Here is a 57671-nt window from a genome sequence, read left to right as displayed (position 1 = left end):
CCTGCCCACAGACCTCTCCGAAGCACAGACGATCTGCGATGCCATCGGCTACCCGCTGATCGTCAAGGCAGCGGGCGGCGGCGGTGGACGCGGCATGCGCGTGGTCATGACAGCGGCGGATCTGCGCGATGCCATTGAAACGGCCCGGGAAGAAGCCGGCCGCGCCTTCGGCAACCCGTCCGTCTATGCCGAGCGCTTCCTCCAGCATCCCCGCCATATCGAGATCCAGGTCCTGGCCGACCGGCAGGGCAATGCCGTCTGGCTCGGCGCAAGGGACTGCTCCATCCAGCGCCGCCACCAGAAGCTGATCGAGGAAGCCCCCGCCATCGGCATCGATCCGCAGGCCATCGCCGAACTGGGCGAACGCTGTGCGAAGGCCTGCACCCTGATGGGCTATACCGGCGCGGGCACGTTCGAGTTCCTGTACGAAGACGGCGCATTTTCCTTCATCGAAATGAACACCCGCCTTCAGGTCGAACACCCCGTCACGGAAATGACGACCGGCATCGACATCGTGCGCGAACAGCTCCTCATCGCAATGGGACAGCCCCTCTCCTTCACCCAGGCCGATATCCGCACGCAAGGCCACGCCATCGAGTGCCGCATCAACGCCGAAGACCCCGAAAGCTTCCGCCCCGCCCCCGGCAAGGTCCTGAACTGGCGCGCGCCCGGCGGCCCCGGCGTACGCGTCGATACCCATCTGTATGACGGCTACGTCGTGCCCCCGAACTACGATTCCCTGATCGCCAAGCTGATCGTTCACGGAACGGACCGCACGGATGCCCTCAACCGCATGCACGCCGCCCTCTCCGAAATGCAGATCACCGGCATCGCCACGACCACGCCCCTGCATCTGCGCCTGATGAACGAGCCCGGCGTGCGCGAAGGCAGCGTCAGCGTGCACTATCTCGAAGCCCTCATGCGAAAGTCCGCCCCATGACTTTTCTTGAAGACCTTCTGAACGACCTTCCGAAACTGGTTGAGAGGATGCGGCACCACGATGTCCGTCACCTCTCCTGGAACCATGACACGGGCGCACTAGCCCTCACGATTGCATCAAGCCCGTGTCAGACGCCCCAACCCACAACTGCTGCTGCTCCGGCACCGGTTGAGGACGTCCCTGTTCTCAGCCCGGAAATGGGCGTGTTCCGCGGAAATGGCATGCAGGAGGGGCAAAGCGTCCGCCCCGGTGACATCATCGGCTTTGTAGAAACAGGCGTCCTGCGCCTTCCTGTCACGGCCACGGCGGACGGCACCCTCGGCCCGGCACTGACCGAGGACGGCAGGCCCGTGGGCTACCATGCCGTCCTCTTCCGGCTTCACCCTGATGGCTGAGACGGTGCTGTCAGAGGGACGCGGCCGAGCGGGACGCCTGTTCGTAAAAGCCCGTCAGGACACGCAGCGCCTTGGCCACTTCGGCAATGGTGACGTCACCGACCTCCCGGTTCTGCGGAATATGCTCCAGCAGGCAGATCCGGCGCAGGCGCGCGTACTCCATGCAGGTTTCCCGCCCCTTCTGCGTGGTGCTGACGCACACTTCCTTGCCACGCCGCTGACGCTGGATCAGCCCATGCTCCTCCAGCTTCTTCATCGCGTAGTTCAGGTAATGCCGTTCGGACAGGTTCAGGGTGAACATCAGATCCGAAATGCTCTTTTCCCGGTTCCGGTGATTGACGCTGTGAAGAATGAGCGTGTCGAGCGCCGAAAGATCCGGCAGCCCCGCCGCCGCCATGCCACGCGACATCCAGCGATGAAACGCATGGTTCACGACCGTCAGGGCAAACTCGAATTCACTGAGGTCTTCATTCCCCGGCACCGCCAGATGGGACGAAGACACGATGAAGGCCCGTTCCATATCCGCCACAGCCGGCATGACCGGCGGCGGGCTCCCGCCTTTCCCGTCCTTCATGGTCCTTCTCACTCCCCTTCAGTCCGCGCCCTCCCGGGGCGTTCCACGATACTCTAACCCGATACGGAAAACATGGGCATGGTCGACAGTACACAAATCCGTCTCGCCGCTGATATCGGTGGCACATTCACAGACGTGGTTCTACAGACCCCGCAGGGCCGTCTGACGCGCAAGGTCCTCACAACACCCAGCGCGCCCGAACAGGGCGTCATGAATGGCATCGGCCTCGTGATCCAGGACGCGGGCCTCCAGTTCCCCGACGTGACGGTCTTCGTGCATGGCACGACCCTTGCAACCAACGCCATCATCGAACGCCGGGGCGCGCGCACGGCCCTCATCGGAACGCAGGGATTCCGGGACATTCTGGAAATCGGCACGGAAAGCCGCTTCAACCAGTATGACCTGATGCTGCAGAAGCCCAGCCCGCTCGTCCCCCGGGACCTGCGCTTCACCGTTCCCGAACGGATGGATGCCCGCGGCACCGTGCAGCTTCCGCTTGATGAAGCCGCCGTTCTGGCGCTCGTGCCCCGGCTTCGCGACGCTGGCGTCGAAAGCATCGCTGTTGCCTTCCTTCACGCCTACGCCAACCCGGCCCATGAACGCCGTGTCCAGACCCTCCTTCAGGAGGCCATGCCGGACATCACCATTTCCATCTCGAGCGACGTCTGCCCCGAAATCCGGGAATACGAACGCACCTCGACCACCGTCGCGAATGCCTATGTCCAGCCCCTGATGGCGGGCTATCTGGGCCGCCTGCGCGAAGCCCTCAATGCAAAGGGCTTTCAGGGCGCGCTGTATCTCGTCACGTCCGGGGGCGGTCTGACCGCGCTGGAAACAGCCCGGCAGTTCCCGGTCCGGCTGGTGGAATCCGGCCCGGCGGGCGGTGCGATCTTCGCCGCCCAATGCGCCGAACGTCTGGGCGAGAACCGCGTCCTGTCCTTCGACATGGGCGGCACGACCGCCAAGGTCTGCCTGATCGAAGACGGAGAACCCGCCTCCTCCCGTGTCTTCGAAGTGGACCGCACGGCCCGCTTCATGAAAGGGTCCGGCCTGCCCCTGCGGATCCCCGTGATCGAAATGGTCGAGATCGGCGCCGGTGGCGGCTCCATCGCCCATCTGGACGCCATGAAACGCGTCGTCGTCGGGCCGGAAAGCGCCTCCTCCGTCCCCGGACCAGCCTGTTACGGGCTCGGTGGCAAGCGCCCCGCGGTCACGGACGCGGACGTAATGCTCGGCCTGATCCGTCCGGAAAACTTCGCAGGCGGCAGCATCCAGCTCCAGCCGGACCGCTCAGCCGAAGCACTGCTGACGGATATCGGCACTCCTCTGGGCCTGTCAGCGGAAATGTCTGCCCACGCCGTCTATGAAATCGTCTGCGAAAACATGGCCAGCGCCGCCCGCGTGCATGCCGCCGAACGCGGCGCCGTCATCGGCGACCACACCATGATCGCCTTCGGTGGCGCGGCCCCGCTTCACGCAGCGCGCGTTGCGGAAAAACTCGGCATCCAGCGCCTCGTCATCCCGTCAAACGCCGGTGTCGGCTCGGCCGTGGGCTTTCTCGCAGCACCGGTCTCGTTCGAACTGGTGCGGTCCTTCCCGATGCGGCTGGACGACAGCTTCAATTCGGAAGAAGTCTCGGCCCTGCTGGACGACATGACGCAGGCCGCACACGGCATGGTCCAGGACGATGCCCGGACGGAAACGCTTCACATCCGGCGCAGCGCCTTCATGCGCTATGTCGGCCAGGGTCACGAAATCATCGTCACCCTCCCCGAAGGCGCCATCAGCACCAACCACCTCTCCGCGCTCAGAACCGCCTTCGAGGCCGAATATGCCCGGCAGTTCTCCCGCGTCATCCCGCACGCCGCGGTCGAGATCCTCAACTGGTCCGTCAGCGTGTCCACCACGCCGCAGAAATATCCGCCCTTCAAGGCCGCCCCGGCCCTGCACGACGCAAAATCCGGCGACATCCGCAAGCTGTTCGACGGTGCAACCGGCACTCATGTCGATCTGCCGGTTTATGAACGCACGGATATGGGACCGGGCAGCCGCATTTCCGGCCCGGCCCTGATCGCCGAAAAAGAAACCACAACCTACGTTTCCTCCCGCTACAACGCCCATCTGGACGGTAGCGGCAACATCATTCTGGACATGAAGGACGCCGTCTGATGAGCACACACTCCCATAAGGAAATCGATTTCCAGATCATGTGGAACCGCCTGATCGCCGTCGTCGGCGAACAGGCCCAGGTGCTGATCCGCACGGCCTTCAGCCCCATCGTCCGCGAATGCGAGGACATTTCGGCCGGCATCTTCGACCTGAAGGGTCGCATGATCGCGCAGGCCGTGACGGGCACACCCGGCCACGTCAATTCCATGGCGGAGTCCGTCGGCCATTTCCTGCGCCACTTCCCGATCTCGACCATGAAGGAAGGCGACGCCTACATCACGAATGACCCGTGGATGGGAACAGGGCATCTCAACGATTTCGTCATCACCACCCCGGCATTCCACAAGGGCCGTCTGGTCGGGCTGTTTTCCTGCACCAGCCATCTGATGGATATCGGCGGACTGGGCAACGGACCGGAAGCGACAGACGTTTTCATGGAAGGTCTGTCGATCCCCATGCTGAAACTGATCGATCAGGGACAGGTCAACGAAACGCTGATGGCCATGATCCGCGCCAACACCCGCCTGCCGGTGGACACGGAAGGCGATACCTATTCGCTGGCGGCCTGCAACGATGTCGGTGTGCGCGCACTGTGCGACATGATGGACGAGTTCCGGCTCGACACCCTCGACCCGCTGGCCGATTTCATCATCGAACGCTCCCGACAGGCCGTCCTGGACAAGATTGCAGCCCTCCCACAGGGCACATGGTCCCATGAGATGACGATCGACGGCTATAATGCCCCCCTGACGCTCAAGGCAAAGCTTACCGTCAGCGAAGGCCGTGTCAGCGTCAGCTATGACGGCTCCCCGCCCACGGTCGGTCGCGGGATCAACGTCCCGATGGCCTATACGCGGGCCTACACGGTCTTCGGACTGGCCTGCGCGATCTCGCCCGATGTCCCCAATAACGCAGGCTCGCTCGCGCCCTATCATGTCGAGGCGCCGGAAGGATCCGTCCTGAACGCCCCCCGCCCCGCCCCCGTCTCTTCCCGCCATGTCATCGGACAGATGCTGCCGGACATGGTGTTCGGATGCCTGCGCACGCCCCTTCCCGACAGGGTCCCGGCGGAAGGCACATCCTGCCTGTGGAACATTGCCGTCCGTGGCCAGTGGTTCCCCAAAGGATCGGACACATCCCAGACCTACGCCCTGGCCATCACGACGAATGGCGGCACCGGCGCACGTCCCGGACTGAACGGCCTGTCCGCCACGGCCTTTCCATCCGGCGTGCACGGCACCCCGATTGAAATCGCGGAAATCCAGTGCCCGCTCATTTTCTGGAAGAAGGAACTCCGTGAAAACAGCGGTGGTCTGGGCCAGACCAAAGGCGGCGACGGGCAGATCATGCGGATCGGCACAACCCAGAAGCAGCCGTTCGAACTGCTGGCAGCATTCGACCGCGTCGATCACCCGGCCCGTGGCGCACTGGGCGGACAGGACGGTGCCGCAGGCCGTGTCGAAACCGCATTCGGCCGGAAGCTCGCCGGCAAGGGCCTTCAGGTCCTGAAGCCGGACGATGTTCTCGTCCTCATGACGCCGGGTGGCGGCGGACTGGGCGCAGTCTGAAACCGCACCGCGCCCTTCCCAAAACGGAAGGGCGCGGAACTCAACCGTTCAGAGACAGTGCGGCGGCACACGCCCCGCCAGAGCATCCTGAACCTGTGACGCGCACAGCATCGCCATGCGCCGCAGAGCCTGTTCCGTCGTCGCACCGATATGCGGCGTCAGAACCACATTCGGAGCGCGAAGCAGCGGATCATCCGGCAGCGGAGGCTCTGGCGACATCACATCCAGTCCCGCCCCGCCCAGATGCCCCGCCTCCAGAGCCTCCGCCAGCGCAGGACCGTCCACTTCCCCACCACGACTGGTATTGATCAAGATCGCCCCCTGCTTCAGGCGCGACAGAGCCGAAGCGTCAATCGTGGGACGACCGCTCCCCTGCGCCGGACGGTGCAGGGAAAGGACATCGGACGCAAGCAGAAGATCATCCAGACTTTCCGCCCGCGTCACGCCCGCAGCCTCAAAAACATCCGCAGGAACACTGGGAGACCAGGCCATGACCTGCATGCCCAGCCCTTGCCCCGCAATCTGCGCGACATGCCGTGCAATGGCTCCGAACCCCACCAGCCCGAGCGTCCGCGTATGCAGTTCCATGCCTGTACCCGTATAACGGAACTCCCAGTTCCCCTCCCGCACCGCACGATCCGCCGCGCAGATCCGCCGCACCACCGCCAGCAGAAGCCCGATGGTCATTTCCGCAACGGATCGGCTGTTGGTGTTGGGAGCATTCGTAACCAGAACCCCCCGCTCCGCTGCCACAGCCTTGGCAATCCGGTTTGTTCCCGAACCATGACAGGAAATGATTTTCAGGTTCGGTGCGGCATCCAGCGCCTCTTCACTGAAACCCAAATCGCGTGTGATGACCGCATCGGCATCACCAACCTCACGGATAACGGCTTCCATCGTGGGGGCCGTGGCATAGCAGGTTCTAATCCCCGCATCGTTCAGACAAATTACGGCATCGGGATGAATCTTTTGTGTAATGAAACACAGGCTCATATCACTGGTTTTCCACGGTCAAAGAACGAAACTGACAGGATGATGACATACAGGTCCCTATTGTCCATGCAAAAACGGCCCTTTAATCAGGCTGATCGTTTGAATGGAGGCCCGGAAGAAGAAAGGGATAAATCCCTTCCTTCCAGGAAGGAAACCCCGCACCGGTTCCGGTCATGAGCCCTGATCCGAGTGACGGAAGCCGGGGATCACACGACCACAGGGAGTTCCCGGACCACATAGTGATGCGACAGAGAACTCCCTGTCTGCGGGTCATGCAGTTCGACAGTCAGACTCTCTGCCGGAGCAATGCCATTCAGTGTGGGAACGGTTCCGCAGAACATCATGCAGCCGGCACCGAATATCCGGCCCTCCCGCTCTTCCCAGCACGACACCAGATCAAGCGGATTGAGCAGAGAGGCAGTAGCCCCCTGCTGATACGGCTCCCGCCCTGCGGTGAACGAGCGCAGGACAAGCTGGTCCCAGCGGGATGCGACGTCTTCGAAACGCCAGAACGCCAGGCCCGCAACCTTGGGGCAGACCTGCTTGGAAAGCGCTATGCTGTAAGCCTCGGCCTCACGGTCCGTATGATCGGACCCCACCCCCACGAGAAGTCCGTTCTCTGTCCAGAGCAGGACGGGTTCGACCTCGCCTGAGGTCTGCCCGCCAAGCACATCGATCACGGACGAGGTACTCAGGGTTTCATGACCCACCCTGTAAAACAGCGGAACGGCCGAAGGGGGGGACACGCCCAGCGCTGCCAGTTCGTCGATGTGATGTTTTACATCTTCGGCATCACGCCCAGCCCACCCTGCGACAATGATCTCCCTGACCGTTGTCAGATCAGGATAAAGAATATCCATTATTTTACGTTCCTGCTGAAGTAATGAGAAAAATCAGGCGCCGGGGCAGGCATATTCAGCGGGCCTCCCGGGCCAGAAAAGCCCCTGTTCCTGAAATCAGGAGAGCGGCAACGACATAAAGCGATATGGACAGTTCGAGATGCGTGGCCCGGAACAGCGTCACCATGATCAGCGGCGCAAAGGCACCTCCTCCAGCGAGGCTGCCACATGTATAGGCGATCGAGGACCCGGAATACCGGACTTCGACCGGAAACTGCTGACTGATGAGGGAGCCCTGAACCGCGTACATGACAGCATGAACCGACAGTCCGAGACAGATCCCCAGCCCGAGCAGCACCGCCTGATGGGTGCCCGCGAACCAGAAGAACAGGAATGCGGCAGGCAGGGCCGCAACAGTCCCCACGAGAAAAATCCGTTTCGCACCCCAGGCATTACTGAACCGTCCGGCCAGCAATGTGACGACGACACCCCAGGCCGATCCTACAAGAACAGCCATCAGGGCCACGGACCGTGACTGCCCCCCGGTCTGGGTCACATATGTCAGGCTGAAGACGGTCAGAAGCGCATAGAGAACATCCGGCCCGAGCCGGGTACTGGCGGCAATCAGCAGGGAACGGCCATGATGGCGCAGAACCTGCCCGACCGGATTGGCAAGGACTTCGCCCCGGGCCTGTCTTTCGGCAAACTGCGGCGTTTCGGAAAGGGAAGATCTGACAAACCATCCCACCGCCAGCAGAAGGAGGCTCAGAAACAGCGGAATGCGCCACCCCCATTCCTGAAACGACACGGGATCCATGGACCGGGTCACACCCCAGATCACCCCTGCCGAAAGGACCGTTCCAAGGCCGGGACCAAGCTGGGACCACGTCGCCCCCATGCCCATGGCCGTTTCCGTATTCTGTTCCGCAGTCAGCAGAAGCGCTCCGGCCCATTCACCACCAAGAGCGATCCCCTGAAAAAACCGCAGCAGCACAAGGATGACAGGACTGATCGCGCCAAGCCGGGCATAGCCGGGCAACAGGGCAATCAGCCCCGTTGTCAGACCCATCAGCGCCAGCGTCAGCATCAGGACATGGCGGCGACCGGTCCGGTCCCCAAGCCAGCCGAAGATCACACTCCCCAGCGGCCTTGAAACATACCCGACAGCATAGGTCGAAAATGCCAGAAGCGTTCCCATCCAGGGAAGCGCCTGCGGGAAAAAGACATGGTTGAACACGAGCGCCGCCAGCGTGTTGTAAACCATGAAATCATACCATTCGAACGTGGTGCCGATCGCACTTCCCAGAGCAAGCCGGACAGGTGATGCCGTCATGCTGCGAAAGATCCGGCCTCAGGTGAGCCCGAAAACCCATTTGTTTCTATATGCATACAAGATCCAAAAGCGGAGATGTTCCATCCCGGAGCGGCCACTCTGAACATCCTGGTGCAGCCCCGTCAAAAGATTTGAGCATAAAAACCGTCCATAACGGATATTTATACAGCCACATTTATTTTAATGATTTGAATACTGAACGGAACGACTGTTAGCCTTCCGGAACCACTGCGCAGCATCTGCCCCGTCATCTGCGGAAAAGGAAGCAAACAATGTCCGAGCCCTCTCTGTCTGTCCCTCCCTTTTTCCATTCCTCTCCCGAGGAGGTCCGTGCGCTGTGCCGTTCCAACAGCGCCGGCACTGTCACGGCAGGGATGGCAGCGGGCTTCATTCAGGCCAATCTGGTCATTCTTCCGAAGGCCTACGCCCGGGATTTCGCAGAATTCTGTCGCCTCAACCCCAAGCCGTGTCCGATTGTCGGCACATCGAAACCCGGCGAATTCGATACTGCGGCGCTGGGTCGCAATCTCGACATCAGAACAGACCTTCCACTGTACCGGATCTGGCGAGACGGCGTATTGACGGATGAAGTAACGGATATCGTCTCCTGCTGGCAGGACGATCTGGTCGTCTTTGCCCTGGGGTGTTCCTTTTCCTTCGAAAATGCCTTCATGGCCTGCCACGTCCCCCTGCGGCACTTCGAGACCGGTCTGGGCGTCTCCATGTACCGGACGAACATCGCCTGTACTCCCGTCGGCCCCTTTTCGGGTCCCGTCGTCGTCTCGATGCGGCCCTTCCGCTCCAGAGACCTCATCAAGGCCACGGAAATCAGCTCCCGCATTCCACTGGCGCATGGGGGCCCCATCCAGATCGGCTTCCCCGAAGACATCGGTATCACCGACATCCACCAGCCGGATTACGGCACTCCAACCGAAATCCGGCCTCATGAACTGCCCGCCTTCTGGGCCTGCGGGGTCACGCCTCAGGCCGTGCTGGAAGCAAGCTGCCTTCCCTTCGCCATTACGCATGCCCCCGGCGCCATGCTCGTGACGGATATTCCGATTCCGGATTATAAGAATCTGACAGAAGAATATTCCGGGGAAATAATATAATTTCTTTCCCCGTTCCCAACCGCTCAGGATGCGTGCATGCCCTCTGACCAGAATCTCTTCCGTACGGCAGCCCGGCGCATCATCCCTCTGCTGGTCGTCTGCTACATGTTTTCCTATCTGGATCGTATCAACCTCAGTTTCGCCCGCAGGGCCATGGAACACGATCTCCAGTTCTCCGACACCACTTTCGGACTGGGAGCAGGGCTTTTTTTCGTCGGATACATCATTTTCCAGGTTCCTTCCGCGCTGGTTCTGGAAAAACTGGGTCCACGGCGCACCATCGCCGGGATCATGATTGCGTGGAGTCTGATTTCCTTTCTCTTCATCGGGATCAGCTCGGCCTGGGAGTTCTGTACGCTGCGCATCCTGCTGGGTGCCGCAGAAGCAGGCTTCTATCCGGCAGTGCTGTATTATCTCGCTCTCTGGTTCCCTGACTCGATACGCGCACGCGTCACAACCGGCTTCCTGATCGCCATTCCACTTTCTGGCGCCATAGGGGGCCCGGTCTCCACCTATCTGCTCGGCGCCTGTGATCATTTCATATCCATTCCCGCCTGGAAATGGATGATCCTGATCGAGGCCTTTCCACCATTCCTGCTGGGACTGGCCGTTCTGGCACGCCTCGACGACGGACCGGCGTCGGCTTCCTGGCTGGATGCCTCCACAAGACATGCCATCCTGACCAGACTGCCGGACAGCGGTCTCCCCATACCCGGCTCAACATCCGCCTTCACCGCACTCGGACAGCCCGAAGTCATGCTTCTTGTCGTCATGTGTTTCTGTCAGGCCGTCTGCAATTACGGGATCGTCTTCTGGGTTCCGACCTTCATCGAACAGGTCATGGCTCCGCCCCCCGGCAGGATCGGATTTTATACGGCCGTTCCCTTTGCCGTCGCTGCCGTCACGATGGTCCTCAATGCCCGCAGTTCCGACCGATGGAACGAACGCCGCTGGCATCTGGCTGTTCCTTTCCTGACCGTGGCCGTCTGTCTGGTCCTGACATTCGTTTTTCAATCCCACGGTGCCGCAGCGTTGATTTTCCTCACCATCGCACTGGCAGCCGCGCTCTGTGTCACGAGCATGATCTTCACTGTGACGCCTCATGTTCTCGAAAGACGAACACTGGCAACCGGGCTCGCCTGGATCAACAGCCTCGGAGCCCTGGGCGGCCTTGTCGGTCCGTATGGGATCGGATGGATGCGGGATTATTTTCATTCCCCGCTTTCCGGCCTCTTCCTCGTCTCAGGCTGCGCCTGTCTGGGGGCCTTTACAACACTCTACACACTGTCGCCGCGCAGACGCGAGGCGCTCGCTCCATCCTGATCTCAGGGAGCGCTGGCCGCAACCCGCTCGGCAATCGACACCACGTCCTCAACAATTGCCGAGCCATGGCTGATCAGGCGACCTGCCACACAGCGCAGAAGCGGCAGCTTCATCCCCGTATCAAAAACCTGTAGTTTTCCACTGGCGAGATAGTCCCTCATCACCGCATAAGGCAGAAGCGCCAGTCCCTGCCCTCCCAGCGTGAGCGCCAGAATGGAAGGCAGGGAACTCATCGTATCCACCCGATGATGGACGATGCCTTCGCGGGCCAGAAAATTCCGGAGCGCCGAATGAGGAATGGTGTTGCGCGACAGGGTCATGATGGAGATCGAGGGGGCCTGCCCCAGATCAAGCTTTCCATTGCTCGGCAGGGCGAAATGTTCCCTCCCGACCATCGCCGTCTCATAATTGCACAGGTCGGTCTCGATCAGCCTGGGTGAATTGACCGGTCCCAGAAAAAAGCCGACATCCAGCATGCCCTTGATGATTTTCCGGGAGATTTCATCCGAAACCGAGATTTCCAGATCCACTGTCAGGTTGGGATATTTCTGACGGATCTCGATCAGCAGATCAGAAATCCAGGTCTGGGAAATGGTCTCGATCGCTCCGATCCGCAGGATACCGGTGGCATCCTGATGTCCCTTGACGGTCTGAATCATCTCGTCGCGCAGATCAAGAATCTGGCGCGCATACTGCACAACCGTCATCCCGACCGGCGTCAGCGTCACCGACTTGGGAGCACGATGAAAGAGACTGGCCCCCAGAAGCGCTTCCATATGCGAAATCCGGACCGAAACAGCAGGCTGCGTCATACGCAGGGCATCCGCCGCGGCCCGGAAACTCCCCAGCCGCTCGATCCACAGAACTGTTTCGAGAGACTTGAAATCTACCATCGATATGTCTGCCTTCCCTTACGGCCCACCGGACGCACGTTCCCCTTTCACGCGGGACACCTTACGATACCGGAACAGGACCCGAAGAACCAATCGGCCGAAACAAAAATATCCTGCCGGGACCGGCAGGATATCGCAAAGCTGGCAGAAACACCTTCCAGCTTCAGGTCAGGTAATCAGAACTGAAAGGCCGTTTTGACATAATACATACCGCCGCTGAAACCGTATGGCGAATTATTGGGACGGAGAAACGCATTCTGAAGCGCTGCCCTGGATGCCGCATTCGCCCGCCCGGGGTAGTGATTCCCGAGGTTGAAAGCACCTCCAGCGATATGCCAGCGTCGCGTAATATCATACCCGAGTTCAAGATTGGTGATGTAGGACGGCTTGGCGTAAGTCCACTGCGCCTGTGTCAGCGAAGGAGCAGCGACCCACGTGTAGGATCCATAACGCTGCTCCTGCACACGTGCAGAAAATGGTCCCCGATGCCAGACAACAGTCAGGTTTTCGATATTCTTGGGAGATGAATGCAGAAGGTATTCCGCATTCGTCCGGTTGAATGACGACAGGCCAAGCTGCTGAAGGGTGCTGGGCGTTGCATTGTGATGCGAGATCTCGCTATCGGCGATGTTGAGGGAGAAGCGGAAATCAAAATCCCCGAGATGCTGTGTCTTCAGATGATAGGCCGTCGTCACGTCCCCGCCATTCGTGACCGTATTGACCGGATTTCCGTAATAAGCGGCATAAAGCACATTAGGGAGTCCCGCGGCAGACAGCAGGCTCTCCACCTCCGTCCCGCCGAACTGGGTGCTGTTATACAGACGGTCGTTGATGGAAATCCTGTAAAGATTTGCCGTCAGGGTCCAGTTTGGCAGCAGCGTTGCATCAACGCCGATGCTGTAGCTGCGCGACTGCTCACCCCGCAGAGGCGTTGCCCCCAGAACCTTGGCCCAGTTCGAATTCACCGGCAACTGGGCCGTCCGATAGGTCGGGAATGTCGTTTCAGCAAAGAAGCCTTCTTCCGCGAGCGTCGGCGCACGATATCCCGTATTGACGTTTCCACGGAACGCCAGATTCTTGCTCACGTTATACCGCGTTCCGATCGATCCCGTGGGATGAACTCCCAGATCGTCATAACTGACCGCATGCCCCCCAAGCGTCCATTCCCATTTGGGCGTCACATAGAAATCAAGATTGACATGCCCGTCGAAAATACCCCGGTTGAGGATGCTCCCGGCGGCTGCGGGAATCCCGAACTTGTCCACAGCTCCTGCGGACGCCATCTTCCCGGCGTTCGGACCGTCAAGAATGGGAACCCCGCCGTTTTCCACAGATGCGGCATCACCTTTGCCGACCTGATAAGTATCGAAACGATAATCGAAACCGTAGCTCAGATTGACTGGACGCGGCAGGAAAGACGTCTTGATAATCTTAGTACTGTTGAATCCGGCGTCCAGTTCAGTCGAAACGAACTGGCCCGTATAGAAGCTCGTAGGGCTTGCAAGCCCCAGCGTGGGATTGTCCGTATCGACAATATGGTTGATCTGCTGATTACGACCATAATTGACGAAAAAGTCCCACTGCATACCCAGGAAACTGTGCGCGCGGATTCCGTTATTAACCTGAAAATCCCATTCCTCGGCATGCCACATCGGCTCCATTCCGTTGGGATGGAGTGCTCTCACCACGTTATCGTTTGAAGGCGCACGATAGGTTTCGGGCGCAATGATGTCCTTGTGGGCGAAGGTGGAGGTATTATAAACCTCCCAGTTGTCCGTCACGGGATAGGCCATGTTCACACTGGCCGTTTCCAGCAGCATCCGGATATTTCCAGCCAGGCGCTGAACGTCCTTACTGGCGGTCTCGTTGCGTGGATCACCCGCAAAATAAAGGTTGGACGGATAGTCGCCGGAACGGTTGGTGGAGAGCTGGTTGTTGATCTGCGCCGCAACGTTCAGGTAACCGCCACGATGCCCGAGAGCGAACCCGTAATCGGCATTGCCATCGAAGGACTGCCCATCTCCGGCATAGAAACCGCTGTTCTGGAGATTGATCGAGCCGCCCTTGCTGTCCTTCTTCAGAACGATATTGACGGCACCGGCTTCGGCATCCTGTCCATACAGGGCGCTCGCACCTTCGGTGATGATCTCGACATGATCGATGGCACTGACCGGAATCAGGGACAGATCAGCCGGATCCGTGCCATAGTTCGGGCCGGCCTGATAATAGTTGAAGTTCGCATCCACATGGCGGCGCTTGCCATTGACGAGCATCAGGGTCTGGTCAGCGCCAAGATTTCGAAGCTGCATCGTCTTGTTGAAGCCGTTGCTGCCCATACCGCCGAAGGGAGACGACGTCACGGCTGCGGAAAGCTGGGACAGGGCCGCCAGAATGTTGGTCTGTCCGGTTTCCTTGAGCTGCTGTGAAGAATACCGGAAAACCTGTACCGTACTGTGTTCCCGCGTGGAGGACGAAAACACGCTCGATCCCGGCACGGAAGTCCCACGAACCGCAATGCTTTCCGTCTCCGTCGCCCGGACCTGCGTCACTCCCTTTCTGTCTGTTTTTTTGACGGAACGAGCTGGCAGGGCGGCGGGATGAGCCGCATGAACAGTCTTTTTCCCTGACGATGCGGCCACGTCCCTGCCCTGAGCAAAGGCGGAATGACAAAGCGATGTCGTCAAAAGACATGCCGCACTCAAAGAGACAGAGCGACCCAAGTATTTCCAGACAAACATTTCCACCCATCCCTGGTATATAACAACAAAAAATCCAGAGCCTGCCGGAATTTCTTCATCTGCGCCGCGATTACAGAAAAATCACCTCGCAATGACTTTATTCACAGGATCGCCCGCCCCGACAGCCCGGTATTCTTCGCTTCTGCTTCACGAAGATGATAGTAGGGCTTGATACGATCTTGGAACGTTTATCTTGTTATCCAGACCAATAAATTTTCTTTATGCCACCCGCACGGAGACATGCCCGGCAGGACACCACCACCCCTGGATCAGTCGATCCTGAACATCGCCTCGACTTCTACCGCCATCCCCGAGGGCAAGGCTGACGCCCCGGTGGCAATCCGCACATGACGACCTGCCTCTCCCAGAAGTTCTCCGAACAGGTCAGACGCACCATTCAGAACCCTCGCCTGCTGTTCGAACCCGTCCGTACACCGGATCACTCCTGCCACCCTGACGAGTTGTCTGATACGGGACAGATCGCCTTCCAGAAATGTCAGGACATGCGCCATGATATTGAGACCACAGAGCCTCGCGGCCTGTTGTCCCTCCTCGACGGAAAAATCCCTTCCCACGACTCCCTTGTAGCGAAGATCATCTCCCCACCGGGGTCCCTGTCCTGCCACAAACAGGAAACCGTCACAGGACAGGACGGGCGTGTAATTCCCCCGCGGCACGCTGACAGGCGGAAGAATCAGTCCACCCGGAAGAACAGGTCTGGACTCAGTCACGGATCTGCCTCCAGTCACCCGCCTGAACCTGCCCGTTGATGACCATACCCCTGTTCCCAGACCGGCGCTTCTGGAGAGCCTCACAAATCAGACCGATACTGCCGGCCGCCGTATAATCCAGCCTCGTGATGTCATCGTTGCTTTCGAAGATCCGCTTATACAGTGGTATCTGGCACTTCGACATCCTACGCGCCTCGCCTTTACAGTATTCCGGAATACACAGCCGGATCGACATTCCCGCCACTCAGGACCGCAACTGTCGTCTTTCCCCGCAAATCCAATTTTCCAGACAGCATCGCAGCAAGTGGCGCCGCCCCTCCGGGTTCCGCAACAAGCTTGAAATGCTCGAAACAACCGGCCATCCCGACCCGGATTTCCGTGTCATTCACAACAAGGCCATCCGCCAGCAAGGCCTGGTTTACAGGAAACGTCAGAACACCGGGCGTGGAGGCCATCAGGGAGTCGCACAATGTGCTCATCCCCCCTGTATTTTCGACCCGCTTCCCACATGCCAGCGACCGGGCCAGATCATCAAAACCCGCAGGCTCGATGGAGTAGACCTCAGTCTCCGGGCTAAGGGTACGAACAGCCGTGGCAATCCCCGCCACTAGGCCTCCCCCACTCGCACTGGACAGGACGCTGTCCGGTACCAACCCCATTTCCCGGCACTGCTCCATGATTTCAAGACCAACCGTACCCTGGCCTGCCATGACATCGAAATCATCATAGGGCGGAACAATGATCCCTCCTTCGGCTTCCGCGATCCCGGCGCCGATCTCTTCACGGCTTTCCGTCGCGCGGTCATACAGCCTGACCTTGGCCCCATAACGTCGCGCACCCTCGATCTTCATCTGGGGAGCGCTCTCAGGCATGACGATATGAGCCGGAATGCCCAACCGGGCACAGACAGCCGAAATGGCCAGGGCATGATTACCCGAAGACCACGCCACAACCCCGCCTCGCCGCTCAGTCGGCGTCAGTTGCAGAATGCGGTTGCAGGCCCCCCGGAACTTGAAAGAACCGGTTCTCTGAAGCATTTCCGGTTTAACCAGAATACGCCCTCCCAGCCGCTCATTCAGGCTGGGACTTTCAAGAAGGGGCGTACGGACCACATGATCCCGTATTCTGCATGATGCAGCGAATATTTCTGAAATATTCAAAGATCTTTGTTCGGATGTCGCCACAGAAATTTATCCCTTTTCCGAGAACGACATCATCCATTACAAATATTCCTTAAATCAATTATTATATTTGTATATCTGCAAATAAATAAATCTTATCATTCAGATATTTCATCTGGATGCTCGATTTCAGGCTTCGGCACGATGCAATCTGGAGCACTTCTGGACCAGAACGCATATACGTGATTGACGCAGGGCAGATTACAGAACGAGGCCCTGCGCGAAGAAGCTCCTGCTTTCGGTATCACATTCCCCCGACCGCTCTGCCGAAACAACGCTCAGGCCTGCCTTTCATACGAAAGACAGGCCCTTCGTCTTAAAAGCCGGTCGAGAGTGTCACCATCGCACTGAACGGCACCTGGAGATAATAACTCGGGGAAGAACCGGCAATCGTACCGCCGAAAACACCCTTCGTCGCACTTGCATTCGTCGTGAAACCGTAGACGCCGCTGCGGAACTTGGCACCCGTCAGGTTCTGCATGTTCAACTGGATCTGTGGCGATTTCAGGAAACCCGCGTTGTGGAAACGGTATCCCATGCCGACATTGTTCGTGATGTACTGGGGAATGGCATTGTCGTTCATGAACGTGGCGTACTGCTTGCCCACATACTTGACCTGCCCGGAAAACCAGAAGCTGCCATCGTCATAATCAATGCCGATCCCCGCCATCTCATGCGGAGACCGGATGGCCGTCTTGCCCTTGGTCCGCAGAAAATCACTGGTCCCGCTGGTCGTGGTTGCCGCGATATTGTTGTCGATGGTCGAGTGCAGGTACTCAAACGTGACATAGGGACGCAGATGATGCCAGATCGGACGCGTGCTGAGCTGGACATCAACACCCCGCGTCGTCTGGCCACCAGCATTGACGGTCTGGCTGTAGGACGCCCCGTTCGCCGTCCCGCCCAGATAGTAATTGAGGGACTGCTGGCGGTTCGACAGATTGTAGTTGAAGAAGGACACAGACCCGACAATGACATCGCCATTGTAGCGGTATCCCAGTTCTTCCTCGATGGTATATTCGGGATTGCTGGACCCACCGAGCTGTGTCTTCGTTTTCCCGGTGCCGTAATAATCCACAAGAGACGTATTGGAGGGCATCTTGAAATTTGTGCTGCCGGAAACAAAGATCTGGTTCTTGCGATCGAAGTTCCAGGACAGTCCGACCTGCGGCAGCGGCTCCGCACTATGCAGGTTTCGGTTATAGGTCGTGCCGGGAACATAGTTATAGGTCCGGCGCGTCACCATCGCTTCCTTGAAGCCCAGAACGATCTTCAGACGGTCGTTGAAGTATTTCATCTCATCGCCGATGAACAGCATGTTCACCTGCGTCAGGGTCAGGAAGTTGCGGACCTTGTAATCCTGTCCCGTCGTCGTCTGAAGAATACTGCTCGTCCCCCAGATATTGGACGGCTCTCCAGTCGCCTGATTCACACGCCCATAGGGGGAGAACTGAAGCTCGTTGGAATATTCGTACCACCACCCCATCGAAAGGTCATGGTGACGGTCCGGCCTGTAATGCAGGGAGAGCGTGTTGCCGGTCCGGAACTGTTCCTGGTTGGACGGCGTCAGCGCAAGAGCACGACTGGCGCCATTCAGATCCAGCGCAACAGACTGATTGCCAAGACCGGTCGAGGCATTCACCAGCCCGGCGCCCGTGCCATTCCCGATCCCATGCCAGAAATAGAGAGAGTCATCGATCGTGATTTTCGGAGAAACCACAATATGGGTGGGAAGCACCGCAACGACGTTGCGGAATGGATTGACGTGCAGCCGGTAATAATTGGCCCCTGAACTCACACCGGTATAATCCGCCGCATAGTTATTGCTGTAACCGGACTTCAGGTAATTGGGCAGACTCGGGTTGAGATAGGAATCATTGACCTGGTCGTTATACGAGACCGTCAGGCCGGTATGACTTCCATTGTTGAAATCCTTGACGGCCTTGAAGTCATAATGGAACTTCTCCGCCTGCCCCGGCCCGCGATACTGGTTGGCCTTCGTATGACTGAAAGCAAACATGGCCCGGATGCCGCTGTTTCCGATATAGCCGGAGTTCAGGCGCAGAAACTCGCGGAACGTATCGAACGAGCCGAAGGAAACATCCAGCAGTCCGCCCGCGCGTGTCGTCGGGTTCGTCATGGTCATGCTGGTCAGACCGGCGGATGCATTCACGACAGGGCTGTTGATATCGACAGAACCCGGCTGGAGGGAAACATTCTCCAGATCCTCGGATTCCAGAACCTCGTTGGCATAAAACTGACCGCCACCAATATCATTCAGCGGCGCGCCATCGAGCGTCCAGCCCACTTCGCTCTGGTCGAACCCCCGGACGTTGACCTGTCCGGAATACAGACCCGCCGGATCCTGCTGCGCGACGTTCACGCTCGGCAGCATCGCAATAAGCTGCTGGACGTTCGCGGAGGGCATCTGTTTGGCAATAAAGTCGCGCGTGACAGTCTGGATGGCCTTCGCCGCCGTTTCGACCCGCATCAGGCCACCGCCAGGAGAACGCGTCCGTGTACTGCGCCCGGAAACATTGACTTCCTCAATCCGGCCGGACGCCGTCATGTCGTGCGGAGGGCTTTTCACGGCGGGTGCAGCCGAAGCAGCAGTCTTGCCCGCCCCCCGTGCCGGCGCCGGCGAACTGCCGGAAGGAGCCGCAGGAGAAGGCGCATGAGACGTATGGCCTGAGGATGCCGCATGAGCAGCCACACTGGCCAGTGCTGTACCCGCAAGAAGCGTTACATAACAGGTTCGGATAAAAGGAAGCGACATGGAAACGCGTTTTCCTTCAAAGGACGCATTCTGCAACGTTCTGCTACAGAAGCACGGGGCTGAAACATTACGAAGCTGACTGAACAGTCAAATTAGTAGCAAGCCTGAACGGGAGACACAATGATTCGAGTCGGGAACAGATAACTTCTTCACTGAACTGTCACGGAAAGCCGCTCACCTGATCTGTACACCCCGCTTCTGCCAGTCACAGGTCAGGGCAAGGTACAGTCCGAACCCGATGAGAACCCCGGCAAACCAGGACACACTCCCCAGAGCATGCAGGGCCGGAACCACCTGCCCCGCAGAAGCAACAACGCCCCCCACAGCGAGCGTGATGATCGCCGGCACATGCCAGCCTCCCCGCCCATCATAGACATCGCCGTGCCGGTAAAGCGCGCCAACATCGAGGGCCTGCCGCCGGACAATATAATAATCAGCCAGCATGATGCCCGTCACAGGCCCCAGAGTGCCGCCAATGATATCGAGCATCCGATAAATATTATCGGCATGATCGAACCAGAGCCAGGGGACAAAGAAAATCCCAAGAGCAAGGACAAGCCGACTGGCGCGATTGAAATCAAGATAACGGGGAAAGAGATTGATAAGGTCGTAGGACGCCGGAAGAATATTGGCGACCACATTCACGGACAGTGTCGCCAGAACGAGCGTGGCCCCTCCGATCACCGTAACGAGCGGCTGATTGAGCGCGAGCAGAAGCTCCGTCGGATTCCAGATCGGCCGTCCGAACAGCAGAACGGTCGCCGATGTGGTGATGATGGCCATCGGCGTGAAAACAAGAGCCGTCAGTGGCAGACCAATGGCCTGCCCGATGACCTGATCGCGCTGGGACCGGACAAACCGCGAGAGATCCGGGATATTCACGGCAAACGTCGCCCACATCCCGATCATGCCCGTCACGCCCAGCGCAAACGTCGCCACGAAAGCAAACCCGTGCAGCCGTGACGGAACGGAAAACAGCGGCCCCAGACCATGCCCCACCCGCAGCCCCCAGACCGTCGCGACAAGCCCCACCACAATGACCAGCGGCCCGGCAACCAGCTCGAAGTTCTTGATACGATGGACACCGTGGCTCGAAATCCAGGCATGAAGCGCCCAGATGATCGCCATCGACGCCCAGCGCTTTTCCGGCATCCCCAGAACAGGCGTATCGAAAGACGCCCATGTCGCACTCAGCGTGGAGAGGATGGCATCCATCGCCTGCGTGGCGGCATAAGCCTGAACGGAAAACCAGAAAACCGCACAGAATCCCCGCAGGACAACCGGGATCTGTGCCCCCTTCGGCCCGAAAGCGGAACGGATCAGGACACAGAACGGAATCCCGTACTGCGTTCCGGGCCGCGCATTGAACCACATCGTGACGAACAGGATCGCGTACGCGACCGCCACGACCTCCAGACATTCCCATGCCGAGAGGCCAAGCGCCATAAGACCGGCGGCCGCTTCGTAGGCCACGATATTATGGACCATCCCCATCCAGACCGTGGCCATGTTCAGCCACGACCAGGTCCGGTTCTCCGGCGCAACCGGGGCAAGTTCCTCGTTATAGAGATCCGCTGCAAAACCCGGCTTCATGAACGCCCCTTCCCAGTCTCGACAAAATCCGCCCACCCATGCGACGGTCTGACGGAGCAACCCCTATCAGAGACGCACATCCGTCTCCAGCACGGCCCGGAGAAGCACATTCGCACCGGCCGTCACATCGTCGGGCTCAGCACTTTCCTCCTCGTTATGGCTGAGCCCTCCGGCACAGGGCACAAAGATCATTGCGGTCGGAGCAACCTGCGCCATATAGGTCGCATCATGCCCCGCGCCCGAAACAATCCGCCGGGCCGGATAGCCCAGCGCCTCAGCAGCACGTCCGACAGACGCAATGCACTCCGGATCGAACTGGACCGCAGGCGTATCCCATACCCGCGCGATCTCAAACGTCAGCCCGGCCTTCTCGGCCAGCTCCGACGCCTGTGCATAAAACGCCTCTTCCATTTTCTGGACAATGCTGTCGTCGGGATCGCGGAAATCGACCGTGAAAAACACCTCCCCCGGAACGACGTTGCGACTGTTCGGCCTGTTCTCGATCAGCCCGACCGTCCCCACCGCATCCGGACCATGCGCCAGCGCAATTGTCTGAACGGCATCAATCATGCGCGCGGCCGTCACCAGGGCATCCGCCCGCAACCGTATGGGCGTGCTCCCGGCATGGGAATCCCGTCCCGTGAGCGTGACTTCATACCAGCGCATGCCCTGCACACCCGTCACGATCCCGATCGTCTTGTTCTCGACTTCAAGGATCGGCCCCTGCTCGATATGCAGCTCGAAATAGGCCGCCACAGGATGCGCGCCACAGATTTCCGAACCGCGATACCCGATGCCTTCAAGCGCATCCCCCAGCCGCACGCCCTCCCGATCCTTCGTATCGAGCGCTTCCTGCTCCGTAAACACACCCGCAAACACACCGGACGACAACATGGCGGGCGAAAAACGTGACCCTTCCTCGTTCGTCCAGTTGATCAGCTCGATCGGATGACGTGTCTCCCGCCCCGTTTCATGCAACGTGCGCAGAACCGCCAGACCGCCCAGAACCCCGACGATCCCGTCGAATTTCCCACCCGTCGGCTGCGTATCGAGATGACTTCCCATCGTAATGGGCGGCAGCGTCTCATCCGTCCCGGGACGCCGCGCGAACTGGTTCCCCATGGAATCATGGGACACCGTACACCCCAGCGCCTCACAGGCCCGGACAAACCAGTCCCGGACCTGACGATCCTCCTCCGTCAGGGCAAGGCGCCGGATTCCACCCTTCGGTGTTCCGCCGAAACGTGCCGTCTCCAGAATATCATCCCAGAGCTTCACGCCATTCACGGTAACATTGCCAACCGCGCCAGATACAGACTGTGTGCTCATTGTCGTTCTCCGTTTTCGGGTTTCTCGTGGCCAGATTTCTTGTATCGGGGCGATCAGCCCGCTTTTGCAGGGATCTTGCGCATCGGATTGTTGGGATGATCGTTCCATGTCTGAACACCCTCGACAGGCTGCGGCACCATCGTGATGCAGTCATCCACCGGACAGACATGCGCGCAGAGGTTACAGCCCACACATTCCTCGTCGATCACTTCATAATGACGCTCACCATCCAGCAGCGTCTTCGAAATGGCCTGATGGGACGTATCCTCACACGCAATGTGGCAAAGACCACACTTGATGCAGGCGTCCTGATCGATCGATGCAAGCGTTTTGAACTTCAGATTGAGCTGGTTCCAGTTGACGAAATTCGGAACCGCACGCCCCGTTACATCCGCGATCGTCTCGAAGCCCTTTTCGTCCATCCAGTTGGACAGGCCGTCAATCATGTCCTCCACGATCCGGAATCCATAATGCATCGCCGCCGTACACACCTGGAGCGACGTCGCCCCCATCACCAGGAACTCGGCCGCATCCCGCCAGTTCGAAATCCCCCCGATCCCCGAAATCGGCAGAACCGACGTATCGGGCGTCCGGGCAATCTCCCCCAGCATCCTCAGGGCGATCGGCTTAACCGCAGGCCCGCAATAACCGCCATGCGTGCCCCGCCCGTCCACGACCGGCATGGGCGCCATCGCATCCAGATCGACCCCGACCACGGACTGGATGGTGTTGATCAGCGAAACCGCATCAGCCCCCCCGCGCAGGGCAGCCCGGGCCGGATTGAGGATATTCGTGATATTCGGCGTCAGCTTCACGATCACCGGCATCCGCGTGTACTGCTTGCACCACCGCGTCACCATTTCCACATATTCCGGAACCTGCCCGACCGCGGACCCCATGTTCCGCTCGGACATGCCATGCGGACAGCCGAAGTTCAGTTCGATGCCATCCGCACCTGTCTCCTCGACAAGCGGAAGAATGCGCTTCCAGCTTTCCTCCACACACGGCACCATGATGCTGACGATGATGGCCCGGTCCGGATAGTCCTTCTTGACGGCCTTGATCTCCGCCAGATTGACCGCCAGCGGACGATCCGTGATGAGCTCGATGTTGTTGAGCCCGGCCATGCGCTGGCCGTTATAGCGGGTCGCCCCATAACGGCTGCTGACGTTCACAACCGGCGGATCCTCGCCCAGCGTCTTCCACACCACACCGCCCCAACCGGCTTCCAGCGCCCGGCGGACATTGTATTCCTTGTCGGTCGGGGGCGCCGAGGCCAGCCAGAACGGATTGGGAGAACGGATACCAGCAATATTGATGCTCAGATCGGCCATGTCTCAGTTCCCCGTCTTCATCAGATCCGCCGTGATGGCTTCAGCAGCATTGCGACCATCGCGGACAGCCGCCACGGTCAGGTCCTCGCCCGCCGTGCAGTCTCCGCCGGCATACACACCCGTCATGGTTGTCCGCCCCTCGGCATCCACCCTGATGCGGCCACCCTCGATAACGATTTCGTCCTCCGCCAGAGGGTCCGGCAGGAACAGTTGTCCCACCGCCTTGAGAACCATGTCCGCCTCAAGCGTGTAGTCCCCCTGATCGTAAACCGGCCGCCCGTCCTTCGGGAGACCACGGGCAAAGGTGACGGACGCAACCCCGTCCTCCGTCCCGTCGATCCGCACGGGAGCCGACCAGTACCGGATCGTAACGTCGTTCGTCTGCGCCCATTCCTGCTCGACCGTCGTCGCGGACATGTTCTCCGCCGCCCGGCGATAGACCAGCGTGACCTCCTCCGCTCCCAGACGCTTCGCCTGAACAGCAGCATCAATGGCCGTGTTTCCACCCCCGATCACAACCACACGCCGCCCGACGGGAACATCGGATTTCGTCGGAGATGCCCGCAGTTCCTCGATGAACTCCACGGCATTGCGCACGCCCGGAAAATACTCCCCGGCAATCCCCAGCGCCCTGACACCGGCATGACCGATCCCGAGGAACACGGCGTCATAGTCCGCCCTGAGAGACGCCAGCGTGATATCCCGGCCAAGCACCATCTCGGTCTCGATCGTGATCCCGCCAATGGAGAGGACGAACGCCACTTCCTTCTGCGCGAACTCATCCGCCAGCTTGTAAGCGGCAACCCCATATTCGTTCAGACCACCCGCCCTGGGCCGCGCATCGAACACGACAACATCATGCCCCTGCATGGCCAGCCGGTGCGCGCAGGCCAGCCCCGCAGGCCCCGCCCCCACGACAGCAATCCGCTTCCCCGTCAGGGGCGCCCGGCTGAACGGCTGCGCGCCCGTCCGCATCTGCCAGTCCGTGGCATGACGCTGAAGCGCCCCGATCTGGATGGGCCGGTCCTCCTGCGTATTACGGACGCATTTGCCTTCGCAGAGGATTTCCGTCGGACAGACCCGCGCACAGGATCCGCCGAAAATATTTGATTCCAGAATCGTCCGTGCCGATCCCGGAATATTCCCTGTCGAGATCTTCTTGATGAAGCCCGGAATATCAATCCCGGTCGGACAGGCCTCGATACAGGGGGCGTCGTAACAGAAGTAACACCGATCGGATTCGATGGTGGCCTGTCCCTCCGTCAGGGGCGGATGAGCATCTGAAAAGTTCCGTGCCAGGATGTCCGGTGGCAGGCGGTCTGCGGCGATATTCGGAGTCTGATCCATGAAGAAAACTCTCCACCATGTGCATTTCGTGACACACCATGACTGAAGTCGAACCGATTCCGCAACGTAAACTTGACCATGTGGTCAGAAAATTACATCCTCACTCAGGCAACAATCATTTCCCAACCGCCAGAAGGGAGCAATTTCCTTGCTGAAATCACGCCTGGTCCCCAATGTCGTTGCAAAATCCCAGAACAAGACGCAGGATCGTCCGCAGACCCGCCTCGAAATCGGAGTCACCGAGCGCAGGGCAGCCGATCACCGCGCTCATCTGCGCACTCATGTCGGCATAGGCCTGCGTCATTGACCAGATGGCAAACATCAGATGGACCGGATCGATGGCCGGCATCTGGCGCTCCCCGTGCCAGACCTCAAATGTCCGTGCCCGTCTCGCAACATGCTCCCGCAGGGTTGTAGACAGATAATGATGGATATTTCCCGCGCCCTGCAAAAGCTCGTAGGCAAAGATCCGCGACGCATCCGGGCGGGCACGGGAAAACGCCATTTTCGCCCGGATATATCCCTCGAATCCCTCCCGCGCCCGCCGCTCCGGCACCAGCCAGTGATCGGCGTCCCGCAGCCAGAACGTCATGATGTTTTCAAGAACGCTGCGATAGAGTTCCTCTTTCGTCCCGAAATAGTAATGGATGTTCGGCTTGGGAACACCCGCCTCGCGGGCAATTTCATTCATGCTCGCCCCGCGGAAACCATGCTGGCCGAACACACGCTCGGCCGCCGCGAGAATGGCCGCTTCGGCTGCCTGTCGAGGAATGCCCGGGCGGGCCTTGTGAGCAGCCCTGCCGGCAGAAGAAGAAAGAGTCTCGGTCATGCAGACATCGTTCTCCGCTTTCCGCCCGCTGACAAGACCGTGCTTGTCCCTGGGCATGTCCTGATTCCCCGAAATCCCGTCCCCAACCCTTCTGTGCAAGGATAAATCCATGCTTCTCATCCGTGGTGGCACCGTCGTAACGGCCGAAACGTCCCAAAGGGCGGATGTCCTGTGTGACGACGCACGCAGGATCGTCGCCATCGGCCCTGATCTGGAAGCCCCCCCGGGCTGCGACATCCTGGATGCGGGCGGCCTGCTGGTCATGCCCGGCGGGATCGACCCGCACACCCATATGGAAATGCCCTTCATGGGCTCCGTCGCGAGCGAGGACTTCTATACGGGCACCTCCGCAGGCGTCGCGGGCGGCACGACGACCATCATCGATTTCGTCATCCCCGAACCCGGACACTCCCTCCTCGGCGCCTGGAAAGACTGGCGCCGCAAGGCGGAAAAAGCCGTCTCCGACTACTCGTTCCACGTCGCGGTCACGCACTGGGACGAGAAAGTCCATGACGACATGGCCACCCTGACCCGGGACTGCGGCGTCAATTCCTTCAAGCACTTCATGGCCTATAAAAACGCCCTGATGGTGGATGATGACGTTCTCCTGCGCTCCATCAGCCGCGCGCTCGAACTCGGCGCCCTGTGCAACATCCACGCGGAAAACGGGGACGCCGTCGCCTATCTCCAGGCCGATCTCCTCAAACGCGGCATGACAGGCCCGCAGGCGCATCCCCTCTCCCGCCCACCCTCCGTGGAAGGCGAAGCCGCACAGCGCGTCATCGCCATCGCAGGACTGCTCGGCGCCCCGATCTACATCGTGCATGTCTCGACGGAGGAAGCCGCCGCCGCCATCGCCGCCGCCCGCGCCCGCGGTCAGCGGGTCTATGGCGAAGTTCTGGCCCAGCATCTCGTGATCGACGACAGCGTTTATGCAGACCCGAACTGGCTCGGCGCGGCCCAGCACGTCATGAGCCCCCCCTTCCGTCCCAAACACCACCAGAAAGCCCTTTGGGCGGGTCTGGCCTCCGGACAGCTTCAGACCACCGCCACGGATCACTGCTGCTTCTGCGCGGGACAGAAGGAACAGGGATTGAACGATTTCACGAAAATCCCGAATGGCACACCGGGCATCGAAGACCGGATGAGCGTGCTGTGGCACCACGGCGTACGAACCGGAAAACTGACCCCGCAGGAATTCGTGGCCGTCACCTCCACAAACACGGCGAAGATCTTCAACATCCACCCCCGCAAGGGCAGCGTCTCCGTGGGCGCCGACGCCGACCTCGTCCTGTGGGACCCGCAGGCCAGCCGGACGGTCTCGGCAAAAACCCATCACCAGAATGTCGATTACAACATCTATGAAGGCATGACCCTGACCGGTCTGCCCCGCTACACCATCAGCGGCGGAAAAGTCGTCTGGGCTGACAACGACCTGCGCGTGACACGCGGCGCGGGCCAGTATGTGGAGCGTCCCTGTTTCAGCCCGGACATGCAGGCCGCCATCCACCGCAAAGACACGCCCTGACGTAACTTCTGCCCCGGATCAGGGCTCTCCTGATCCGGGACAGTTCAAACACCCGGCGTTTACTCCGGCTTTTTACCGCCCAGCTCACCGGTCAGGAACTGGGCCCGACCATAGCCGAAGGACCAGTGGGCATCCTGGTTCTCAACCACGGAAATCATCACGTCCGAAGGCGCGATCCCACAGTCCGCCTCCAGCCGCTCCACCAGTAGTCGATAGAAGAGCGCATTGGCCTCTTCCCCGCGCGGCCGGCTGAACACCTGCAACAGCACGACATTTCCGGTCCGCGGAATGCCCAGCCCGGTATCCTCCACGATCATGCGGGATGGCTTATGCTCCGAGACGATCTGATAACGGTCCCCGCGCGGAACCTTGAACGCTTCCAGCATGGCCTCATGGGCCGCATCGAGGAGCGCTTTGATTTCACCGTCGGAACGGCCTTCAACAAGATGAAAATGCAGAAGCGGCATGTCTTGTCCTCACTGTGTTTTCAGGAAATGGACTGGATCAGACGGCGGACGCCATCAATCATTCCGCGAAGCTGATCCGGAGTCGAAATAAATGGAGGACCGAAGGAAATCGTGTCGCCCGTGCAGCGCAGAAGCAGACCTTCGCGCAGACCACGCTCGAAAACGGCGAGCCCGCGCGCGCCGGGCGCACCCTCGGCGGGGAACAGGTCCACCCCCGCTGTCAGTCCTATGTTGCGGATGTCCTTGACGGCGGGGAGGTCGCGCAATCCGTGCACGGCCTCTTCCAGAACCGGCTCCAGCGCCCTGACGCGCGCAAAGAGGGACTCTTCCTCCATGACATCCAGAACCGCATGGGCTACAGCCGTCGCCATCGGATGGCCGGAATAGGTATAGCCATGTGCGAACTCGATGGCATTTTCCGGACCGGTCATGAACGTGTTGTAGATTTCATCCGTCACGATCACGCCCCCCATCGGGACGATGCCGTTGGTAACGGCTTTCGCGAACGTGATCATGTCCGGCGTCACGTCGAAACGCTGCGCCGCGAAATTTTCGCCCATACGGCCAAAACCCGTGATGACCTCATCGAAAATCAGCAGGATGCCATGTTTCGTACAGATCTCGCGCAGCCTGCGCAGATACCCCACAGGCGGCACGATCACCCCCGTCGATCCCTGCACCGGCTCCACAATCACCGCCGCAATCGTCGAAGCGTCATGCAGCCCGACCAGACGTTCCAGATCCTCGGCATGATCCGCGCCCCATTCCGGCTGGCCGCGTGAAAACGCCATGTGTTCGGGGCTATAGGTATGCCGCAGATGATCCACGCCCGGCATCATGCCCGAAGCGAACATTTTGCGGTTCGGAACAATTCCGCCAACGGACATGCCGCCAAAACCGACGCCATGATACCCGCGCTCACGCCCGATCATGCGAAAGCGCTGCCCTTCCTGACGCAGCCGGTGATACCCCAGCGCGATCTTCAGCGCCGTATCCACCGCCTCGGAGCCGGAATTGGCGAAAAAGACATGATCCATCCCGTCTGGCGCAAGACCGGCGATCCGCTCCGCCAGATGCACCGTCTGCGGATTCGTGAGCTGGAACGGCGGCGCATAATCCAGCGTCTCGGCCTGCGTCTTGAGCGCCTCCACGATCCGGGGATGCGCATGCCCCAGCGGCGAACACCACAGACCCGAGAGCGTATCAAAAAGCTCCGTTCCATCCGGTGTATAATAATAAGGCCCCTTCGCAGACGTCAGAAGCCGCGCCTGCGGGTCGGCCCGGACCCGGCGATTGGCCGTAAAGGGCATCCAGTACGTGCCCTTGCGGATGGTCTCAACACAGTCAAATTCGTTGGTCAGTTTCGACACGATACGCCTCGCAGACTGATGATGGGGGGCATCCATGACCGGGCCTTGCACACCAGCCCTGTCACATCAAAAAAACCTATCCCGAATACGAACCGAACTGAATATATACAGTCAGGGAAATATGAGCCTAATCTGTACCGCAAGAACGACCGGTACAGTCAGCCCCATGATCCAGACAGACCCCCATTCCCCCACCCCTCTCGTCGCCCAGATCGTCCAGCAGGTCACAGCCCTGGTCCGCACCCATGACTGGACACCGGGCACGCGTCTGCCCTCCATCCGTCACCTCGCCAGACAGTGCAGTGTCAGTCCCCTGACGGTCTCCAATGCCTATAACCGTCTTGTGGCTGATGGTGTTCTGGAAGCCCGGCGGGCCAGCGGGTTTTTCGTCGCAAGACAGATGGACCCTGTAGCGGATGGTACCGTCACACATCCTGATATCACCCCGTCCATTGATTCTTCATGGATGCTCCAGCGGGCCTATGAAAACAATGCATCTATCGTTCAGGCGGGATGTGGGTGGCTACCGGACAGCTATCTTTTCCGTGAGGGTATCCGCCATGCTTTCACAGCACTGGGACGTCGCCCTGATCCGGAGATGTCGGGCTATGGCAATCCTTATGGCCATGCCGGCCTCCGGGAACTGATCCGTCTACTCCTGCTGCGACAGGGCATCAGATGTGACCTGCCGGATCTCATCCTCACCCATGGTGCCAGTCAGGCTCTGGAACTGAGCATCAGATCCCTGACCCAGCCGGGAGACACCGTTCTGGTGGAGGACCCCGGTTACTGCAATCTCTTCCCGGCTCTCGAAGCCCTTGGCCTCCGGACCATCGGCATTCCACGTCTTCACGATGGCCCCTGTCTGGCGACACTGGAGCGTATTGCCAGAACGGAACAGCCGAAAGCCTTTGTTCTTAACACCCGGCTGCACAACCCGACCGGGACAAGTTGCAGCCCCTCCGTCACGCATCACGTCCTGAGTCTGGCCGAACGTCATGATTTCATGATTATCGAAGATGACATCTTCGGTGGCCTTGCGAACGAGAATACCCCGACGCTGGCGCATCTGGACCAGTTGCAACGGGTCATTTTCATCAGCAGTTTCTCAAAAACGATTTCACCGGGGCTTCGGGTCGGATTTCTGGCCTGTCCGGCGAAGATCGCTGCCCGAATCCTGCGTCTCAAGATGGCCAGCAGCCTGACAAGCAGTTCCATGAACGAGGCCATCGTTCATACCATTCTCGCGGATGGCCGATACCGCCTGCATCTAGAGAGACTGCGGGAAAAACTGGCTATTATCCGAAAGACAGCCATATCGTCCCTGGAAGCTGCCGGCCTCGAAATTTTCTCATATCCCGATGGCGGCATGTTCCTGTGGGCACGCTTTCGCACAGGGCTGGACCCCGTGCCGATTGCCCGGAAAGGCGCGGAACAGGGCATCATGCTCGCCCCCGGCTTCCTGTTCAGGCCGGATCAGAGCCAGACTTCCTGGCTCCGTTTCAATGCAAGCCAGATGAACGCCCCACAGCTTTTCCGCTTCCTTGCAGGAATAACATCCCGTCAGAACGGCGTCACTTCCGAACCGGAGATGCCTCTCCTCTAGAGCGACGGCGGGGTAGGGCCCGGCCGTAGGGGGGCCTGATCGAAGAACTGTGTCTCGTTGGCCGGGGCGCACAGATGTCGTTCAAAAGGCTGCCGCAATGCGCCTTCCGGAAGATCAAGAACGGCCAAGGCAGGCGAGATGCAGTTGTGCCCGTCATAGACGTCGCCCGAAACCCAATGCAGCCGCGCCGTCAGTTCCGCACCAGGCATTACCAGAACCGGCGGCAGCACAGGGCCGGGATGCATCCCCCGTGGCGCACGGCGCCTCGCGTTCATGGCATGACCCTCGGCATTCACAAAATGCAGGTCCGGGAGAGCCTGCACCTGACAGGGCACGGTCCCGATGTTCCGCAGCACCAGCAGCGTGCCACTCTGGGACATGCCATTGAACATGCCGCCTTCATCGTCAAAACCGAAGGACAATTGCGAGGCAGCGCACATGGCGCGCGGCAGCGGCGCGGCCTGCCCCGTCCCGATGGACGTGGCTCCCAGGGCAAACATCCCGGCACAAAGCGACAGAGCCGCAAATTGTATGCTCCGTACGCTCCTCATATTATGATGCTTCCTGTCCTTGGCCATTCGCTAAGCTTTACGCATAACAAAAAACCGCGTTCCATCCGGACAGCAGCGTTCTGCAGTCGGTAGTTCAAGAGGGATGTCTGGTTACGGGGCCTACAACCATATAGAAAACTGCTATTTATCAACGGACTCGTTGAACGCTTGGCAGGGCAATTAAATGATCGGTAAATAGAGATCGTGTTATCATACCTATTTATACCCCCCTCAAAAACCATATCCAGTAGTCATGGAGGATTTTCGGGACATTTTCCTTACGATTAATGGAGAAGTCGTACACCATCATGAATCGGAAGGTCAATAATATTGATAATCCGACTGCGTACTCATCTCCAATGAGATTGATACTTATTTAATTGATTTCGCGTTATCTCGCTTTTTATTTAAGAAAATGGCTATTATTCAGATAATGAGATGCCTCCACATTTAGCTCATGCCCGAATTCGCGCTCACTCTCCGGCTAACTCCTGAAACGTCCCTCGAACGCGATTTTGTCCAGTGGCAGACGACCCGAAGGCTGTTCACGCTGGCGGAGATCTTCCGGCAGGCTTTCTCCGTTCGCCCGGCGGCCAATGACCAGAGCGGCATGAAGCTGATGATCTTCCGGCAGTTCCAGACCCGCATGTGCGAGATCATGATCGAAACCACTGATGGGATGAGCAGCCCAACCCACATGAGAAGCCTGCAACTGGATCAGCAGGGACGCGGCACCAGCATCGAAGGCGTGTGTCGGGAGCGGCGACGGTTCACCCGTTCTGCTGGAAATGGTGATCGTTCTGGACGCGATGTATACGATGGCTGAAGCATTTTCCGCCCATCCCCGGTTGAACGGGATCAGCCAGGACAGGAAGCGGTCCCAGTCCGGTGTGTTACGCCGCGCATGAATGAACCGCCATGGCTGGATGTTATAGGCTGATGGCGCCCAGCGGCCGGCATCCAGAAATTTCCGAAGGACTTCGGGGGCGATCTCTTCGGGCCGGTAAGCACGTGGCGACCAACGGTCAAGAATGAGTGGCAGGACAGCAGACCCGGGAGCGCGGTCAGAAGGAGTTGTCACGGAAAAGATATCCTCTACAGAAAAATGTCCTCAGGAAGCATGAACCCCCAGGGCATCAAGAAGCAGTGTCCGCAGCGTTTCAAATTCAGGATCGGAATGCCGCCTCGGGCGCGGCAGAGGGATGGGAACATCCACACGAATTTTCCCCCGCTCCAGCACGACGGCGCGATCCGCCAGCAAGAGCGCCTCATCGACGTCATGGGTGACAAGCAGAACTGCACAGCGATGTTTTCTCCAGAGATCCGCCACCAGTTGCTGCATTTTCAGGCGCGTCAGGGCATCCAGAGCCGCAAAGGGCTCATCCAGCATCAGAAAAGCCGGTTCCCGCACCAGTGCCCGTGCAAGCGCCGCACGCTGGGCCTCTCCTCCAGAAAGTGTGAGCGGCCATGCGGACTTGCGATGGGAAAGCCCGACTTCTTCAAGGACTGCCTCGGCCCGTTGCCGGATGCATTTGTCTTCCTGCCCCAGAACCACGTTCTTCCACACACGCTTCCACGGCAGAAGACGATGTTCCTGGAAAACAACCGAGACATCCCGGGGCCGGGTCACAGCCCCTTCCGTCACCGGATCAAGACCTGCCAGCGTTCTCAGAAGGGTGGATTTCCCTGACCCGCTATGCCCCAGCAGGGCGACGAATTCTCCCGGCGCAATGGCCAGATCCAGCCCGTCCAGCACTGGAGGGCCACCATTGAAGCGCCGCGATAACTGCTCCACGATGACAGCAGTACCGCTTCCTGCTTCTACTTCGGCGCGGCGCCCCGTCATGCCGTCTGTCCTTTTCTTCTGTCCGGGCGCCATGCGAGCAATGTGGCCTCCAGAAAGCGGACGATCTGGTCGGACAGCAGGCCAAGCAGGCCATAAACCAGCAGACCGACAAGGATGATGTCTGTCCGGAGGAAATCCTCCGCATCCATCATCATGTGACCAATTCCGCTTTCCGCATTGACCTGTTCGGCCACAACAAGCATCAGCCACGAAACGCCAACGGCGTAGCGTAACCCCGTCAGGAAGTCCGGCAGGGCACCGGGAAGGAACACATCCCTGATCGTCTGCCAGCGCGACAGACCCAGCGTTGATGTCATTTCCAGCAGCTTGGGATCAATGGTCCGGATACCCTTGTGAAGATTCAGATAGATCGGAAACGTCGCACCCAGGGCGACGAGCAGGATCTTCGGGGTCTCACCAATGCCGAACCACAGGATGAACAGGGGGACGAGGGCGAGAGCCGGTAGTGTCCGCAGGATCTGTAGCGGCGCATCGACAATGTCTTCCCCCAGCCGGGACAGGCCGGAGATGAGAGCGAGAACGACACCCACACTGATGGCAATTCCCAGGCCGCTTGCCGCCCTCAGAAGAGAGACACCCAGATTGTAGGGCAGCGTGCCATCCCGCACCAGCGTCCAGCCCGTCACGGCAATCTGTGCGGGCGAGGCCACCAGTCTCGTTGAAAGCAGCCCTGACGAGCAGGCCAGTTGCCAGAGACAGACGAGCAGAATCGGAGAAGCATAGCGCCGTGCAAAAACAAGCTTTTCCAGATTGAAATTCTTTCTCCGGGTGTCACCCGTCTTGTTCGTTCCTGTCAGGATGATGGTGTCTGACATCGGACTTAACTCCCACAGGCAGCATTTGAAATGGCAGTTTTCCAACTTCCAGCCTCGAATGTCAGGTGAGTATTATCAATGCCACTGTTTGACGTGATTTGATTGTTCATGGCGGAGCGGGCCGGCATGGTGGGTCTGCTCTCGCCATATTCTGGGAGACTCTGATGGCCGCACTGCTTTTCTCATGATCTCCGCAACAAGATCCCTGATGCTCTTTAGTGCCCTCCTTCTGGGCACATCCCTGATGCAGGGCAGTCCGGCATGTGCCGACGACAACCTGACCGTTGCGGACCAGAAAGGTCAGAGCAGGGCGCTGCTCGCAGCAGCAGGACAGGACCGTGCCCTGCCCTATCATCTGCACTGGACCGAATTCGAGGCAGCGGCCCCTCTCCTTCAGGCCCTGGCAGCGAATGCGGTCGATACCGGAATTGCCGGGGACGGACCCTTCCTTTTTTCCTGGGGCGCCCATCTTCCCATCAAGGCCGCCTTTCTCGTGCCCCCAAGGGGTGGCGGTGAGTCCACTGCGGTCATCGCTACCGCATCGTCCCCTATCCACAACGCGGCAGACCTGTCCGGAAAGAAAATCGGAACCGGCAAGGGCTCAATCGGGCATCTTCTGCTTCTGCGCCTCATGGCCACAGGTGCCATTCCTGCTCCTGCCCCGCATATTGTTTACCTTGCTCCGGCTCAGGCGAAGGCCGCGCTGGATACAGGACAGATTGATGCCTGGTCGACGTGGGAGCCCTATATTTCTCTGGCCGTGATCCAGAACCATGCCCGCGTCATTGCCGACGGCCGCAATGTGATGCCGAACAACAGCTTCTTTGTCGCTACCACAACGGCCCTGAGCACCAAACACGCGCTTCTGGCCGATTTCTATCGGCGCATGGCCGCAGCTTATGCATGGGGAATACAGCATCAGGCGGCATATGCCGATATTCTTGCGCGCCAGACCGGGCTTCCGCTGCCCGTGGCAACCGCCGTAGCCAGACACCTTATCGCCTCTCCTGTCCCTCTGACCCCGAAGATCGTTCAGCAGGAGCAGACCACCCTCGATGCCTACAGGTCAGCCGGCTTCCTGAGAGACACTGGAAAACTGGACGATGCTTTTGACCTGACGGTTTTCATCCCCTGACCAACAGCTACAACAGCTTCCAGATTGAAAGACCGGAGATCCGCCATGGGTGACAGTCCTTTTTCCAAACCAGCCGGTTCCTCTTTCCCGGGAGACGCGCTCGAAAACCTCGTGAAGCTCTTTGCGGAGCGTGCTCCGCGATATGATCGGAGTGGCAACATCTCAACAGAAAACCTGCACGATCTTTATGATGCAGGTTTTCTTGTCCTCGCCCTTCCGAAATCCGCGGGAGGACAGGAAATCTCCCTTCGGACCGTGGTCCAAATCATCAGCCAGGTGGCACAGGGGGACCCATCCACGGCCCTCATTCTGGCCATGCAGTATCTCCAGTCCGGATCATTCGCACACTCGTCGCTCTGGTCGGATGCGGTGAAGCAGGAATTCTTCGAGAGCGTCCGACAGGAAGGCGCACTCATCAACGCTCTCAGGGTGGAACCGGAACTGGGAACCCCCTCACGTGGCGGACTGCCAGCGACGACAGTCAGCCGGCAGGGGAACGCATGGCGCCTGAACGGACGCAAGATCTTTTCGACGGGGTCGACCGCGCTGCAATGGGGCGTTGTCTGGGCCAGAACAGACGAGGCAGATCCGCGGGTCGGTCCCGTGCTGGTGCCACTGGATCTGCGGGGGGTACGGATCGAGAAAAGCTGGCATCAGCTCGGCATGCGCGCCACAGGCAGCCACACGATCATTTTCGAGGATGTGGAAATTCCGGAACGTTATCTGGGCCTGCTGGCCACGCCCGCGGCTTCTGAAAACAATCCCGTTGCGATTGCAAGCTGGCATGCCATCGTGGTGGCTGCCCTTTATGATGGTATTGCGCAGGCGGCACGGGACTGGCTGGTGACATTCCTTCATCAGCGGGTCCCCACGAATCTTGGTGCGCCACTTGCGACCCTGCCGCGCTTTCAGATCCTTGTGGGAGAAATAGACGCGCTCCTTTTCTCCAATGCCGCCCTGATTGAACATGCCGTCCGGCTGTCGGAGCAGGGAGCGGAAAGCGACACCGAAGCCGGACTGGCCAAGCAGGTGGTTACGGAAAACGCCATTGCGGCAGTCGGCAAAGCCGTCGCGGCCATCGGCAATCCCGGCCTCAGTCAGGACAACCCGCTGGAACGCCATTACCGGAACGTCCTGTGTGGAAGGGTGCATACCCCGCAGGGAGACAGCGCTTTCCTCGCGGCGGGACAGAAAACCCTGCGGGTCTGAAGCAGAGAAAACCCGGCCATTTCGAAAGAAATGACCGGGTTTCAGGATATTTACGGTAGGAGACGGGTTCAGACCTGCTCCAGAACCCTGAACCCGTGCGTCCCGTCTTTCTCAAGCTGGGCGACCAGTCCGAACTCCCAGTCAAGATAGGCCTGCATGGCCTCCGCCGCGTTATCCGTTCCTTCATAAGGGCGCTTGTAGACGTCATTCAGAACAGAAAGAGCCTTTGCCTCGTCAAGACCTGTTTCAACCGGGTATCCCGCGGCCTTCCAGGCGTCTGTGCCGCCTTTCAGGACACGCACGCGCGCTCCCGTTCCGGCAAGATCCGGTGCGGCAAGATGAGCGGCGATACCGTCAGGAGACACCAGAATGATCTCCTTTGCTGTCTGGATGACCGGCTGAGACGCCAGATCCGGCCGGATCACGAAACGGGCCCCGACAATATGGCCTTTTCTGAAAACCGGGCTGCTCGCCAGATCCAGAATGAGAGTCTGCCGGTCCGGTGTCAGAGCCGCCAGCTTTTCCACAGATATGATTTCCACGGCAGGCAACGGCCGCGCAAGCTGCGGCGCTTCCTGGCCTGTTTCGGTCGGCAGACCGGACCAGGAGGTAAGGACATACACTTCATTCCAGCCAAGCTGTCTGAGCCAGTGAGCCGTCATGCGTGCCCGGACCCCATCATCGTCAGTCAGGACAACGGTTCCATGGCGTACCCCGATCCATTCATCCGTGGCCTGCACAAGCTGGCCTCCCGGTGCAGACCGGAAGCCGGCCAGATGCCCTTCCGCGTATTCTTCGGGTGAACGCACATCCAGCCGATAGACCGTCCTGCGGGGATTGGACAGGAGTTCCCCGAGAGTGACGGCGTCAACGTAACGGACCCCCGCCTTCCCGGCGAGGTGCTCTGCGCGGCTCCGGGCGGCTTCGAGGTTCGGTGCCGAAATATCTGCTCCTTTCCTGTCCGCCCCATGTTCAAGCGAAAGTCCTTCCAGTGTCCATCCGATGGTCCCGTTTCGCAGGGCATAGACAGGATTGGGAATCCCGGCGTTGATCAGGGACTGCGTGCCGATGATGGAACGCGTGCGCCCCGCACAGTTCACCACCACCGTTGTCGCGGGAGAGGGCGCGATATCCCTCACGCGGAGTGCCAGTTCCCCGCCCGGAACCGAACGCCCGCCCGGAATGGACATCACATTGTATTCGATGAAGCGACGGGCATCGAGAATGACCAGATCGTCCCCCCGTTCAATCCTGTCATGCAGTTCCCGGGCCGGAAGCGAGGGCGTGTGACGGACATGTTCCACCAGTTCGCCAAAAGCCTTGGAAGGAACATTGACGTCGATGAAGATTTCTCCGCCCGAACGACGCCAGCCTTCAAGGCCGCCTGCCAGAGCAGAAACATCCGTATACCCGAGCGTCCGAAGCAGGCGGATGGCCTGTGCCGTCCGCCCTTCCCCATTGTCATACACGACGACAGGAACATCCCTGCGCGGCACCAGCGCTGCAATCCGTTCCTCGATACGCCCCAGAGGAAGATTGACGGCAAAAAGCGGATGGGCGGAGGCGAAAGGGTCTTCTTCCCGTACATCCAGCAGGGCGATTTCCACCCCGTTCTTCAACTTCGCCCGGACATCCTCAGAAGCTGTCAGGGGCTGGAGACTCGTAATGCTGTTCATGCGGCTCTGCTCCTGGAGCGGTCCCAGAGATTTGGAACATCGTCACTCGAATATCCGGAAATGAAAGTCTTCTCGACGCCACTGCCCTCATCATAGACAGCCCGCGAAACGCCGCCGATATTGGCCCCATAGACATGGATGGAGATGGAAGTCTGATCCGCCAGGGCATTGGCCACGAGGTGATAGTCATTCACGCCCGGCGCCAGGAATGCGACCTCGCCGGGTTCGAGGAAGCCGGTTTCCCCCTTCACAAACGTTCCGTCGTCGCGGCGGGTGAACTGCGTTTCGCTCTCCCTGCCCCGGAGCATTCCGATCAGCCCCCAGACACGATGATCGTGCAGCGGCGTCTTCTGTCCGGGCCCCCAGACGAAACTCACAACGGAAAAACGCTCCAGAGGGTCACAATGGAGAAGATACTGGCTGTAGCGCTCCGGATGCGGCCGCGTATAAGGCTCCGGCAGCCAGTCGTCACGCGAAACAAGCGTTTTCAGCAGTCCGGCTCCCGCTGTCTGGATTTCGTCCGGCGTAGAATGTTCGTCGAACAGGCGTGTGAAGCGGGTTACAAATTCACGCAGGGGTTCAATGGTCGCCATGGATCGCTAACTCCTCAGTCAAGAAAATCGGGTTCAAGAGCGGCGATCCAGTCCCAGAGAGGCTGGAACGAATAATAAGCGCCCTGTGCTGTCCCCACCTGACTGGCTGTCAGACGGGCAATATCTGGCGCGATCGGCTTCAGGGGGCCAGCGGCCTGCGCCAGAAGCTGTGTATGGGCTGCGTTGTCCATGGCCAGAAACCACCAGGCCACGGCTTCCACCGTCGGTCCGGCCGTCAACAGGCCATGGTTCTGCAAAATCAGGGCCTTCCGGTTCCCCAGCGTTTTGGCAAGGCGGTCACCCTCGCTGTCATCCAGCACCACCCCACTGAAAGGATCAAAAACGGCATGATCCTCATAAAAGGCGCAGGAATCCTGACTGATGGGCAGCAGCTCCGTTCCGAGCGCTGAAAAGGCCTTCCCATATGTCGAATGTGTATGGGCCGCCGCAATGACATCCGGGCGGGCCCGATGCAGGGCGGAATGAATGGTGAAGCCGGCCGTGTTGATAGGGCGCTCACCGATCAGGATGTTGCCTTCATGGTCCACAAGCTGGAGATCCGACACGCGGATCTGGGAAAAGTGCACTGCCAGCGGGTTGATCCAGTAGCGGTCCGGAAATTCCGGATCCCGTGCCGTCACATGACCCGCAAGCCCCTGATCGAAACCGTACCGGCCGAAGAGCCGGAATGTCGCGGCCAGGCGCTGCTTGCGGTGCAGCCGCTCCTCTTCAAAAGTCGCGGCAGGCTTCCTGGGCTGAAGACGATGGGTTCGTGCACGGGGCTCCTGCAGGGAGGAAATGTTCTGTAGTGTGGCACTCATGACGATCTTCCTTGAAGTCAGTATCCGCGGCGTGGATCCAGAAGGGATTCCAGCGGCCGTCCATGAAGGAAATTCTCGATATTCCGGGTGATGCGCTCTCGCAGATGGACGGCCACACCCGGGCCGGACCAGGAGACATGCGGCGTCAGTCGTATTCCGGGATGCGTATAGAACCGGTGACCGGCAGGCGGTGGTTCCGGGGACGTGACATCCAGCGTCGCGGCGGCAAGACGCCCGCGATCCAGACTTTCCAGCAACGCGTCCTCGTCAATCAGCGCCCCCCGGGCCACATTGACAAGATGCAGCCCCGGCCTGGACCGGGACAGGACGTCGCGATCAACAATCCTGTGTGTTTCATCAGTCAGTGGCAGGGCCAGAACCAGATGATCTGCCTCCCCGAACAGGGTTCCCAGATCCCGAACGGCCTGAACGCCGTCCCGCGCCTCTTCCCCGTCCAGCCAGGGACTGCGGCGCCAGACACGAACCTCCATACCGAAACTCCGGGCCAGACGAGCCACCTCCCGGCCAATGGCGCCGTACCCCGCAAGCCCCAGCGTCTGCCCGGACAACGTCCGGAGCGGAGCATCGTATTTGACAGTGCTCCCCTGCTGACTCCACTCCTGCGGAGACGAGACGCGGAAGCTCTCAAAGCGCCTGGCATGAGCCAGCATGGCCAGCAGAACATATTCCGCAACCGGCACGGCCGCATTGCCTCGCCCCGTGCTGACAGGCTGTGCCTCCAGAAACCACTGCGGAAAACCGTCTGTTCCAGCAGAGGCGATCTGCACCCATCTGGTCGGATGCCAGGTCGCAGGAGGCGTTGCCGGGGCGTTCTTCCAGGCCGTTGACGGACCCGTCAGAAGAATATCGGCTCCTTCCGTTTTCCAGGGCTCCGATACATCCCGGGCCTGATTTACAACCCGGATCCGACTATCCATCTGCGCGATCAGGGCCCCGATCGCAGGCTCGATCTGGTTAACGACCGTAAGTGGAAAAGACGCCCTGCCCATGTTTCAGGCAGCCTGCTGGCCGGTGCGCTGGTCTTCTTCCGCAACCAGAGTCCGAACACGCGGGAGAAGATCCCGCCCGTAGTCATAAGCATCCACGAGCGGATCAAACCCACGAATAAGAAACGTCGAAATTCCAATCCGGTAATAGTCCAGAAGAGCTTCAGCCACCTGATCCGGCGTGCCGACAAGAGAGGTTGAATTGCCTTTGGCCCCCGTCAGTTCAGCGATCCCCGTCCACAGCCGCTTGTCCAGACGCGAGCCCTGCTTCGCCGCCGCCAGCAGGCGACGGGACCCCTCGTTGGGGATAACGGAAGACCTGGCATATCCCGTCTGGTCCTGAAGCCGCCGGGCCTGTTCAAGAATAGCGTCCGCCTTCGCCCAGGCCACCTCTTCCGTCTCAGCCAGAATCGGACGCAGGGAGAGCGAGAAACGCGGCGATGGGCGCCCTGCTTTTTCCGCAGCCGCGCGAACCCGGGAAATGGTTTCACGCACCTGCTCGTAGGTTTCACCCCACAGGGCATAAACATCCGCCTGCTCACCCGCCACCGCAATGGCTTCCTCAGACGAGCCGCCAAAATAAACCGGAATGGCATCTCCGTGATATGGTTTCACCAGAGAGTTGGCACCCTTCACGGTGTAGAACCGGCCCGCATAGTCAAAAGGCTCTGGACTGCCCCATTCCTTGCGCACGATTTCAAGATATTCGCGGGTCCGGGCATAGCGCTCGGCCTTGGTGGTATGATCGCCATCCGCCTGAAGCTCAAGGTCGCTGCCGCCCGTGATGATATGCACTGCCGCGCGCCCACGTGAGATCTGATCAAGCGTTGCCAACTGGCGGGCCGCCAGCGTGGGAGCCGTAAAGCCGGGACGATGCGCCACCATCAGCCCCAGCTCCCGGGTGGTGGCCGCAACATGCTGCGCCAGCAGGATACTCTCGGGCGAGTTGGAATGGAAAGCAATCAACACGCGGTCGAAGCGGCCATTCTCGTGAATTTTGGCGGCTGTCTCGATGTGATCGAGGTCAATGACAGGGCCTGAAGGCGGAATGATTTCAGAATGGTTCCGGCTACTTACAAACCCGATGAATTCCACTGGCATGGCTGTACGCCCCCAAAAACACGATTGATTGTTGTGTTGACAAGATAGCACTCTTGATACGTCATATCTCAAACAAGAAACACAAATCACACACTTTTATATAGTTAAATATAACCGTTTCGTTTCACCGTGGAGTGCCTGCCATGTCACATTCCTCTCTCCCGCAACGCATGGCCCGCAATGTCCCCACCGAGCTCCTGCGTTCTTTCGTCGCGATCGTGGAAGCCGGTTCCATGGCCCAGGCCACAGAAACCATTTTCCTGACCCAGTCCGCCCTGAGTCTTCAGATGAAAAGGCTGGAAGACGTCCTTCAGCAGAAACTGTTCCGGCGTGACGGACGAAAATTGGTTCTGACCCCGGCGGGCGAGGAACTGGTTGCGTATGCACGTCAGCTTCTCGCGCTCAATGACCGGATCATGCACAAGCTGGGTCACGTTTCCGAACCGGAACCGATCACCATCGGGATGGTTCAGGACTTTGCCGATACCCTCCTGCCGGATGTCCTTGCCCGTTTCCGGCTTGAACATCCCCGCTGCCGCCTGACTGTCCGCGTTGGCGGGTCAGCGGAACTGCTGGAAATGTTCGACCGTTCCCGGCTGGATATCGTCCTGTGCCTCGGTCAGCACGGCGACCGCCCCAACGCGACCTGGCGCATCGTCGGGCACGACCGGATGGCATGGCTCGGAGATCCGAGTACGCTGGATCAGCCGGAGATTCCTCTCGTACTGCTGGAGCCGCCCTGCCGCTTTCGGGAAGCTGCTCTCAGGACACTTGCCAAAGCCCGTCGCGATTACCGGATTGTGCTGGAAACGCCTCACCTTCCCGCCATGCGGGCAGGTGTGCGCAGCGGACTGGGAGCCAGTTGCCGTACCCGGCGTTTTGCCGCCGCCGAGGGGCTTTCCATCCTGCCACCGGGCATTCTTCCGGAAGTCCCTGAAATCGAAACCATCCTCGTTCAGAGGAACGGCCTTCCCGACGCAGCCGTTGATCTTGCGCAACTTCTTGAACAGGCGGCATCCGATCAATGACGGGCGGTAAACTGTTCCATAAGGAAAACTCCCTGGCATTCACGCTGCATCATCACTCATGCTGACCGGGTTTAGTGACCATCAGGGTACATCCAGCATGAGCATTCTTTCATCTCCCTCCCTGCAAAGCCGATATGACACCCTCGATGCGGAACGATGCCAGACATGGTCTCCCGAAGCTGTATCCCGAAATGTCGCCCAGAGGCAGGCACTCGTGCGCGATCACGCCCGGACGCCCCATGTAGAAGTCGGTGACGTTCTGCCGCCCCATTTTTTCTCGGACGTGAACGGTGAACAGGTATCTCTGGACGATCTGACAGCCTCTGGGCCGGCCGTGCTCCTGTTTTTCAGATTTGCAGACTGTTCAGCCTGTAATATCGCTCTTCCCTATTACGCTGAAAGCCTTGCCCCCGCCCTGAAATCCGCGGGCATTCCTCTGGTCGCAGTCTCCGCACAGCCTTTCCCTGTACTGGACGACATCAGAGCCCGCCACGATCTGCCCTTTCCCGTCCTGAATGACCCGGGGCTGACGCTCGCGCGCATTCTGGGCATTACCTATGTTTTCGATGACACCACGCGTGAAGCCGCCATAGCCAGGGGAGATCGCAGCGAGGCCCTGAACGGCACCGAGAACTGGGAACTCCCCAAACCGACCGTCCTTGTCCTGACACCGGGCCGCGTCGTCAGCTTCGTCGAGATTTCGCCCGACTGGATGCGCCGTCCCGAAACGGACACGATCCTGAAAGCCCTTGGCCTCTCAAAAAAGAGCGTTTCTGATGCCGCATGACAATACCGTCAGGACCCTCCTCCGAACAGAGGAAGCACAGTCCGTCAGTCAGGAAGATTTCCGTGATGCCATGAGCCTTCTGGGTGCGCCGGTTGTCCTCGTCACAACCGACGGCCCCGGCGGTCGGCAGGGCCTTACCGTTTCAGCCATCAGCAGCGTCAGCGATACACCGCCGACCGTGCTGGTCTGTCTCAACCGCGGCAACCGGTCCCATCAGTCCTTCCTGCAGAATGGGGTCGTGGGAATCAGTATTCTCTCCCCCGCCCATAGCCAGCTTGCCTATTCTTTTGCCAGCCGTTCAGCCAGCGCAGAAGACAGGTTCTCCAGTGCTACGTGGATGACCCGGGAAACAGGTTCGCCACTGCTCTCAGATGCGCTCGTCACGCTTGACTGCACCATCGAAGCCATCCGCGGCACAGGAACCCATGACGTCCTGTTCTGTGGTGTCAAAGCCATTACCACCAACCCTGAAGCAGAACACGGCCTCGCCTGGTTCTCCCGGGGCTTTCATCACCTTCCGGTCAAGCGCCCTTGACGCTCCTGCAGGATCAATTCTGATGCCTTCCATTCATTCCCCATCCCGTCGCACTGTCCTGACGGGAAGTCTGGCCGGAATCGTTGCATCGGGCCTTCACTCAAAGGCCTCTGCCCAGTCCGGAGACCAGATGGACATGGGAGACCGATGCCAGGCTGCCGGTCCGGCGATAGTCGAACCCGTTCCCGGACCAGCCCGCAACCTGACAATCGCCTGGAACGAAGCCTCGATCTGCACGGCGGCTGTCCCAGTCGCAAAAGCCAAGGGATTTTTCAAAAAATACAATCTCAATATCGATTACGTCAATTTTGCCGGAGCCACGGACCAGCTTCTTGAAGCCCTGTCCACCGGCAAAGCGGACGGCGCACCCGGTATGGCGCTCCGCTGGCTGAAGCCCCTCCAGCAGGGATTCGACGTCAAGCTTGTGGCGGGATTGCATGCAGGATGCATGTATCTCATGACGACGCCCGCCACGGGGCTCAAAACCCTGACGGACCTGAAAGGCAAGACCATCGGCGTCACGGATATCGGCGGTCCTGACCGCAATTTTTTCAGTATCCGCATCAAGGAAGCCGGTCTCGATCCTGAAACCGACGTTCAGTGGAGACAGTTCCCGGCCGATCTTCTGCCGCTCGCACTCCAGCGCGGTGATATTCAGGCCTTTTCGGATGCCGACCCGTTTTCCTACCCACAGCGACGCCAGTTCGGCCTTATCGATATCGACAACAACATGAAAGGCGAATGGGCTCATCTGGCCTGCTGCGTCATAGGTTTACGCGGCAGTCTGATCCGGAATGAGCCTAAGGTCGCCGCGGCCGTGACGCGCGCCATTCTGGAAGCAGGCGCATGGATCGCCTGCAACCCGGACGAAGCCGCCACCATTTTCCAGCCCTACGCCCCCAAGGCAAACGCCGGGGATCTCGCCGCAATGCTGAAGATGCAGGGCCATCACCACCAGACCCTGACGCAGGATTTCAGGCAGGAAATCGTCCGCTATGCCGATGCCCTGAAACAGGCAGGCATTTTCCGCCCATCCCTCGACAGTGAGCGTTACGCAAAACGCATCACGCAGGATCTCTTCACCTGATGAGCAACAGCCAGACAATCCCTGCGTCCGCCAGCCCCCCTGCCACCCGCGCGCAGACCGGAAACCGGGCCCTTGCGCCAGCCATGCTCTGGCAATGGCTGGCTGGCCCCGTCTGGCTGCTGGCCGCGCTGCTTACATGGAAACTGCCTGACAGGGATGATTTCCCCGATACCGGTCAGTTCGCCATCCTGCTTCTTGCCGTCGGCCTCTGCCTGCTGGCCCTGACGGCTATCGGGCGTCTGAAGGAGCGGGCCCCGTGGGCTCTGGTGCTAGGCCTCGGGCTAGGCGCATGGGAAGTGATTCAGGCCAAGTTTCTCCTGCTTCCCCGGCCGTTTTTCGGAACACCGCAGGATCTGCTGGATGTTTTCCTGACGGACTGGAAGCGCCTTGGAGACAGCCTCCTCCATTCCCTGCTCCTGCTTGCCATAGGATATGTTTCCGGCTCTGTTCTCGGTATCATCACAGGCGTTGCGCTCGGCAGATCCCACCATGTCCGATACTGGGTGCGGCCCATCATGCGACTGATCGGGCCTCTGCCGCCCGTCGCCCTTCTTCCCCTGACATTCGTGATCTTTCCCTCCACACGCCTTGCCGGTGAAGTCCTTATGGCGCTTGCCGCCGGCTTTCCGGTGGCCGTGCTGACGTGGTCCGGCGTTTCGGCTGTGGATCACGCCTATTATGACGTCGCCAGAACGATGGGAGCACGCAACCGTTTCCTTGTCCTGCGCATCGCGCTTCCTGCCGCCACGCCACAGATTTTCGTCGGGCTTTTCATGGGACTGGGCGCCTCTTTCGCCATGCTGGTCGTAGCGGAAATGCTGGGCGTCAAATCAGGTCTGGGCTTCTACATGCAATGGGCACAGGGATGGGCGGCTTATCCCAACATGTACGCCGCGCTGATCGTCATGTCCCTGATGTGCACCACTCTCATGACACTTCTCTTCAAACTGCGTGATCATTTCCTCAAATGGCAGAAGAACGGCCTCAAATGGTAACCTCATCCCAGCCCGTTTCTCCCCTTGGCCTGACCCTTTCACACCTCAGCCACAGCTACGAGATGCCATCTGGGGTCCGCCCCGTTCTGGATGATGTCAGCCTCGACGTCGCGCCCGGCGAGTTCATTGCCCTGATCGGTCCCTCGGGCTGTGGAAAATCCACTCTCCTGCGTCTGGTCGCGGGTCTGGAGACGCCCGACACAGGCACATTGCTGGCAGATGGTGTGCCCATCACCGGGCCTGATCCCAGTCGCATCATCATGTTTCAGGACCCAACGCTCTATCCTTGGCGGACCGTCCGCGGCAACATATCCCTTGGGCTGGATATTCGTGGAGAAAGAAATCCCGAAGCTGTCGCCGCAGCCATCCGCCTTGTCGGCCTCGAAGAATTCTCCAGAGCATGGCCTCATCAGTTGTCTGGCGGCATGGCCCAGCGTGTGGCGCTGGCACGTGCCCTGATCAACAGCCCGCGTATGCTCATTCTTGACGAACCTCTCGGTAAACTCGACAGCCTCACCCGCCTCGCCATGCAGACGGAGCTGTTCCGTCTCTGGAAGAGCCAGGGCTTCACGGCCCTGATGGTCACCCATGACGTGGAAGAAGCCCTGCTTCTGGCCTCGCGCGTCATTGTCTTCAGTCCGAGACCCGCCCGCATTCTGGCCGACATTCCTGTGGACTGGCCGGAACCACGGCATCGTGAGGATCCACGCCTTCAGGACCTGCGCGCTCATATCCTGGAGCAGCTTGAGATCGGCATTTCTCCCTTGGCTACGGCCTGACCTGACGCCCGGGGAGGTATCAGACCGGAGACCATCTGCCCCCTGACAGCCCCCACTTCCGGCACGTTACGAACGACGCGCCCTGCCACTGCCGGACGAGCCTGCAGTCACGCCCATTCGGATGTCCCGGAACATCAAATAATTTCAAATCCATTGATAAAACTATCTCATTTTGCGTTGCCTGTTTTCCCTGTTGAGATCGGATATTCTGTTTTTGACAAGGATTTCCAATGCCTTTCAGCCGTCGTGTCTTTCTCGCGGGCCTTTCCTCGGCGACAGGCGCGCATCTGCTGTCCCTGTCCCGCTCCCGGGCGCTTGCAGCTACCCCCCTGCATGTCGGCGACCAGAAAGGCGGGGCACAGGCCCTCCTCACCGCAGCGGGCCTGACAACCCGATCGCCTGTCCCGTTGCAATGGAGCCTGTTTGCGGGTGCTCCCATGCTGATCCAGGCCCTGACGGCAGGGGCCGTAGATGTCGGCGTAATTGGTGATGCGCCTCTCGTTTTCGCACAAGCTGGCGGTAGTCCGATCAAGGCCGTCGCGGCAATTCAGACCGATGGCACCATGACGGCGATCGTGGTGCGCAAGGATAGTCCCATCCGCAGCATACAGGACCTCAAGGGACGTTCCATCGCCACACTGAAAAGCCAGACCGGACATTATCTCACGCTCGCGGCCCTGCGGGATGCCGGAATGCATGATGACGACGTCCGCTTCGTCTTTGTTCCGCCCACAGCCGCAAAAATGGCGCTCCAGAATGGCAGCGTCGATGCCTGGGCAACGTGGGGTCCTTATATCGCAGATGCCAAAATAGATGATGGGGCGCGGGAAATCGTGAACGGTGGCCGCCTGATGAGCGGCCTGAGCTACGTCGTTGCGACAGACGAGGCGCTTCAGAGCCAGCGGAACGCCATCATTGCCTATAACCGGCTTCTGCGTGACGGCCATCAGTGGATGCTGACGCATGCCGAAGATTACGCCGTGGCATGGAGCAGGGAAACAGGGCTCTCCCTCCCTGTCGCGCGCGAAGTCGTCCGGACCTCAATGGCGTCCGTTGTGCCCATCACTCCAGACATTCTCCGGAAACAGCAGGGCGTTTCCGATTTCATGACTGCAACAAGAATGATTCCGGGCTCATGGGATGCAAAAGCCGTGACCGATCCAACCATCGCATTCTAGGATATTTTTTTCATGACCGCCTCACGCAGCACACGCGCTCCCTTCGCCCTTGGAGCCTATTTCACGGGTTCAGCCACAAACGGAGACGCATGGCGGGCACCGGGAGAAGATACGGACGCCGACCTGACATTCGAACGCTACCGTGACTATGTCTCCACTCTGGAAAAAGGGCGCTTCGACGCCATTTTCCTTTATGACAATGTCCTGCCGATTCCCGACCCTTCGCGCATCGCCCGTACACCTGCCCTTGCACGCTGGGATACCTTCACCCTGCTTGCCGCCCTGGCCGTCACGTCTTCTCACATCGGCCTGATCGGCACCGCCTCAACAACTTTCAATGAACCCTATAATATCGCACGGCGTATCGCCTCGCTCGATGTGCTGAGTGGCGGACGTGCAGGGTGGAATGTCGTCACCGCCACCGGAGGCGGCGAGAACTTCAATCTCGTTTCCCATGTCGATCACGCCCTGCGCTACGAACGCGCTCATGAATTTGTCGATGTCGTCAAGGGATTGTGGAACAGCATCGAGCCGGAGGCTTTCATACGTGACAAGGACAGTGGCGTGTGGCTCGACCCTTCCCGCGTTCATCCCCTGAATCATAAAGGGCGTTTTTTTCAGGTGGTAGGGCCGCTCAATTCGCCACCTCCCATTCAGCGTCCCCCCATTCTTGCACAGGCGGGCGCCTCCGGGGCTGGAAAGGAACTTGCCGCACGCATAGGCGAGATCATCTATACAGCCGAATATGACATTAACGCTGGCCGCGCCTACCGTTCCGATGTTCTTGAAAGGGCTGCCCGCTATGGGCGCGATGACCGGCATATCCGTATCCTGCCGGGTCTCGCTCCGATCGTCGGGAGAACAGAAAGCGAGGCCCGGGAAAAATTCGAACGCTATCAGAACTATCTCGACAAGGCTGATGTTCTGCGGGCCATCTCCCTCTATTCCAGCCTCGGAACAGATCTTTCACAGTGGCCTGAAGACAGACCGATCGAGCTGGGCTCCGTCGAGGAAACAAACAGCCATAAAAGCCGCCAGTCACTAATCGTGGACTGGATCCGCAAGACCCGCCCGACGGTCAAAGACATTCTCCATAATTTTACGCGCGGCGGTCATCGTCTCCTGACGGGCACTCCGGCGTCCATCGTGGATGAGATCGAGGAATGGTATCACACAGGCGCCTGCGACGGCTTCAACATCATGTTCACATCCGCACCTGGCGGCATCAATGATTTCGTGGAACTGGTCATTCCCGAACTGCAACGCAGGGGTCTGACGCGCACATCCTATGAAAGTCGCAACCTCAGGAAAAATCTAAGAATTCCTCCCACATGAAACAAGCATCAGCAAACTGTATTCTTTGAAAATCTCATTTGTTGTTTCGGAACGAAACCAACATCTTCGCATGATATCTTTGTAAAATCCGGGGACATGCAATGAGAATTTCTTCGTCCATCATCCGATGGAACAGACGTGTGGGAGTGCCGTTAAGCATCGTCTCGGGTATGCTCCCCCCCGTGACAGGCTGGGCGCAGACAGCCCGGAGCACAACCGCTCAGACACCTGAAGCGGTTATCGTTACGGGCACCCGCTCATCCGTCAAAGCGTCAAAAAGCATGTCGCCCATTGCGATTTTCACGGCGGCCGACCTGAAGAAAACCGGTCAGACCAGCCTGAAGAACGCCATTGTTGCGCTTGATCCTTCAGCAAACAATACGCCGGGATATCCGGGCCAGCTTGGTTTCACTACAAAAACGATGTCACTGCGCGGCCTTGGCGCGAATGAAACGCTCGTACTGGTCAACGGGAAGCGCCGGCATACCATGTCGTCTGTTTTCTACGGCGGCGCCATGCAGGGCCAGTCTCCCGTCGATCTCGACATGATCCCGATGAGCGCCGTAGATCACATCGAAATCCTGAAAGACGGAGCGGCTGCACAGTATGGCTCCGACGCCATCGCCGGTGTCGTCAACATCATTCTCAAATCCGCAGACCATGGAGGTTCCGTCGATGTCGGATATAACCAGTATGGTTCAAGCGTTGGTCCACTCGGAGATTATGGCAAGGGCGGAAACCTGAATTACAATCAGGGCTTCCGGATAGGACGGGACGGTTTCCTGAACCTGACGGCTGAATTTGTCGGCAACCAGTCCACGAATTATGGCGGTTACGTTCCGAAGACCCAGGGCGGCAGCCCGGTGCTGCTGTATCCTTTACTCGCCGACGGTTCACAGGATCCGCGGGAAAATGGCAACCGTTACCGTCAGATTTCAGGCAGCCCGGAATCCGAACGGCAGAGCGTCGCATACAATCTCGAAATTCCGCTGAACGAAAAGATCCGGTTTTACTCCTACGCCACCTATACACACCGCACATCCTTCGTCGCGGCCTGGTACAGACCGTCAAACTCGCAGCAGAACATCATGAGCGTTTATCCGGACGGATATCTGCCAACCGATACGACGGAAGACAATGATTTCCAGTTCACGAGCGGCCTGAAGGGCGACAACTTCTTCGGCTGGCACTGGGATGGCAGCGTCAATTACGGACGCAACGACAGCAGCATCGGCATCCAGAACACCATCAACAATTCGCTCGGTCCGGACAGTCCCCACAACTTTCACCTACAATCCCTGGCAAATTCCGAACTGACAGCCGATTTCGATATCCGCCGTCCGTTCCGGACAGGCCTTTTCAAGGACCCTCTTCAGGTCGCGGCCGGCATCGAATATCGCTACCAGCAATACGAGGTGAACGCAGGGGAACGGTCCGCCTGGGCGGATGGCGGTTACGTCAATCCCGCCAGTTACGTCTTCCCCACTGCCACACCCGCGCTTCCCTTCGCCTCCGGTCTGGGCGCAACCTCTCCCTCGCAGGCTGGCACCCATGCGCGGATGAATGGCGCTTTCTATCTTGATCTGACGCAGAAAGTGACTGACAAAATAACGGTTGCCCTGTCCGGGCGTGATGAACAGTACAGTGATTTTGGCAACGCCCTGAGCGGAAAAGCCTCCCTGCGCTATCAGATCACACCCTGGATCGCCCTGCGGGGATCAGCCAGCAACGGCTTCCATGCTCCCACGCTTCAGCAGGAATATTTCCAGAGCACCGCCCTTTATTATTCCATTCTGCCCAGCACGAACCAGCTCGTGCAGTCCTATACGAACTATGCCTCTGTCACAAACGCTGGAGCCCGCGCCCTTGGCGCAACGCCTCTCAAACCCGAAACCTCTCACAACTTCAGCGCAGGCTTTGTTCTCACGCCCCTGAAACGGCTCGATATCTCGCTCGACGCCTATCGTATCGACATTTTCAACCAGATTGTTCCCATCTCCGTCTCCGGTGCAGGCGTTTCCGGAGCAACCGTGCTGAATATCCTTCATCAGGAGGGCATCGTCCCGAATGACGGCCGTTATTATGGCTACACTTACGAGCGGAACGCAGCCCATACCCGCGCCATGGGGCTCGATCTTCAGGCGCATTACCTGAGCAGGTTCGGACGGGCAGGAAACGTCCTGTGGACCGTCATGATGAACCAGCAGCAGCACCAGATCATGAGAGTCAACCCGCTGAACGTGAATCTCGGCTCTGGCGTCACGGCACTCTATCGCAGCCAGATCGGCAATATCACGGCGATTTATCCCCGAAACACGCTCCGTCTTAGCGGCACGTGGAACATAGACAACTGGAGTACAACCGTCAGGGTCTCGCGTTATTCAAAAACCCAGCTCTGGAGCGATCGTGGCGCCGCATACGACCAGACGGTCGCCCCTGCCTGGCTGATGGATTTCGATGTTTCCTATACTTTCCCGAACCGTATCCGGGTTTCAGCGGGCGGCAACAATGTTTTCAACCACCGCCCACAGACCCTCAGCAAACTGGCACAGAGCGCCCAGTCCCTCCTTCAGGTCAATCCGAACTACAGCTACGCCTCGGCCTACGGGCTGGACGGGAGCTATTTCTATGGCCGTGTCAGCTATTCATGGTGACCTACAACACAGATACCCGTAGGACACTGGAGTTTACACAGGGGAAGTGCGAGGACGAAGAAAGGATGGCAGCGAATGGATCTCGCAATTCCATGCTTTATTTCAATACCCATATCTTCGGTGCCCGGGCATTCCAGCCCATCCGAAAAATGTAAGACCACTTATTGAACGCCTCCAACAGGCTATCCGGCTTTCTGCTCTCGCACCGGCATTCAGAGCGTGAATGCATCAGACCGTTTTTCCAAACAGGCCCTGACGGGAGCGGATTCCCGCTGAAACAGTATTACCCAGAAACTACACGCTTATTGTCAGCACGACCAGAACACCCACGACCCAGAGCATCATGGCTGTATTGAATCTCTGATATCCATACCGGATCGCAAGGTCACCAAGTCCTCCCGCCCCCACCACTCCCGCCATGGCAGAGGCACTGATCAGCGTAACCAGCATGACTGTCAGACCCGAGACAAGACCAGCCAGCGCTTCCGGCAGCAGAACGGATCTGCACGACTTTTGCGCGCATTGTCCCCATGGCACGCACTCCCTCGATCAGTTCAGGGTTTACGTCCTTCAGAGAAACCTCTGCAATCCGTGCAAAATACGGGATGGCTGTGATGGAAAGGGGAACAATCGCAGCCGCCGTCCCAAGAGCCGTCCCGACGAGAAAGCGGGTGAGAGGAATCAGAAGAACAAGCAGAATGATGAAGGGAACTGCCCTTGTCAGATCAACCATCACCCCCAGTGGTCGTCCGATCGCCGGGACAGGCCACAGACCCTGGGGCCTGGTGATGGTCAGAAGGATCGCAAGTGACAATCCGAACAACATGGCAATACCGGCGGAAACAAAAACCATTCCCAGTGTTGCCAGAGTCGCCTTTACAAGCAGGTCAAAAAACGGATGGTGCATATCCCAATACCTTCATTTCATGAGCGCTTTTCTCCAACCACTCCATGATATCCGCACTGTTCTGAGGCAGGCTCAGAACAAGCCTGCCATATCCGCCAAAGCCACTCTCGCCGATACTGGCTTGTACGATATTGGGGGAAGTTCCAAATTGCCGGTATAGATCTGCAATCAAGAAAGCAGATCCCTGTTCTGCTTTGACCTTGAGCGCAACGACGAGACGACTGTCAGGCTCCTGTGCATCAGTAATGAAAGGAGATATCCATTCGGGAAGAGACGTCTGTTTTTCCTTGATAAAGGACCTCGTCAGGGCGTGACGAACCTCTCCACGCGCAAGCTCCTCAATGGAGACGTCTTCCACGATCTGTCCCCGATCAAGAACAAGAATCCGATGGGCAAGACGTCGGATAACGTCCATTTCGGATCAACGGTCCTTTCCAAGACGGACGAAGCGATGATCGTAGCGTTTCAACGCCATACTTTACTGCCGATGGATGGCTGCCTTTAGGCCAGCATTCCCCATCTGACACGCTCGGCTCTGCATCGCTGCTTTCAGCGTTACGGGATATCCCGACTTCCGGACATGGAGGGAGACAAGCCAAAACGACAGCGTTTCAAACGCTATCCCATCGGCTTTTTTCACATCGATATTGCCGAAGTCCAGACTGCTGAGGGCAAGCTGCACCTCTTCGTTGCTATCGACCGGACAAGCAAATTCGCTGTCACACAACTCGTCGGGAAAGCCGATCGGAAGACAGCCTTGGAATTCCTCGAACATCTCCTGAGCATGATCCCTTATCGGGTTCATACCATTCTGACCGATAACGGCATCCAGTTCGCTGAGCAGCCTCATAATCGCAATGCGGCGTGGTCGTGTCCCATGCGCTTCGACATGATCTGCGAAGCCCACGGGATCGAACATCGTCTGACGAAACCCAATCATCCCTGGACGAACGGTCAGGTTGAGCGGATGAACCGGACGATCAAGGAAGCAACCGTCAAACGCTTCCATTACGACAGTCATGAGCAGTTGAGGACACACCTCAACGACTTCATGGCAGCCTATAATTTCGGGCGAAGGCTCAAGACGCTGAGTGGCCTCACACCTTACGAATATGTCTGCAAAATATGGACAGCAGAGCCAGAAAAATTCATCATCAATCCAACCCATCAACCCCCGGGACTAAACACCTAGCATTCCTCAATGTGACATCGAACCGGTTGAACACCATATCGATAACGCTGGCCTGCGTCAGAGGCCCGCGGAACAGCCAGATCCTCTTCGCGTCAGGCACCCGATCCGATAACTCCGAACCAAAGAAGCGCGTGAACGACAGACGCTCGCTGAGCAACTACTCCGTCTGTTCCGTAGGACAGAGTATTCAGCGTGTGGATCACGAGGATTTTGAACATCAGCACCGGATCATACGGAGGACACTCGGCTTCTCCCATCCGCATAGGCCAGAGCCTTTTCCAGATCAGGTGGGAACGCCTCAAAATCCATAGTTCGGAAAAATGCTTCAAGCTGACCAGAAAGTCCGCTCAAACGGGCAAGGCGCCCCTGTTTCATGCGCGCGTCCCTCATCACCACACAAGAGAGGAAATCACAAAGGGTCTATCAAAACCAAGGGGGTTTCGAACGCTACCCCTGCTATATTTCAAGCCCTATTTTTATACTCGAGGTTCATGGATGCCTGACCATTAGTTTCATACCCTGCAGACATCCATATTTCAGGTGATTTTCTTTGTTTTAATTAAATCCCACATCTATTCCTGAAAATACTCCAAATCCGTCACCCGGCATTTCCGCTGCAGCATCTCCGTTTGTCGCTCTGTAAACCGGGATTACAGCAGAGGCGTAATGTTTGTTGGCAAGGTTATGGAGCTGAAAATAAATGCGTCGATTTTTCTTGGGCCAGAGATAACCAAACGTCAGATTGTAAATATGATAGGGCGCTGCTTTTGCCTTGTTGTCATATGTCGCATAAACTGAAGATGCTGCCTCGACATCGAATGAAGAATAGAAACCATTTTTGAAATCAGCGTGAAACTGTGCCTGGTAAAGATGCTGAGGAATACCGGGCAACCGGTTGTGACCAAAATTCTGGTCATGATTATAATGAAAATCCTGAAATGTGTAGGCATGCATCAGATAGATACTATTGCCGTCCCACTGATAGATCTTATGATTCAAACCTACTTCCACGCCTTGATGCGTGGTAGGAGAGGCATTGCTCAGAACAGCCGTATTATAGAGTGCTGACGTCGCCGTCATGACGGACAGAAGTTCGTTTCGGACAGCTGAGTGATAATAGGAAACACTCCAGTGCTGACCTTTAAAAGTTCCTTCGCTACCAATTTCGAAGGTCGTTGCGGTTTGAGGCTTAAGTCTCTGATATCCCTCTGTCAGTCCTGTGGCAGGACCGCTCTGATATTGAGAGCCGGAAAGAAAATCATTATCCGTTGCTGACTGTACACTGCGTGTAACATTTCCATAAATACGGATATCTGGCGTAGCCTGATACCGGAAGCCGCCACGCGGAGCAAAATAAAGAGGGTTAACAGAAAAATGGCTCTGGACAGGGTACGTCGTCGTCGTACTCCGTGGCATGTAACTTAGAGCTCCAGCAGCCGTCAGCCACAAATTTTTATATACTTCTGTCTCATTGCTAAGATGCCATATCGTGTTGCTTCCTCCTCTATGCCACCTGTTAACGGAGGCACCAAATGGAAGCCCATAGGCGGCATAGGCTGATGTGGATCTGACGCGGTAGTCATAATAATTGTAGCCGACATCAACGGTTGTATAAACACCCAGATTTGTATTGCTTTTATGGCCCCAAATTTTATCTTTCCGGGTGTAATCAACAACACCATTTGCACCAATGACATTCATGGGCAACTGAAGCGTCCGCAGTCCATGATTCATCGGGGCATCAATATACGTAAAGCCAATCAGAAGATTGGATTTGTCATCGATGCGGATTCTTGTCCTGTCTCCAAAATACTTTGTTCCAGGAAGAATCGTGTACGTATTATAATACCCGGGACGCGCCTGTTTGGGATTTTCTGCGATCTGCGCGCGCGTCAGATAGTTGGGCTGTCCTTCGTAAGACTGACGATACCGGAAGAAAAACCGTGTATCAACGGAATCACTGAACTTGTATCCGTAGTTGAAATTAATTCCAAAATTTGAAATCTTTGTATTCTGCTGATATCCGGATCTATAGGAATTTGTAACGCTTATATAGTAATCAGATTTTCCAATAACCTTCCCGGATGAAAGTTGTTCTTTGACATACCCAAAACTTCCAGCTTCTACACGGGCCTGATACGTTTTTGCATCATACCCTGTCAAAGTATGCATATTAATAGCGCCGCCGAGGAGCGTCGATCCAAGATCGAAACCGTTCCCTCCCCGGTAAATTTCCATATACTGCATCCCTAGAGGCTCCATCAATTCCATTGGCGCGCCTCCTATTCTCGTCGCAGGCAGGTCATCCAGAAGGACGAGCGTACCAACACGAGCGGACCCAGTGCCGGCCTGAATACCTGAACCTCGTATGGACAGATGAACGTCGTTGTCACCCGTCGCGGCAGGAGCATAAACGCCAGGCTGAAATGCCAGCCAGTCGCCAATAGTCGAAGTCCGCTGCCTAAGAACCATTTTGGAATCCACGACACTTGTGCCTCCCGGCACGGACAGAAGGCGCGCAGCAGCTCGTCGGACTGCCGACATCCCGGTTACATGCACCTCCTCGGCATCCGAAACCCGGGCACCACCATGGTACATCCCTTCCATGTCATCATCGCCACCTGACATACCTTCCATGGTTTTCGGAGGCTTCTGCCTTTTCACTGAAGATTTCCCGGTGTGATTCGGCACAGAAGCGTGGCCCACCGGTTTCATATGGTGATGCATGCCCTGAACAGGATCCATGTCCTGCGCATAGGCAATGCGCATCCCTCCAAGAGACGTCGAAGCCACCAAGAGAAACAGAATTTTGCGATTTCGCTCCATACGAGAATAAGCACTGAAAGTAATTGGCATCTTGGACACGGAATACTCCACGGAACAGAAAATCATTTCTGTTTATTTTTATGGAAGAGACATTATCCGTAAGTAACATCTGAAAAATATTTTTATCAAATGAGTAATGATCAAGGAGAAGTTGAATTTATAAAATGCCGATTCCAAGAAATTTTTGTTTTCCTCTGATTTTCAGCATATCATCAGACAAAATCGGAAATCGTATTACATATCGATATCGGAACAATTTATTTGTCACTATCCTGTTGATAACACAGAAAATATTTCCGGCCTCTGACAGGGGAGACTCAGACACCCTCTTCATCGAGTTTAGGCTCAGGACTCATAGCCAGAAGATGACGGTTGCGGCGAGGCAGATGGCTGAGAAGAAGACGGTCGGGCATCTGTCGTAGCGGGTTGCAACCCGCCGCCAGTCCTTGAGCCTTCCGAACATAATCTCGATGCGATTGCGGCGTTTATATTTTCTCTTATCGTATTTGACCGGTTTTCCGCGCGATTTCCGTCCTGGAATGCAGGGCTTTATCCCTTTCTCTTCCAGGACGTCCCTGAACCAGTCGGCGTCATACCCGCGATCTCCCAGCATCCATTGTGCTGC

At 58.4% G+C, this 57671-nt stretch carries 47 protein-coding genes and 3 pseudogenes (1 of these 50 running past the window's edge); 20 read left to right on the top strand and 30 right to left on the bottom strand.

Annotated features, from left to right (window positions below):
• Both accC and ABF859_RS11155 read left to right on the top strand, forming a co-directional pair.
• Positions 1–940, top strand: partial view of an acetyl-CoA carboxylase biotin carboxylase subunit gene (accC, locus tag ABF859_RS11160; RefSeq protein WP_415527853.1) — the 3' portion only. It extends 416 nt beyond the left edge of the window; the window shows 940 of its 1356 coding nt (coding positions 417–1356); its start codon lies beyond the left edge, outside the window; its stop codon occupies positions 938–940.
• Complete coding sequence (locus ABF859_RS11155; protein ID WP_415527852.1) at positions 937–1335, top strand: hypothetical protein; 399 nt, start codon at positions 937–939, stop codon at positions 1333–1335. The genes accC and ABF859_RS11155 overlap by 4 nt, the downstream gene beginning before the upstream one ends.
• Positions 1336–1345: 10 nt before the next feature.
• On the opposite strand, the gene ABF859_RS11150 is transcribed toward ABF859_RS11155, so the two are convergent.
• Complete coding sequence (locus tag ABF859_RS11150) at positions 1346–1909, bottom strand: winged helix DNA-binding protein (protein WP_415527851.1); 564 nt, start codon at positions 1907–1909, stop codon at positions 1346–1348.
• Between the two features lie 78 nt (positions 1910–1987).
• On the opposite strand from ABF859_RS11150, the gene ABF859_RS11145 reads away from it, so the two are divergent.
• Positions 1988–4078, top strand: a complete 2091-nt coding sequence (locus tag ABF859_RS11145) for a hydantoinase/oxoprolinase family protein (protein WP_415527850.1) — start codon at positions 1988–1990, stop codon at positions 4076–4078.
• The gene (locus ABF859_RS11140) at positions 4078–5646 is read left to right on the top strand and encodes a hydantoinase B/oxoprolinase family protein (protein WP_415527849.1); all 1569 of its coding nucleotides are present in this window, start codon (positions 4078–4080) and stop codon (positions 5644–5646) included. The genes ABF859_RS11145 and ABF859_RS11140 overlap by 1 nt, the downstream gene beginning before the upstream one ends.
• Before the next feature lie 48 nt (positions 5647–5694).
• Here the strand turns inward: ABF859_RS11140 and ABF859_RS11135 are convergent, their stop codons facing one another.
• The 3 genes from ABF859_RS11135 to ABF859_RS11125 form a co-directional block, all read right to left on the bottom strand.
• Positions 5695–6639: a hydroxyacid dehydrogenase gene (locus ABF859_RS11135; RefSeq protein WP_415527848.1), complete on the bottom strand. Its 945-nt coding sequence runs from the start codon at positions 6637–6639 to the stop codon at positions 5695–5697.
• A gap of 206 nt (positions 6640–6845) precedes the next feature.
• Positions 6846–7499, bottom strand: coding sequence for a DUF2848 domain-containing protein (locus tag ABF859_RS11130; protein ID WP_415527847.1), 654 nt, complete (start codon positions 7497–7499; stop codon positions 6846–6848).
• A 55-nt stretch (positions 7500–7554) separates the two neighbouring features.
• Positions 7555–8811, bottom strand: a complete 1257-nt coding sequence (locus ABF859_RS11125; RefSeq protein ID WP_415527846.1) for an MFS transporter — start codon at positions 8809–8811, stop codon at positions 7555–7557.
• Between the two features lie 272 nt (positions 8812–9083).
• On the opposite strand from ABF859_RS11125, the gene ABF859_RS11120 reads away from it, so the two are divergent.
• Together ABF859_RS11120 and ABF859_RS11115 are read left to right on the top strand one after the other, a co-directional pair.
• Positions 9084–9923 (top strand): putative hydro-lyase, encoded by an 840-nt coding sequence (locus tag ABF859_RS11120; RefSeq protein WP_415527844.1) that lies wholly within the window; start codon positions 9084–9086, stop codon positions 9921–9923.
• Positions 9924–9959: 36 nt separating this feature from the next.
• Entirely contained in the window at positions 9960–11246 is a 1287-nt protein-coding gene (locus ABF859_RS11115; protein ID WP_415527843.1) for an MFS transporter, read from the top strand.
• Positions 11247–11248: 2 nt separating this feature from the next.
• Here the strand turns inward: ABF859_RS11115 and ABF859_RS11110 are convergent, their stop codons facing one another.
• The 10 genes from ABF859_RS11110 to ABF859_RS11065 form a co-directional block, all read right to left on the bottom strand.
• Positions 11249–12139 carry a LysR family transcriptional regulator gene (locus tag ABF859_RS11110; RefSeq protein WP_415527842.1) on the bottom strand — a complete coding sequence of 297 codons (891 nt, stop codon included), beginning with the start codon at positions 12137–12139 and terminating at the stop codon, positions 11249–11251.
• 176 nt (positions 12140–12315) lie between these two features.
• Positions 12316–14688, bottom strand: a complete 2373-nt coding sequence (locus tag ABF859_RS11105) for a TonB-dependent receptor plug domain-containing protein (RefSeq protein ID WP_415527841.1) — start codon at positions 14686–14688, stop codon at positions 12316–12318.
• Between the two features lie 458 nt (positions 14689–15146).
• Positions 15147–15608 (bottom strand): RidA family protein, encoded by a 462-nt coding sequence (locus tag ABF859_RS11100; RefSeq protein WP_415527840.1) that lies wholly within the window; start codon positions 15606–15608, stop codon positions 15147–15149.
• A 200-nt stretch (positions 15609–15808) separates the two neighbouring features.
• Positions 15809–16720 carry a threonine/serine dehydratase gene (locus tag ABF859_RS11095; protein ID WP_415527839.1) on the bottom strand — a complete coding sequence of 304 codons (912 nt, stop codon included), beginning with the start codon at positions 16718–16720 and terminating at the stop codon, positions 15809–15811.
• Positions 16721–17105: 385 nt separating this feature from the next.
• Positions 17106–19565 carry a TonB-dependent receptor gene (locus ABF859_RS11090; RefSeq protein ID WP_415527838.1) on the bottom strand — a complete coding sequence of 820 codons (2460 nt, stop codon included), beginning with the start codon at positions 19563–19565 and terminating at the stop codon, positions 17106–17108.
• 174 nt (positions 19566–19739) lie between these two features.
• The gene (locus ABF859_RS11085) at positions 19740–21158 is read right to left on the bottom strand and encodes an NCS1 family nucleobase:cation symporter-1 (RefSeq protein ID WP_415527837.1); all 1419 of its coding nucleotides are present in this window, start codon (positions 21156–21158) and stop codon (positions 19740–19742) included.
• Between the two features lie 66 nt (positions 21159–21224).
• A complete protein-coding gene (locus tag ABF859_RS11080; protein WP_415527836.1) occupies positions 21225–22487 on the bottom strand; it encodes a Zn-dependent hydrolase in 1263 nt (420 codons plus the stop codon).
• 53 nt (positions 22488–22540) lie between these two features.
• On the bottom strand, positions 22541–23821 hold the full coding sequence (gene preA, locus ABF859_RS11075) for an NAD-dependent dihydropyrimidine dehydrogenase subunit PreA (RefSeq protein WP_415527835.1): 1281 nt from the start codon (positions 23819–23821) through the stop codon (positions 22541–22543).
• A gap of 3 nt (positions 23822–23824) precedes the next feature.
• Positions 23825–25168 carry an NAD(P)-dependent oxidoreductase gene (locus ABF859_RS11070; protein WP_415527834.1) on the bottom strand — a complete coding sequence of 448 codons (1344 nt, stop codon included), beginning with the start codon at positions 25166–25168 and terminating at the stop codon, positions 23825–23827.
• 157 nt (positions 25169–25325) lie between these two features.
• Entirely contained in the window at positions 25326–25997 is a 672-nt protein-coding gene (locus tag ABF859_RS11065; RefSeq protein WP_415527833.1) for a TetR/AcrR family transcriptional regulator, read from the bottom strand.
• A 109-nt stretch (positions 25998–26106) separates the two neighbouring features.
• On the opposite strand from ABF859_RS11065, the gene hydA reads away from it, so the two are divergent.
• Positions 26107–27525 carry a dihydropyrimidinase gene (hydA, locus tag ABF859_RS11060; RefSeq protein ID WP_415527832.1) on the top strand — a complete coding sequence of 473 codons (1419 nt, stop codon included), beginning with the start codon at positions 26107–26109 and terminating at the stop codon, positions 27523–27525.
• Between the two features lie 59 nt (positions 27526–27584).
• Here the strand turns inward: hydA and ABF859_RS11055 are convergent, their stop codons facing one another.
• Entirely contained in the window at positions 27585–27992 is a 408-nt protein-coding gene (locus ABF859_RS11055) for a tautomerase family protein (RefSeq protein WP_415527831.1), read from the bottom strand.
• A 20-nt stretch (positions 27993–28012) separates the two neighbouring features.
• Positions 28013–29302, bottom strand: coding sequence for an aspartate aminotransferase family protein (locus ABF859_RS11050; RefSeq protein ID WP_415527868.1), 1290 nt, complete (start codon positions 29300–29302; stop codon positions 28013–28015).
• Positions 29303–29528: 226 nt separating this feature from the next.
• On the opposite strand from ABF859_RS11050, the gene ABF859_RS11045 reads away from it, so the two are divergent.
• Positions 29529–30968 (top strand): PLP-dependent aminotransferase family protein, encoded by a 1440-nt coding sequence (locus tag ABF859_RS11045; RefSeq protein ID WP_415527830.1) that lies wholly within the window; start codon positions 29529–29531, stop codon positions 30966–30968.
• Here the strand turns inward: ABF859_RS11045 and ABF859_RS11040 are convergent.
• The 4 genes from ABF859_RS11040 to ABF859_RS11025 all read right to left on the bottom strand — a co-directional run bounded on the left by ABF859_RS11040 (position 30965) and on the right by ABF859_RS11025 (position 34201).
• Complete coding sequence (locus ABF859_RS11040) at positions 30965–31519, bottom strand: DUF4232 domain-containing protein (protein WP_415527829.1); 555 nt, start codon at positions 31517–31519, stop codon at positions 30965–30967. The two genes, ABF859_RS11045 and ABF859_RS11040, sit on opposite strands and share 4 nt — an antisense overlap.
• A 484-nt stretch (positions 31520–32003) precedes the next feature.
• Complete coding sequence (locus ABF859_RS11035) at positions 32004–32600, bottom strand: nitroreductase family protein (protein ID WP_415527828.1); 597 nt, start codon at positions 32598–32600, stop codon at positions 32004–32006.
• A gap of 30 nt (positions 32601–32630) precedes the next feature.
• Positions 32631–33365, bottom strand: a complete 735-nt coding sequence (locus tag ABF859_RS11030; protein ID WP_415527827.1) for an ABC transporter ATP-binding protein — start codon at positions 33363–33365, stop codon at positions 32631–32633.
• Positions 33362–34201: an ABC transporter permease gene (locus ABF859_RS11025; RefSeq protein WP_415527826.1), complete on the bottom strand. Its 840-nt coding sequence runs from the start codon at positions 34199–34201 to the stop codon at positions 33362–33364. Before ABF859_RS11025 ends, ABF859_RS11030 begins: the two co-directional genes overlap by 4 nt.
• Before the next feature lie 208 nt (positions 34202–34409).
• Between ABF859_RS11025 and ABF859_RS11020 the strand changes: the two genes are divergently transcribed.
• Positions 34410–35336, top strand: a complete 927-nt coding sequence (locus ABF859_RS11020; protein WP_415527825.1) for an ABC transporter substrate-binding protein — start codon at positions 34410–34412, stop codon at positions 35334–35336.
• Positions 35337–35381: 45 nt separating this feature from the next.
• A complete protein-coding gene (locus tag ABF859_RS11015; RefSeq protein ID WP_415527824.1) occupies positions 35382–36545 on the top strand; it encodes an acyl-CoA dehydrogenase family protein in 1164 nt (387 codons plus the stop codon).
• A gap of 68 nt (positions 36546–36613) precedes the next feature.
• Here the strand turns inward: ABF859_RS11015 and ABF859_RS11010 are convergent, their stop codons facing one another.
• Genes ABF859_RS11010 through ABF859_RS10990 form a run of 5 tightly spaced genes read right to left on the bottom strand, consistent with a single transcriptional unit; the run spans position 36614 to position 41743 of the window.
• Complete coding sequence (locus ABF859_RS11010) at positions 36614–38221, bottom strand: rhodanese-like domain-containing protein (protein ID WP_415527823.1); 1608 nt, start codon at positions 38219–38221, stop codon at positions 36614–36616.
• Positions 38218–38814, bottom strand: a complete 597-nt coding sequence (locus ABF859_RS11005; RefSeq protein ID WP_415527822.1) for a cysteine dioxygenase — start codon at positions 38812–38814, stop codon at positions 38218–38220. Before ABF859_RS11005 ends, ABF859_RS11010 begins: the two co-directional genes overlap by 4 nt.
• Positions 38815–38828: 14 nt before the next feature.
• The gene (locus ABF859_RS11000; protein ID WP_415527821.1) at positions 38829–39635 is read right to left on the bottom strand and encodes a class II aldolase/adducin family protein; all 807 of its coding nucleotides are present in this window, start codon (positions 39633–39635) and stop codon (positions 38829–38831) included.
• A gap of 17 nt (positions 39636–39652) precedes the next feature.
• Positions 39653–40645: an NAD(P)-dependent oxidoreductase gene (locus ABF859_RS10995; RefSeq protein ID WP_415527820.1), complete on the bottom strand. Its 993-nt coding sequence runs from the start codon at positions 40643–40645 to the stop codon at positions 39653–39655.
• Positions 40646–40648: 3 nt separating this feature from the next.
• Positions 40649–41743: an LLM class flavin-dependent oxidoreductase gene (locus ABF859_RS10990; protein ID WP_415527819.1), complete on the bottom strand. Its 1095-nt coding sequence runs from the start codon at positions 41741–41743 to the stop codon at positions 40649–40651.
• Positions 41744–41886: 143 nt separating this feature from the next.
• Here ABF859_RS10990 and ABF859_RS10985 point away from each other — a divergent pair, with 143 nt between their 5' ends.
• The 9 genes from ABF859_RS10985 to ABF859_RS10945 all read left to right on the top strand — a co-directional run bounded on the left by ABF859_RS10985 (position 41887) and on the right by ABF859_RS10945 (position 52121).
• The gene (locus tag ABF859_RS10985) at positions 41887–42771 is read left to right on the top strand and encodes a LysR substrate-binding domain-containing protein (protein WP_415527818.1); all 885 of its coding nucleotides are present in this window, start codon (positions 41887–41889) and stop codon (positions 42769–42771) included.
• A 97-nt stretch (positions 42772–42868) separates the two neighbouring features.
• The gene (locus ABF859_RS10980) at positions 42869–43558 is read left to right on the top strand and encodes a peroxiredoxin-like family protein (protein WP_415527817.1); all 690 of its coding nucleotides are present in this window, start codon (positions 42869–42871) and stop codon (positions 43556–43558) included.
• The gene (locus tag ABF859_RS10975) at positions 43548–44093 is read left to right on the top strand and encodes a flavin reductase (protein WP_415527816.1); all 546 of its coding nucleotides are present in this window, start codon (positions 43548–43550) and stop codon (positions 44091–44093) included. The genes ABF859_RS10980 and ABF859_RS10975 overlap by 11 nt, the downstream gene beginning before the upstream one ends.
• Positions 44094–44115: 22 nt before the next feature.
• A complete protein-coding gene (locus ABF859_RS10970; protein ID WP_415527815.1) occupies positions 44116–45180 on the top strand; it encodes an ABC transporter substrate-binding protein in 1065 nt (354 codons plus the stop codon).
• Between the two features lie 83 nt (positions 45181–45263).
• Positions 45264–46175 carry an ABC transporter permease gene (locus ABF859_RS10965; RefSeq protein ID WP_415527867.1) on the top strand — a complete coding sequence of 304 codons (912 nt, stop codon included), beginning with the start codon at positions 45264–45266 and terminating at the stop codon, positions 46173–46175.
• A complete protein-coding gene (locus ABF859_RS10960; protein ID WP_415527813.1) occupies positions 46169–46954 on the top strand; it encodes an ABC transporter ATP-binding protein in 786 nt (261 codons plus the stop codon). Before ABF859_RS10965 ends, ABF859_RS10960 begins: the two co-directional genes overlap by 7 nt.
• Before the next feature lie 230 nt (positions 46955–47184).
• Positions 47185–48132 (top strand): ABC transporter substrate-binding protein, encoded by a 948-nt coding sequence (locus tag ABF859_RS10955; protein ID WP_415527812.1) that lies wholly within the window; start codon positions 47185–47187, stop codon positions 48130–48132.
• A gap of 12 nt (positions 48133–48144) precedes the next feature.
• Positions 48145–49467 (top strand): LLM class flavin-dependent oxidoreductase, encoded by a 1323-nt coding sequence (locus ABF859_RS10950; RefSeq protein WP_415527811.1) that lies wholly within the window; start codon positions 48145–48147, stop codon positions 49465–49467.
• A 101-nt stretch (positions 49468–49568) separates the two neighbouring features.
• Positions 49569–52121, top strand: coding sequence for a TonB-dependent receptor plug domain-containing protein (locus ABF859_RS10945; protein WP_415527810.1), 2553 nt, complete (start codon positions 49569–49571; stop codon positions 52119–52121).
• Positions 52122–52415: 294 nt separating this feature from the next.
• Here ABF859_RS10945 and ABF859_RS10940 read toward each other — a convergent pair.
• Together ABF859_RS10940 and ABF859_RS10935 are read right to left on the bottom strand one after the other, a co-directional pair.
• A pseudogene (locus tag ABF859_RS10940) lies at positions 52416–53028 on the bottom strand (methionine ABC transporter permease).
• Entirely contained in the window at positions 53009–53386 is a 378-nt protein-coding gene (locus ABF859_RS10935) for an NIL domain-containing protein (RefSeq protein WP_415527809.1), read from the bottom strand. Before ABF859_RS10935 ends, ABF859_RS10940 begins: the two are co-directional and overlap by 20 nt.
• A gap of 30 nt (positions 53387–53416) precedes the next feature.
• Here ABF859_RS10935 and ABF859_RS10930 point away from each other — a divergent pair.
• Positions 53417–54220, top strand: a pseudogene (locus ABF859_RS10930) (IS481 family transposase).
• Here the strand turns inward: ABF859_RS10930 and ABF859_RS10925 are convergent.
• The 3 genes and pseudogenes from ABF859_RS10925 to ABF859_RS10915 form a co-directional block, all read right to left on the bottom strand.
• Positions 54219–54610: pseudogene (locus ABF859_RS10925) on the bottom strand (transposase); the annotation flags it as partial. The pseudogenes ABF859_RS10930 and ABF859_RS10925 sit on opposite strands and share 2 nt — an antisense overlap.
• 165 nt (positions 54611–54775) lie before the next feature.
• Positions 54776–57076, bottom strand: coding sequence for a TonB-dependent receptor family protein (locus ABF859_RS10920; protein ID WP_415527866.1), 2301 nt, complete (start codon positions 57074–57076; stop codon positions 54776–54778).
• Positions 57077–57398: 322 nt separating this feature from the next.
• The coding region (locus ABF859_RS10915; protein WP_415527808.1) for a transposase at positions 57399–57671 on the bottom strand (273 nt) is incomplete at its 5' end.

Origin of the sequence: Gluconobacter sp. (assembly GCF_047722525.1) — a bacterium.
Classification (GTDB): domain Bacteria; phylum Pseudomonadota; class Alphaproteobacteria; order Acetobacterales; family Acetobacteraceae; genus Gluconobacter.
The sequence above is the reverse complement of the archived record's forward strand: the minus strand, read 5'-3'. Positions and strand labels throughout refer to the sequence as shown.

Excerpts from the sequence above, each read along its gene's own strand:
- ABF859_RS11155 (WP_415527852.1), top strand. The coding sequence starts at position 937 with ATGACTTTTCTTGAAGACCTTCTGAACGACCTTCCGAAACTGGTTGAG.
- ABF859_RS11150 (WP_415527851.1), bottom strand. The coding sequence starts at position 1,909 with ATGAAGGACGGGAAAGGCGGGAGCCCGCCGCCGGTCATGCCGGCTGTG.
- ABF859_RS11145 (WP_415527850.1), top strand. The coding sequence starts at position 1,988 with ATGGTCGACAGTACACAAATCCGTCTCGCCGCTGATATCGGTGGCACA.
- ABF859_RS11140 (WP_415527849.1), top strand. The coding sequence starts at position 4,078 with ATGAGCACACACTCCCATAAGGAAATCGATTTCCAGATCATGTGGAAC.
- ABF859_RS11135 (WP_415527848.1), bottom strand. The coding sequence starts at position 6,639 with ATGAGCCTGTGTTTCATTACACAAAAGATTCATCCCGATGCCGTAATT.
- ABF859_RS11130 (WP_415527847.1), bottom strand. The coding sequence starts at position 7,499 with ATGGATATTCTTTATCCTGATCTGACAACGGTCAGGGAGATCATTGTC.
- ABF859_RS11125 (WP_415527846.1), bottom strand. The coding sequence starts at position 8,811 with ATGACGGCATCACCTGTCCGGCTTGCTCTGGGAAGTGCGATCGGCACC.
- ABF859_RS11120 (WP_415527844.1), top strand. The coding sequence starts at position 9,084 with ATGTCCGAGCCCTCTCTGTCTGTCCCTCCCTTTTTCCATTCCTCTCCC.
- ABF859_RS11115 (WP_415527843.1), top strand. The coding sequence starts at position 9,960 with ATGCCCTCTGACCAGAATCTCTTCCGTACGGCAGCCCGGCGCATCATC.
- ABF859_RS11110 (WP_415527842.1), bottom strand. The coding sequence starts at position 12,139 with ATGGTAGATTTCAAGTCTCTCGAAACAGTTCTGTGGATCGAGCGGCTG.
- ABF859_RS11090 (WP_415527838.1), bottom strand. The coding sequence starts at position 19,565 with ATGTCGCTTCCTTTTATCCGAACCTGTTATGTAACGCTTCTTGCGGGT.
- ABF859_RS11085 (WP_415527837.1), bottom strand. The coding sequence starts at position 21,158 with ATGAAGCCGGGTTTTGCAGCGGATCTCTATAACGAGGAACTTGCCCCG.
- ABF859_RS11080 (WP_415527836.1), bottom strand. The coding sequence starts at position 22,487 with ATGAGCACACAGTCTGTATCTGGCGCGGTTGGCAATGTTACCGTGAAT.
- preA (WP_415527835.1), bottom strand. The coding sequence starts at position 23,821 with ATGGCCGATCTGAGCATCAATATTGCTGGTATCCGTTCTCCCAATCCG.
- ABF859_RS11070 (WP_415527834.1), bottom strand. The coding sequence starts at position 25,168 with ATGGATCAGACTCCGAATATCGCCGCAGACCGCCTGCCACCGGACATC.
- ABF859_RS11065 (WP_415527833.1), bottom strand. The coding sequence starts at position 25,997 with ATGACCGAGACTCTTTCTTCTTCTGCCGGCAGGGCTGCTCACAAGGCC.
- hydA (WP_415527832.1), top strand. The coding sequence starts at position 26,107 with ATGCTTCTCATCCGTGGTGGCACCGTCGTAACGGCCGAAACGTCCCAA.
- ABF859_RS11055 (WP_415527831.1), bottom strand. The coding sequence starts at position 27,992 with ATGCCGCTTCTGCATTTTCATCTTGTTGAAGGCCGTTCCGACGGTGAA.
- ABF859_RS11050 (WP_415527868.1), bottom strand. The coding sequence starts at position 29,302 with ATGCCCTTTACGGCCAATCGCCGGGTCCGGGCCGACCCGCAGGCGCGG.
- ABF859_RS11045 (WP_415527830.1), top strand. The coding sequence starts at position 29,529 with ATGATCCAGACAGACCCCCATTCCCCCACCCCTCTCGTCGCCCAGATC.
- ABF859_RS11040 (WP_415527829.1), bottom strand. The coding sequence starts at position 31,519 with ATGAGGAGCGTACGGAGCATACAATTTGCGGCTCTGTCGCTTTGTGCC.
- ABF859_RS11030 (WP_415527827.1), bottom strand. The coding sequence starts at position 33,365 with ATGACGGGGCGCCGCGCCGAAGTAGAAGCAGGAAGCGGTACTGCTGTC.
- ABF859_RS11025 (WP_415527826.1), bottom strand. The coding sequence starts at position 34,201 with ATGTCAGACACCATCATCCTGACAGGAACGAACAAGACGGGTGACACC.
- ABF859_RS11020 (WP_415527825.1), top strand. The coding sequence starts at position 34,410 with ATGCTCTTTAGTGCCCTCCTTCTGGGCACATCCCTGATGCAGGGCAGT.
- ABF859_RS11015 (WP_415527824.1), top strand. The coding sequence starts at position 35,382 with ATGGGTGACAGTCCTTTTTCCAAACCAGCCGGTTCCTCTTTCCCGGGA.
- ABF859_RS11010 (WP_415527823.1), bottom strand. The coding sequence starts at position 38,221 with ATGAACAGCATTACGAGTCTCCAGCCCCTGACAGCTTCTGAGGATGTC.
- ABF859_RS11005 (WP_415527822.1), bottom strand. The coding sequence starts at position 38,814 with ATGGCGACCATTGAACCCCTGCGTGAATTTGTAACCCGCTTCACACGC.
- ABF859_RS11000 (WP_415527821.1), bottom strand. The coding sequence starts at position 39,635 with ATGAGTGCCACACTACAGAACATTTCCTCCCTGCAGGAGCCCCGTGCA.
- ABF859_RS10995 (WP_415527820.1), bottom strand. The coding sequence starts at position 40,645 with ATGGGCAGGGCGTCTTTTCCACTTACGGTCGTTAACCAGATCGAGCCT.
- ABF859_RS10990 (WP_415527819.1), bottom strand. The coding sequence starts at position 41,743 with ATGCCAGTGGAATTCATCGGGTTTGTAAGTAGCCGGAACCATTCTGAA.
- ABF859_RS10985 (WP_415527818.1), top strand. The coding sequence starts at position 41,887 with ATGTCACATTCCTCTCTCCCGCAACGCATGGCCCGCAATGTCCCCACC.
- ABF859_RS10980 (WP_415527817.1), top strand. The coding sequence starts at position 42,869 with ATGAGCATTCTTTCATCTCCCTCCCTGCAAAGCCGATATGACACCCTC.
- ABF859_RS10975 (WP_415527816.1), top strand. The coding sequence starts at position 43,548 with ATGCCGCATGACAATACCGTCAGGACCCTCCTCCGAACAGAGGAAGCA.
- ABF859_RS10970 (WP_415527815.1), top strand. The coding sequence starts at position 44,116 with ATGCCTTCCATTCATTCCCCATCCCGTCGCACTGTCCTGACGGGAAGT.
- ABF859_RS10965 (WP_415527867.1), top strand. The coding sequence starts at position 45,264 with ATGCTCTGGCAATGGCTGGCTGGCCCCGTCTGGCTGCTGGCCGCGCTG.
- ABF859_RS10960 (WP_415527813.1), top strand. The coding sequence starts at position 46,169 with ATGGTAACCTCATCCCAGCCCGTTTCTCCCCTTGGCCTGACCCTTTCA.
- ABF859_RS10955 (WP_415527812.1), top strand. The coding sequence starts at position 47,185 with ATGCCTTTCAGCCGTCGTGTCTTTCTCGCGGGCCTTTCCTCGGCGACA.
- ABF859_RS10950 (WP_415527811.1), top strand. The coding sequence starts at position 48,145 with ATGACCGCCTCACGCAGCACACGCGCTCCCTTCGCCCTTGGAGCCTAT.
- ABF859_RS10945 (WP_415527810.1), top strand. The coding sequence starts at position 49,569 with ATGAGAATTTCTTCGTCCATCATCCGATGGAACAGACGTGTGGGAGTG.
- ABF859_RS10920 (WP_415527866.1), bottom strand. The coding sequence starts at position 57,076 with ATGCCAATTACTTTCAGTGCTTATTCTCGTATGGAGCGAAATCGCAAA.